Source organism: Streptomyces sp. NPDC027189 (genome assembly GCF_055566975.1).
Window position 1 is genome coordinate 1 of the sequence record NZ_JBVHRI010000041.1, and the last position, 56,326, is coordinate 56,326.

Annotated in this window: 52 protein-coding genes and 3 pseudogenes (1 of these 55 cut by a window edge); 22 read left to right on the forward strand and 33 right to left on the reverse strand. The window is 69.1% G+C overall.

What is annotated here, in order from left to right:
• Window positions 1-47: 47 nt before the first annotated feature.
• The 4 genes from ACZ4RZ_RS46250 to ACZ4RZ_RS46265 all read right to left on the reverse strand — a co-directional run bounded on the left by ACZ4RZ_RS46250 (window position 48) and on the right by ACZ4RZ_RS46265 (window position 3,657).
• Window positions 48-527, reverse strand: a complete 480-nt coding sequence (locus ACZ4RZ_RS46250) for a transposase (RefSeq protein ID WP_467753589.1) — start codon at window positions 525-527, stop codon at window positions 48-50.
• Window positions 524-796, reverse strand: a complete 273-nt coding sequence (locus tag ACZ4RZ_RS46255) for a transposase family protein (RefSeq protein ID WP_467753590.1) — start codon at window positions 794-796, stop codon at window positions 524-526. Before ACZ4RZ_RS46255 ends, ACZ4RZ_RS46250 begins: the two co-directional genes overlap by 4 nt.
• 121 nt (window positions 797-917) lie before the next feature.
• Window positions 918-1,790, reverse strand: coding sequence for a transposase (locus ACZ4RZ_RS46260; RefSeq protein WP_467753591.1), 873 nt, complete (start codon window positions 1,788-1,790; stop codon window positions 918-920).
• A 442-nt stretch (window positions 1,791-2,232) separates the two neighbouring features.
• Window positions 2,233-3,657, reverse strand: a complete 1,425-nt coding sequence (locus ACZ4RZ_RS46265) for a family 43 glycosylhydrolase (RefSeq protein ID WP_467753643.1) — start codon at window positions 3,655-3,657, stop codon at window positions 2,233-2,235.
• Between the two features lie 646 nt (window positions 3,658-4,303).
• Here ACZ4RZ_RS46265 and ACZ4RZ_RS46270 point away from each other — a divergent pair.
• The 3 genes from ACZ4RZ_RS46270 (at window position 4,304) to ACZ4RZ_RS46280 (ending at window position 9,037) form a co-directional block, all read left to right on the forward strand.
• Entirely contained in the window at window positions 4,304-5,731 is a 1,428-nt protein-coding gene (locus ACZ4RZ_RS46270) for a glycoside hydrolase family 43 protein (RefSeq protein ID WP_467753592.1), read from the forward strand.
• A 272-nt stretch (window positions 5,732-6,003) separates the two neighbouring features.
• Window positions 6,004-7,572: an alpha-L-arabinofuranosidase B gene (locus tag ACZ4RZ_RS46275; protein WP_467753593.1), complete on the forward strand. Its 1,569-nt coding sequence runs from the start codon at window positions 6,004-6,006 to the stop codon at window positions 7,570-7,572.
• Between the two features lie 88 nt (window positions 7,573-7,660).
• Window positions 7,661-9,037, forward strand: coding sequence for a glycoside hydrolase family 43 protein (locus ACZ4RZ_RS46280; protein WP_467753594.1), 1,377 nt, complete (start codon window positions 7,661-7,663; stop codon window positions 9,035-9,037).
• Between the two features lie 218 nt (window positions 9,038-9,255).
• Here the strand turns inward: ACZ4RZ_RS46280 and ACZ4RZ_RS46285 are convergent, their stop codons facing one another.
• The 6 genes from ACZ4RZ_RS46285 to ACZ4RZ_RS46310 all read right to left on the reverse strand — a co-directional run bounded on the left by ACZ4RZ_RS46285 (window position 9,256) and on the right by ACZ4RZ_RS46310 (window position 15,046).
• The gene (locus tag ACZ4RZ_RS46285; protein WP_467753644.1) at window positions 9,256-10,071 is read right to left on the reverse strand and encodes a class I SAM-dependent methyltransferase; all 816 of its coding nucleotides are present in this window, start codon (window positions 10,069-10,071) and stop codon (window positions 9,256-9,258) included.
• Window positions 10,072-10,363: 292 nt separating this feature from the next.
• Window positions 10,364-10,909 (reverse strand): DoxX family protein, encoded by a 546-nt coding sequence (locus ACZ4RZ_RS46290; protein WP_467753595.1) that lies wholly within the window; start codon window positions 10,907-10,909, stop codon window positions 10,364-10,366.
• 145 nt (window positions 10,910-11,054) lie between these two features.
• On the reverse strand, window positions 11,055-11,825 hold the full coding sequence (locus ACZ4RZ_RS46295; RefSeq protein WP_467753596.1) for an SDR family NAD(P)-dependent oxidoreductase: 771 nt from the start codon (window positions 11,823-11,825) through the stop codon (window positions 11,055-11,057).
• Window positions 11,822-13,123: a histidinol dehydrogenase gene (gene hisD / locus ACZ4RZ_RS46300; RefSeq protein ID WP_467753597.1), complete on the reverse strand. Its 1,302-nt coding sequence runs from the start codon at window positions 13,121-13,123 to the stop codon at window positions 11,822-11,824. The genes ACZ4RZ_RS46295 and hisD overlap by 4 nt, the downstream gene beginning before the upstream one ends.
• Window positions 13,124-13,151: 28 nt before the next feature.
• The gene (locus ACZ4RZ_RS46305; RefSeq protein ID WP_467753598.1) at window positions 13,152-14,087 is read right to left on the reverse strand and encodes a VOC family protein; all 936 of its coding nucleotides are present in this window, start codon (window positions 14,085-14,087) and stop codon (window positions 13,152-13,154) included.
• Window positions 14,084-15,046, reverse strand: a complete 963-nt coding sequence (locus ACZ4RZ_RS46310; RefSeq protein ID WP_467753599.1) for a fumarylacetoacetate hydrolase family protein — start codon at window positions 15,044-15,046, stop codon at window positions 14,084-14,086. Before ACZ4RZ_RS46310 ends, ACZ4RZ_RS46305 begins: the two co-directional genes overlap by 4 nt.
• A gap of 252 nt (window positions 15,047-15,298) precedes the next feature.
• On the opposite strand from ACZ4RZ_RS46310, the gene ACZ4RZ_RS46315 reads away from it, so the two are divergent.
• The 8 genes from ACZ4RZ_RS46315 (at window position 15,299) to ACZ4RZ_RS46350 (ending at window position 23,064) form a co-directional block, all read left to right on the forward strand.
• Window positions 15,299-15,604: an antibiotic biosynthesis monooxygenase family protein gene (locus tag ACZ4RZ_RS46315; RefSeq protein ID WP_355945882.1), complete on the forward strand. Its 306-nt coding sequence runs from the start codon at window positions 15,299-15,301 to the stop codon at window positions 15,602-15,604.
• Window positions 15,605-15,642: 38 nt separating this feature from the next.
• Entirely contained in the window at window positions 15,643-16,767 is a 1,125-nt protein-coding gene (locus ACZ4RZ_RS46320; RefSeq protein ID WP_467753600.1) for an FAD-dependent monooxygenase, read from the forward strand.
• Window positions 16,764-17,777, forward strand: a complete 1,014-nt coding sequence (locus ACZ4RZ_RS46325) for an amidohydrolase family protein (RefSeq protein WP_467753601.1) — start codon at window positions 16,764-16,766, stop codon at window positions 17,775-17,777. The genes ACZ4RZ_RS46320 and ACZ4RZ_RS46325 overlap by 4 nt, the downstream gene beginning before the upstream one ends.
• A complete protein-coding gene (locus tag ACZ4RZ_RS46330) occupies window positions 17,774-18,742 on the forward strand; it encodes a cyclase family protein (RefSeq protein ID WP_007385604.1) in 969 nt (322 codons plus the stop codon). Before ACZ4RZ_RS46325 ends, ACZ4RZ_RS46330 begins: the two co-directional genes overlap by 4 nt.
• A gap of 8 nt (window positions 18,743-18,750) precedes the next feature.
• Complete coding sequence (locus ACZ4RZ_RS46335; protein ID WP_467753602.1) at window positions 18,751-20,121, forward strand: FAD-binding oxidoreductase; 1,371 nt, start codon at window positions 18,751-18,753, stop codon at window positions 20,119-20,121.
• A gap of 3 nt (window positions 20,122-20,124) precedes the next feature.
• A complete protein-coding gene (locus ACZ4RZ_RS46340) occupies window positions 20,125-21,081 on the forward strand; it encodes a fumarylacetoacetate hydrolase family protein (protein ID WP_467753603.1) in 957 nt (318 codons plus the stop codon).
• 190 nt (window positions 21,082-21,271) lie between these two features.
• Complete coding sequence (locus tag ACZ4RZ_RS46345; RefSeq protein WP_467753604.1) at window positions 21,272-22,255, forward strand: LysR family transcriptional regulator; 984 nt, start codon at window positions 21,272-21,274, stop codon at window positions 22,253-22,255.
• 38 nt (window positions 22,256-22,293) lie between these two features.
• Window positions 22,294-23,064, forward strand: a complete 771-nt coding sequence (locus tag ACZ4RZ_RS46350; RefSeq protein WP_356949169.1) for an SDR family NAD(P)-dependent oxidoreductase — start codon at window positions 22,294-22,296, stop codon at window positions 23,062-23,064.
• Between the two features lie 414 nt (window positions 23,065-23,478).
• Here the strand turns inward: ACZ4RZ_RS46350 and ACZ4RZ_RS46355 are convergent, their stop codons facing one another.
• The 5 genes and pseudogenes from ACZ4RZ_RS46355 to ACZ4RZ_RS46375 form a co-directional block, all read right to left on the reverse strand.
• Complete coding sequence (locus tag ACZ4RZ_RS46355; RefSeq protein WP_467753605.1) at window positions 23,479-25,014, reverse strand: MFS transporter; 1,536 nt, start codon at window positions 25,012-25,014, stop codon at window positions 23,479-23,481.
• On the reverse strand, window positions 25,011-25,460 hold the full coding sequence (locus ACZ4RZ_RS46360) for a VOC family protein (RefSeq protein WP_467753606.1): 450 nt from the start codon (window positions 25,458-25,460) through the stop codon (window positions 25,011-25,013). The genes ACZ4RZ_RS46355 and ACZ4RZ_RS46360 overlap by 4 nt, the downstream gene beginning before the upstream one ends.
• Window positions 25,461-25,466: 6 nt before the next feature.
• Window positions 25,467-26,237, reverse strand: a complete 771-nt coding sequence (locus ACZ4RZ_RS46365; protein ID WP_467753607.1) for an SDR family NAD(P)-dependent oxidoreductase — start codon at window positions 26,235-26,237, stop codon at window positions 25,467-25,469.
• A gap of 791 nt (window positions 26,238-27,028) precedes the next feature.
• Window positions 27,029-27,236, reverse strand: a pseudogene (locus ACZ4RZ_RS46370) (IS1380 family transposase); the annotation flags it as partial.
• A 186-nt stretch (window positions 27,237-27,422) separates the two neighbouring features.
• On the reverse strand, window positions 27,423-28,031 hold the full coding sequence (locus ACZ4RZ_RS46375) for a DJ-1/PfpI family protein (protein WP_467753608.1): 609 nt from the start codon (window positions 28,029-28,031) through the stop codon (window positions 27,423-27,425).
• Between the two features lie 469 nt (window positions 28,032-28,500).
• On the opposite strand from ACZ4RZ_RS46375, the gene ACZ4RZ_RS46380 reads away from it, so the two are divergent.
• On the forward strand, window positions 28,501-28,893 hold the full coding sequence (locus tag ACZ4RZ_RS46380; protein ID WP_467753609.1) for a LysR family transcriptional regulator: 393 nt from the start codon (window positions 28,501-28,503) through the stop codon (window positions 28,891-28,893).
• Window positions 28,894-28,924: 31 nt separating this feature from the next.
• Here the strand turns inward: ACZ4RZ_RS46380 and ACZ4RZ_RS46385 are convergent, their stop codons facing one another.
• Together ACZ4RZ_RS46385 and ACZ4RZ_RS46390 are read right to left on the reverse strand one after the other, a co-directional pair.
• A complete protein-coding gene (locus ACZ4RZ_RS46385; protein WP_467753611.1) occupies window positions 28,925-31,012 on the reverse strand; it encodes an ATP-binding SpoIIE family protein phosphatase in 2,088 nt (695 codons plus the stop codon).
• A 710-nt stretch (window positions 31,013-31,722) separates the two neighbouring features.
• Window positions 31,723-32,037 carry a tautomerase family protein gene (locus ACZ4RZ_RS46390; protein WP_467753613.1) on the reverse strand — a complete coding sequence of 105 codons (315 nt, stop codon included), beginning with the start codon at window positions 32,035-32,037 and terminating at the stop codon, window positions 31,723-31,725.
• Between ACZ4RZ_RS46390 and ACZ4RZ_RS46395 the strand changes: the two genes are divergently transcribed.
• Complete coding sequence (locus ACZ4RZ_RS46395; RefSeq protein ID WP_467753614.1) at window positions 32,021-32,215, forward strand: hypothetical protein; 195 nt, start codon at window positions 32,021-32,023, stop codon at window positions 32,213-32,215. The genes ACZ4RZ_RS46390 and ACZ4RZ_RS46395 overlap by 17 nt on opposite strands.
• Window positions 32,216-32,344: 129 nt before the next feature.
• Entirely contained in the window at window positions 32,345-32,929 is a 585-nt protein-coding gene (locus ACZ4RZ_RS46400) for a CGNR zinc finger domain-containing protein (RefSeq protein ID WP_467753645.1), read from the forward strand.
• A 52-nt stretch (window positions 32,930-32,981) separates the two neighbouring features.
• Here ACZ4RZ_RS46400 and ACZ4RZ_RS46405 read toward each other — a convergent pair whose 3' ends face one another.
• Both ACZ4RZ_RS46405 and ACZ4RZ_RS46410 read right to left on the reverse strand, forming a co-directional pair.
• Window positions 32,982-33,950 (reverse strand): hypothetical protein, encoded by a 969-nt coding sequence (locus ACZ4RZ_RS46405; protein WP_467753616.1) that lies wholly within the window; start codon window positions 33,948-33,950, stop codon window positions 32,982-32,984.
• Window positions 33,951-34,097: 147 nt separating this feature from the next.
• Window positions 34,098-34,309: pseudogene (locus ACZ4RZ_RS46410) on the reverse strand (SWIM zinc finger family protein); the annotation flags it as partial.
• On the opposite strand from ACZ4RZ_RS46410, the pseudogene ACZ4RZ_RS46415 reads away from it, so the two are divergent.
• Window positions 34,305-34,601: pseudogene (locus ACZ4RZ_RS46415) on the forward strand (ISL3 family transposase); the annotation flags it as partial. The pseudogenes ACZ4RZ_RS46410 and ACZ4RZ_RS46415 sit on opposite strands and share 5 nt — an antisense overlap.
• Before the next feature lie 148 nt (window positions 34,602-34,749).
• Here the strand turns inward: ACZ4RZ_RS46415 and ACZ4RZ_RS46420 are convergent.
• Window positions 34,750-35,694: a LysR family transcriptional regulator gene (locus ACZ4RZ_RS46420; protein WP_467753617.1), complete on the reverse strand. Its 945-nt coding sequence runs from the start codon at window positions 35,692-35,694 to the stop codon at window positions 34,750-34,752.
• Between the two features lie 118 nt (window positions 35,695-35,812).
• Here ACZ4RZ_RS46420 and ACZ4RZ_RS46425 point away from each other — a divergent pair, with 118 nt between their 5' ends.
• The 5 genes from ACZ4RZ_RS46425 (at window position 35,813) to ACZ4RZ_RS46445 (ending at window position 39,949) form a co-directional block, all read left to right on the forward strand.
• Complete coding sequence (locus ACZ4RZ_RS46425; RefSeq protein WP_467753618.1) at window positions 35,813-36,625, forward strand: inositol monophosphatase family protein; 813 nt, start codon at window positions 35,813-35,815, stop codon at window positions 36,623-36,625.
• Window positions 36,626-36,681: 56 nt separating this feature from the next.
• Complete coding sequence (locus ACZ4RZ_RS46430; RefSeq protein WP_467753619.1) at window positions 36,682-37,326, forward strand: NADPH-dependent F420 reductase; 645 nt, start codon at window positions 36,682-36,684, stop codon at window positions 37,324-37,326.
• A gap of 197 nt (window positions 37,327-37,523) precedes the next feature.
• Window positions 37,524-38,417 (forward strand): alpha/beta hydrolase, encoded by an 894-nt coding sequence (locus ACZ4RZ_RS46435; protein WP_467753620.1) that lies wholly within the window; start codon window positions 37,524-37,526, stop codon window positions 38,415-38,417.
• A gap of 184 nt (window positions 38,418-38,601) precedes the next feature.
• A complete protein-coding gene (locus ACZ4RZ_RS46440) occupies window positions 38,602-39,321 on the forward strand; it encodes a hypothetical protein (protein WP_467753621.1) in 720 nt (239 codons plus the stop codon).
• A 415-nt stretch (window positions 39,322-39,736) separates the two neighbouring features.
• Complete coding sequence (locus ACZ4RZ_RS46445) at window positions 39,737-39,949, forward strand: hypothetical protein (RefSeq protein WP_467753646.1); 213 nt, start codon at window positions 39,737-39,739, stop codon at window positions 39,947-39,949.
• Window positions 39,950-40,002: 53 nt separating this feature from the next.
• Here the strand turns inward: ACZ4RZ_RS46445 and ACZ4RZ_RS46450 are convergent, their stop codons facing one another.
• A complete protein-coding gene (locus ACZ4RZ_RS46450; RefSeq protein ID WP_467753622.1) occupies window positions 40,003-41,694 on the reverse strand; it encodes an acetolactate synthase large subunit in 1,692 nt (563 codons plus the stop codon).
• A 224-nt stretch (window positions 41,695-41,918) separates the two neighbouring features.
• On the opposite strand from ACZ4RZ_RS46450, the gene ACZ4RZ_RS46455 reads away from it, so the two are divergent.
• Window positions 41,919-42,656 carry a flavodoxin family protein gene (locus tag ACZ4RZ_RS46455; RefSeq protein WP_467753624.1) on the forward strand — a complete coding sequence of 246 codons (738 nt, stop codon included), beginning with the start codon at window positions 41,919-41,921 and terminating at the stop codon, window positions 42,654-42,656.
• A 351-nt stretch (window positions 42,657-43,007) separates the two neighbouring features.
• On the opposite strand, the gene ACZ4RZ_RS46460 is transcribed toward ACZ4RZ_RS46455, so the two are convergent.
• From ACZ4RZ_RS46460 to ACZ4RZ_RS46495, 8 genes are all read right to left on the reverse strand, one after another.
• On the reverse strand, window positions 43,008-44,174 hold the full coding sequence (locus tag ACZ4RZ_RS46460) for a PP2C family protein-serine/threonine phosphatase (RefSeq protein ID WP_467753625.1): 1,167 nt from the start codon (window positions 44,172-44,174) through the stop codon (window positions 43,008-43,010).
• Window positions 44,175-44,184: 10 nt separating this feature from the next.
• Window positions 44,185-46,416, reverse strand: a complete 2,232-nt coding sequence (locus tag ACZ4RZ_RS46465; RefSeq protein ID WP_467753626.1) for an FUSC family protein — start codon at window positions 46,414-46,416, stop codon at window positions 44,185-44,187.
• Window positions 46,413-46,622, reverse strand: a complete 210-nt coding sequence (locus ACZ4RZ_RS46470) for a hypothetical protein (protein ID WP_467753627.1) — start codon at window positions 46,620-46,622, stop codon at window positions 46,413-46,415. The genes ACZ4RZ_RS46465 and ACZ4RZ_RS46470 overlap by 4 nt, the downstream gene beginning before the upstream one ends.
• Window positions 46,623-46,985: 363 nt before the next feature.
• Window positions 46,986-47,666 carry a histidine phosphatase family protein gene (locus tag ACZ4RZ_RS46475; RefSeq protein ID WP_467753628.1) on the reverse strand — a complete coding sequence of 227 codons (681 nt, stop codon included), beginning with the start codon at window positions 47,664-47,666 and terminating at the stop codon, window positions 46,986-46,988.
• A gap of 130 nt (window positions 47,667-47,796) precedes the next feature.
• Window positions 47,797-48,183: a hypothetical protein gene (locus ACZ4RZ_RS46480; RefSeq protein ID WP_467753629.1), complete on the reverse strand. Its 387-nt coding sequence runs from the start codon at window positions 48,181-48,183 to the stop codon at window positions 47,797-47,799.
• 505 nt (window positions 48,184-48,688) lie between these two features.
• Window positions 48,689-49,063 carry a zf-HC2 domain-containing protein gene (locus tag ACZ4RZ_RS46485; protein WP_467753630.1) on the reverse strand — a complete coding sequence of 125 codons (375 nt, stop codon included), beginning with the start codon at window positions 49,061-49,063 and terminating at the stop codon, window positions 48,689-48,691.
• 147 nt (window positions 49,064-49,210) lie between these two features.
• The gene (locus ACZ4RZ_RS46490; protein ID WP_467753631.1) at window positions 49,211-49,906 is read right to left on the reverse strand and encodes a response regulator transcription factor; all 696 of its coding nucleotides are present in this window, start codon (window positions 49,904-49,906) and stop codon (window positions 49,211-49,213) included.
• Complete coding sequence (locus ACZ4RZ_RS46495) at window positions 49,878-51,107, reverse strand: sensor histidine kinase (protein ID WP_467753632.1); 1,230 nt, start codon at window positions 51,105-51,107, stop codon at window positions 49,878-49,880. Before ACZ4RZ_RS46495 ends, ACZ4RZ_RS46490 begins: the two co-directional genes overlap by 29 nt.
• A gap of 275 nt (window positions 51,108-51,382) precedes the next feature.
• Here ACZ4RZ_RS46495 and ACZ4RZ_RS46500 point away from each other — a divergent pair, with 275 nt between their 5' ends.
• Window positions 51,383-51,934: a YciI family protein gene (locus tag ACZ4RZ_RS46500; protein ID WP_467753634.1), complete on the forward strand. Its 552-nt coding sequence runs from the start codon at window positions 51,383-51,385 to the stop codon at window positions 51,932-51,934.
• Between the two features lie 216 nt (window positions 51,935-52,150).
• Here ACZ4RZ_RS46500 and ACZ4RZ_RS46505 read toward each other — a convergent pair whose 3' ends face one another.
• The 4 genes in view from ACZ4RZ_RS46505 to ACZ4RZ_RS46520 are tightly spaced (at most 25 nt apart) and all read right to left on the reverse strand, a layout consistent with a single transcriptional unit that may run on beyond the window.
• Window positions 52,151-53,044: a sugar phosphate isomerase/epimerase family protein gene (locus tag ACZ4RZ_RS46505; RefSeq protein ID WP_467753635.1), complete on the reverse strand. Its 894-nt coding sequence runs from the start codon at window positions 53,042-53,044 to the stop codon at window positions 52,151-52,153.
• Window positions 53,041-54,060: a Gfo/Idh/MocA family oxidoreductase gene (locus ACZ4RZ_RS46510; RefSeq protein ID WP_467753636.1), complete on the reverse strand. Its 1,020-nt coding sequence runs from the start codon at window positions 54,058-54,060 to the stop codon at window positions 53,041-53,043. Before ACZ4RZ_RS46510 ends, ACZ4RZ_RS46505 begins: the two co-directional genes overlap by 4 nt.
• Before the next feature lie 25 nt (window positions 54,061-54,085).
• Window positions 54,086-55,513 (reverse strand): sugar porter family MFS transporter, encoded by a 1,428-nt coding sequence (locus ACZ4RZ_RS46515; RefSeq protein ID WP_467753637.1) that lies wholly within the window; start codon window positions 55,511-55,513, stop codon window positions 54,086-54,088.
• A 9-nt stretch (window positions 55,514-55,522) separates the two neighbouring features.
• A protein-coding gene (locus ACZ4RZ_RS46520; protein WP_467753638.1) for a TIM barrel protein crosses the window boundary here: on the reverse strand, window positions 55,523-56,326 show its 3' portion. Its footprint extends 147 nt past the window's final position; 804 of the gene's 951 nt are visible here — the last part of the coding sequence; its start codon lies beyond the right edge, outside the window; its stop codon occupies window positions 55,523-55,525.

Below are 56,326 nucleotides of genomic sequence, written 5' to 3' on the forward strand. Positions count from 1 at the left end.
TTAGGTAAGCCATCAGACCCAAGAACCTCCCTCCAAATTCTTCCCGACTAAATCGGGGATACGACAAGGCGCCTCATGGCGCACTGCCATCGGTCGGCGACCTGGAGGGCCTGCGGGGCGCCGCGGGTGGCACCTTCGGCGAAGAAGGGCGCCCGGTCACGGCAGATGATCTCGATGCCGGGCCGCTCGGCGAGCCAGGCCGCGAGCGTGTCCGCCTCCCGATCGGGAAGGAGGTCGACCGGGCGACGTGTCTCGACGTCGACGAGCACGGTTCCGTAGACACGGCCCTTGCGCTGGGCGTACTCGTCCACACCGACCACGCGGGGTACTGCGGTGGCGGGGTCCGGAAGCGAGGCGATCAGCCTCAACAGGGTGTTCCGGCTGACCGGAACCTTGAGGGCGTCCGTCATCCGGGCGCCGGCCCGGCCCGCGAGCGCAAGACCGACCGACACCAGCGTCGACCGCAGCCGTTCGGTCCGTCGCCCGAACCTGCGGGTGAGACCGGGTACTTGCTCGGCGAAGGTCATGCGCTCGCAGGATTCCTCCTCGCAGACGAACCTCCGCACCCGCAACGAACCACGACGAACTTGCCCGCCGTCGGCAGATCACGAGGAAATCGCAGGTAGGAGCCGTGTATTCGCCCCGACCAGCACCCGCACCCCGGACAGGCCGCCCGCCCTGCGGTCGTACGGGCCTCGACCCGGACGACCGTGTCGATCACCTCGACCGATTCCACCAACACGCCCTCGACCGAGGAAAACAGCAGCTCGTTCAACTGCGGCAGCACTTCGTTCACGGCGAAGGACTGTCGACTACACCACCGTCCAGCCAGGCGATTTTCGGGCGGACTTTAGTGGTCGCAGGCGGTCGGTGCGCGCATGACTGGCTGGCCGCGCATGAAGCTAGTGCTGGATTCCTCAAAGGAAGTACACATAGCGGCGGCGTACGTGCCTGGTGGGTGGTGCGGGTCTGCCCCAGATCCAGGGTCGGGCGCGGGAGTTGAGCCGGCCGGTGGCGACGCTGGTGGCGTGGGTGATGTGGTCTGGGTCGCCGAAGGAGCGTCCGGCCAGGGCGGTCTTGCGGAAGATGCGCCACCAGCCTTCCTGGAGGTTGAGCCAGCAGGCGCCGACCGGGATGAAGACGTGCTTGATGCGTGGGTGGTCCTCGAGCCAGGTGCGGGTGGACACGCTGTTGTGCGAGGACAGGTTGTCCGTGATCACGTAGATGTCCCCGGCGGGGTTGGCGTACTCGATCAGTTGGAGGAACTGCTGGTAGAAGGCGCTGTTGCGGGAGGTGGCGGTCATCGTGACCGCTTGACCGTCACGGACACGTAAGGCGCCGTAGACCCACGTCTTTTCCGGCCCGCGCGAGTAGTCGATCTCGTTCTCGATGCGGTGTCCGTCCGGCGACCAGCCCGGTGCCGGCGGGAAAGCGCGCGGGATCACCGGGCCGAGCTCGTCGGCGCAGATGACCGTCGCGTCGGCGGGCGGGCTGGTGTAGAGCTCGACGATCCGTGTCCTTTCCCCTCGAAGTCCGGATCCTTCGAGCGCGTCCAGGAACGCGTGCGCCGCCAGCGGACCCCTTCCGCGAGCAGAATCCGGCGTACCTGGGAGCGGCTGACCTCGATGCCCAGGTCCCGGGCCGCGGCGGCCAGCGTGTCCAGGGTCCAGGTCGGCGCCCTTCTGCGACTTGACCGGGTTGGTGAACGGCTGGCCCTCCGCTGCGGCAGTGGGCTGCGTGACAGCGACGAGCAGGGAGGCGATCAGGGACAGCAGAGCTGCCCCGAGCATTGCCCGGCGACGATGTGACCGTTGACGGTTCATGGTGTGGAGCCCGAGGGGCCCTTCCAGCACCTCGTCCGAGCGACTCCCTCCGCTCGTTCGAGGATCAGTGTTCGTATTTTGGACGGAAACAGAGGTTCGCTGGGTTTGGCGTCAATGGGTCGACTCCGGCGCGTTCGTCGGCCCGCTGCTCGGTGGCCTGTTACCGCTCGTGGACCTCGGCACCGCCTGCCTCGCCGGTGGCGGCGTCTTCTCACCTTCGTCCTGACCGGTTCTGAAGGCTTTTCCGTCCGGGGCGTGGAGACTCTTCGCGTGCGGCGGGCCGGAAAGGAGGAGCCGAGATCGCCGCATCCATTGCGACGCCAGCGCGTGGCAGATGTGCCGGTTCGTTCGCGCAGCTCCGGTCCGTGGGGTCGGAGCTGCCCGAGGGGTTACGGAACGCCGGTCCGGGTCACTGGGTGTAGAACGTGGCGTCGGCCCGGTCGGTCGTCGTGCTCACAGCCTGGACGTACAGCAGGTAGTTGTAGTGGCGGATGTAGCGGCCCGGGAAGTTGTACGACTCGTAGGAGACTCCGGCGGAGTCCGCGAGGCCGGCCCGGGCCGTGAAGGAGGCGTCACCGGCGAACAGCGACGTCCCGTCGTTCTTCTCCACCCACACCTCGTTGTTCTTGTGGCGCAGGAAGTAGCCGGGGAAGTTCGCCGACTCCAGGGAGACGGTGCCGGTGCCGGCCAGACCGGTGACGACCCGGAACTGCGAGTCGGCCAGCGGCGAGACGTTCGCCTCGATCTTGGCGCGGTAGTCCCAGTGCCGGATGAACCGGTCGGGGAAGTTGTACGAGGAGAGCCGGATCGGGGTGAGCCCGTCGGCGACCGGGATGCCGAAGTCGGGCGTGCCGTCGGCCTTCCAGTAGATCTTCTGGACGCGGGTGCGGCGGTTGGGGTCGTTGAGGGGGGAGCCGCTGATGTCCTTGTAGCTGCGGTCGTGGTAGACGAGGATGTCCGACTTGCCGTCCTCGGAGACCGTGAACTGGTTGTGCCCGGGGCCGTACTGGCTGGTGGCGGCGAAGCTGGCGAAGACCGGGTTCGCGGTCTTGGCCCACGACGAGGCGCTGAGCAGGTCGGCCGAGGCGGACGCGGTCAGCATGCCCATGCAGTAGACGTCACTGGTGGCGCTGGCGGAGAAGGTCATGAAGACCTTGCCGCCCCGCTGGATCACTGCCGGGCCCTCGTTGACCGTCACTCCTCCGGCGGTCTCCCACGCGGCGGTCGGCCGGCTGATCATGACCGGGGTGCCGGTGATGGTCCACGGGCTGGACATCTGCGCGACGTAGAGGTTGGTGCCGGAGCCGACGGCCGGGTCGTTCTGCGCCCAGGCGAGGTAGCGGGTGCCGTTGACGGCGAAGGTCGTCGCGTCCAGGGAGAAGGTGTCCAGCGGCAGGGCGATACGGCCCTTCTCCGTCCAGGCCCCGGTGATCGGGTTCGCGTCGGTGCACTCCAGGACATAGGGCCGGATGTGCCAGACGTTGTTGGCGTCACCGGCGGCGAAGTAGATGTACCACTTGCCGTCGATGAAGTGGATCTCCGGAGCCCAGATGTAGCCGCCCATCACACCGGTGGCGTGCTTGGTCCAGATGGTCGTCTCGGCGGCCGAGGGCAGCCCCTGGATGGTGGTGGCGCGGCGGAGCACGATGCGGTCGTACGCCGGCACGGTGGCGGTGAAGTAGTAGAAGCCGTCGGTGTGCTTGAAGATGTGCGGGTCGGCCCGCTGCTCGGCGATGGTGTTCGTGTACGTCACACCTGGTGACGCGGGCACGGCGGCGTGGGCGGTACCGGCCGAGACGCCGGTGACGGTGGCGGCGGCCGAGCCGGCGATCATGCCGAGGACCGTTCGACGGGTGAGCGCAGGTGTCACGGAGGACTCCCTCTGATGCCGGTGGTGCGGAGCTACCGCCTGTTCCCCATGGCCGGTATTTCGAACACCGTTCGTAATTTCAGCCAGAAGATAGATACTGCGCCCACCTCAGTCAACGCTTCCGACCAAAGAAAGCATCGTCGGCGCCACCCGAACCACTTGAGGAACCACGCATTGCCGGATGTATTGACGCTCTCTGTTTCCCCTCCTATTGTCTGCTCGATCTTTCGAACGCCGTTCGATATATCGCACAACTCAACTGGTCGGACAGTGAGTTGATGCCACACGCCGTCTGACCACACCCCGCTCACGTGCTCTGCCCGCCAACCATCCGTCCGGCCCGCACCCCGGCCCCCGCCCCCGCCCCGAACAACAACCGTCACTTCGCCGCACAAGCCGTCACACCACCGGCGCACCGGCTCGCATGCCCGACCCGGGACACCACGGCGACCCGCACTGCACACGGGAGACCCACCGTGGTCCGGAGCCGCTCCCTTCCGGATCGTGCGGTGGCCGGGCCTTGTCCCGCCCGCACCGAGACCGGGCTTCCCCGCCACCTCGCTCTCCCCCTTCGCCCGACGGTGGCGCCTGCACGACGACAGGAGATCCCATGACCGCTCTTCGCTCCCGGCTGTCGGTGATGTTGCTCGCCGTATGCCTTCTCTTCACAGGCCAGGCTCTGACCACACCCCAGCGGGCGGCCGCCGCCGACCCCGGCTACCTGATGGTGCACTTCACCGGCGATTCCGCGACCGGCCAGATGCTGTACCTCGCGCACAGCACGGACGGCCTGCACTGGAACGACCTCAACGGCGGAGCGCCGGTCCTGAACTCCATGATCGGCACGAAGGGGGTGCGCGACCCCGCACTGGTGCGCTCTCCCGACGGGAGCAAGTACTGGATCATCGCGACCGACCTGTGCGTCCGCTGCGGCTCGACGTACACCAACGGCAGCCCCAACTTCGTGGTGTGGGAGTCGACCGACCTGGTCACCTGGTCGAAGCCGTGGCTGCTCGGCGCCGCCGGACTGATCCCCGGCGGAAAGAACGCATGGGCGCCGGAGGCGATCTTCAACCCCGAGACCAACGACTACGTCCTGTACTGGGCGACGAACGCCACGGTGAACGGCATCTTCAAGTACCGCATCTACGCCGCCCGCACCAAGGACTTCCGCACCATCACCACCCCGCAGATCTGGATCGACCCGCCCGGCAGCACTCCGGTCGTCGACACCCAGATGACGGAGGTGCCCGCCGGCACCGGCCCCTACCGCTACCTGCGGGTCTCCGGCGACGGCCAGAATAACGTCGAGGGCAGCAACTCGATCCTGGGGACGTGGACCAACCTCGGCAACCTCTCCAGCATCGGTCTCACCGGCAATGTGGTCGAAGGCCCGGTCTGGATGAAGTTCAGGGACCGCAACGAGTGGGCCCTCTACATCGACTACAACAACCCGCAGGGCGTCCGCGAATACAGGCCGATCCTGACGACCAACCCGTTCGACGTCAGCACCTACCGGCTTCAGGATGCGGCCAGCTACGACATGGGCGGCACCCCGAAGCGCCACGGCGCGATCATGACCCTCACGGCCGCCGAGGAGAACCGCGTGCTCGCCCGCTGGCCCAACACCCCGGCCCAGCGGCTGCAGTCGTACAACTTCCAGGACCGGTATGTGCGCCAGATCAACTTCGACGTGCGCATCGACCCCGACGTCATCCCCGTCGAGGACTCCCAGTTCCGGCTGCGGCCCGGCCTGGCGGGCACCGACACCGTCTCCTTCGAGTCGGTGAACCACCCCGGCTACTTCCTGCGCCACGCCAACTACGACTTCCAGCTCGCCCTCTACGACGGCAGCAGCCAGTTCGCCGCGGACGCCACCTTCCGCAAGGCCGCCGGGCTCGCCGACTCCACCTGGTCGTCGTTCCAGTCGTACAACTTCCCCGACCGCTACATCCGCCACTACGCGTACTACCTGAAGCTCGACCCGATCACCACCGCCACGGGGCGCGGCGACGCCACCTTCCGTGTGACGAGCTGACCCGACGCCGACAGGGATGCCGGCGCCTCCAGGGAGAGCGCCGGCATCTCCTGGCATCTGTCCCCGACGCCAACTGCCCGGCCACGTGAATCCGCCCCTGCCCGTCGACCGCCTTTCGGCGCTGACGAGCAGCCCGGCCCCGAATCCGGTGCCGAAAACGGCCGAAGCCGCACCGGCACGGAGGCGTCGGCGCGACCCGCACCGTCCGCACGGCCGGGCACCGGGGGCTCGCCGACGCTCACCCTCACACCCATCCTGAGAAGGAGCCCTTCATGTTCAAGCCACCGTGGATACACAGCGTCAGACGCGCGCTGCTGGCGGCCGGTGCCACCGCCGCGCTCGCCGCCGGTCTGCTCACCGCCACGGCCGCCCCCTCGCAGGCCGCCACGCAGGGGCCGTGCGACATCTACGCCGTGGGCGGCACCCCCTGCGTCGCCGCGCACAGCACCACCCGCGCCCTGTACGGCGCGTACAACGGCCCGCTGTACCAGGTCAGGCGCGCCTCCGACAACGCGACCAAGGACATCGGCCTGCTGGCTGCCGGAGGTGTCGCCGACGCCGCGCAGCAGGACTCCTTCTGCGCGAACACCAGCTGCGTCATCACCGTCATCTACGACCAGTCCGGCAAGGGCAACAAGCTCACCCAGGCGCTCAAGGGCCACTGGCCCGGTCCGGCCGAGAACGGGAACGACAACCTGGCCAACGCCTTCGAGGCTCCGGTCACCGTCGGCGGACACAAGGCGTACGGAGTCTACGTCGCCCCCGGCACCGGCTACCGCAACAACAACACCAACGGCATCGCCACCGGCGACCAGCCCGAGGGCATGTACGCCATCTTCGACGGCACGCACTTCAACGGCGGCTGCTGCTTCGACTACGGCAACGCCGAGACGACCGGCAACGACGACGGCAACGGCACCATGGAGGCCCTGTACTTCGGCAACAGCAAGGGCTGGGGCTGGGGCAGCGGCAACGGCCCCTGGGTCATGGCCGACCTGGAGAACGGCCTGTTCTCCGGGGTCAACCGCGGCTTCAACGCCAATGACCCGACCGTCAACAACCGGTTCCTGACCGCCATGCTCAAGGGCGGCCCGAACCAGTGGGCCATCCGCGGCGGCGACGCCCAGTCGGGCGGCCTGTCCACCTTCTACGACGGCGTACGCCCCAACGCCACCGGCTACAACCCGATGAAGAAGCAGGGCGCGATCATCCTCGGCATCGGCGGCGACAACAGCAACACCGGCCAAGGCACCTTCTACGAAGGCGTGATGACCCAGGGCTATCCCTCGGACGCCACCGAGAACGCCGTCCAGGCCAACATCACCGCCGTCGGCTACAACAGCGGCTCGACCAGCACCGGAACCCTCACCCCCGGCTCGCGGGTCTCCCTGCAGGCCACCACCTCGCCCTGCTGCACCTCGCACTACCTGCGCCACAACGACGCCGACACCAAGGTCGTCATCTCCAGCATCAACTCCGCCAGCTCGGCCACCGACAAGGCCGACGCCACCTGGATCGTCCGGGCCGGACTGGCCAACACCTCCTGCCTGTCCTTCGAGTCGGCCGACAAGCCCGGCCAGTTCCTGCGCCACTCCAACTACCAGCTCTACCTGAACACGGACAACGGCGGCAGCTCGTTCGCGAAGGACGCCACCTTCTGCCCCACCGCGGGCAACAGCGGGGTCGGCACCTCCTTCCAGTCCGTCGACTTCCCGACGAAGTACATCCGCCACTACAGCTACACGGCCTACATCGCCAGCAACGGCGGCACCAACACCTGGGACTCCACGCGGTCGTGGGCCCAGGACACCAGCTGGCTCACCGCGTCTCCCTGGAGCTGACGAGGGACCGAACCCGTGGGCGCCTCCGGGCCGGGGCGCTCACGGGTTCGGGAGCCCCCACTCTTTCCCTACGCCCTGGAGGCACCAGATGAGCGCAACCCCCCTCCCGTCGCGCCGGCTGTTCCTCGGCATGGCCGCGGCCGTGCCACTGTCCATGACCGGCGCGCTGACGCTCGGCAGCCGGTCCGCGAGCGCCGCGACGGGCTCCCCGTTCGTCATGGGCTACTTCACCCAGTCACCGAGAAACCTCGGTACGGACTACGGCCTGCACCTCGCGGTCAGCACCGACGCGCTGCAGTGGATGCCGCTGAACCGGAACAACCCGGTGGTGACGCCGACCGGGGGCGACGGTGGTCTGCGCGACCCGTTCATCCTGCCCAAGCAGGACGGCACCTACGTCGTCATGGCGACCAACCTGAAGGGAACCGACTGGACGAAGCAGAGCCAGGTCATCCACGTCTGGGACTCCACCGACCTGCGCTCCTTCGACAACTACCGCCTGCTGAAACTGCACTCGATGGCCACCCACAGCTGGGCGCCCGAAGCCTTCTGGGACGCCTCCCGTGGCCAGTACGCCATCATCTACTCGGCCGTCAACAGCAGCGGACACAACGTGATCATGGTGAACTACACCACGGACTTCACGACGGTGACATCACCGCAGGTCTTCTTCGACCCGGGCTACGACGTCATCGACGGCTCCCTGGCCATGAACGTGAACGGCGTCAACTACCTGTACTTCAAGGGCCACAACAGCCTCGTGGGGGCGAGGTCCACCTCCCTCGCCCCCGGCAGCTTCACCGTCTTCACCTCCGGCCTGGCGCCGCAAGGAGGCATCGAGGCCCCGATCCTCGCCCAGGCTTCCGGCACCTGGTACCTGTGGGGCGACGCCAACGCGGTGTTCTACGCCTGGCAGACCAGCGACCTCTCCACCGACACCTGGACCGCCACCGACCGGCGCGTCTACACCCAGCCGCTGAACTCCAAACACGCCACCATCCAGCCGATCCCCCAGACCGTGTACGACAACATGGTCGCCAAGTGGGGCAAGCCCGCCTGGAACCGGCTGAAGTCCTACAACTTCCCGGACAGATACTGGCGGCACGCCGACTACACCGGCCGCATCGACCCGTACCCCTTCGACCCCTACACCGACTCGCAATGGAAGCTGGTGCCGGGACTCGCCGACCCCTCCGGCGTCTCCTTCCAGTCCGTCAACAATCCGACCCGCTACCTGCGGCACGCCTACTACCAGCTGCGGCTTGACGTCAACGACGGCACAACGAAGTTCGTCCAGGACGCCACCTTCCACAAGACCGCCGGGCTCGCCGATCCGTCCTGGTCGTCATTCCGCTCGTACAACTACCCGGACCGCTACATCCGGCACTACGACTACGTGCTGCGTATCGACCCGATCTCCACCGCCGTCGGCAGAGCCGACGCCACGTTCTCCGTCTGGTACTGAGACGACATGCCACGGGGCCCCGTGCAGAGGAGGGCGCCGTCGGTTGACCGCGGCCCGGACACGCGCCCTGGGACAACCCGACATCGTGGGCCCAGGACACCAGCGGCTCGCCGCCTCCCCTGGAGCTGACGGGCAACCGGCCCCGGACCGGTGCCGAAGAGAGCCGAATCCAGCACTAGCTCCACTCATCAGGATCATCCGGGGAACCGGGAGGCGCTCTACCGGCGGACCGCCGAAATCAGTCCGCCGGGCCGCTCCTCGCGCTGCGGCGGGGTGCTGATCGGGCGGCCGTAGGCGGCAGCGCGCTCGCGCAGGGTGTGACTGTCGGCCTCCCAGCCGTGCCCGGCCAGCCAGCCCACCGGGTCGTCGGGCATCTCCGAGACCCACATGGACGCCGCCGATCCCGGCACGGCGTCCGCGCCGAAGCGCTCGATCACCCCGCGCGAGCCCAACGTCAGCCCCATCCGACTGCCTGCCGCCGACTGCGCGCTGATCCGGGCCAGCAGCAGCTCCACCGCATCCTCGGGCAGATAGATCAGCAGTCCTTCGGCGATCCACACGGTCGGCACCGCCGGGTCGTGCCCTGCGGCGGCCAGCGCGCCCGGCCAGTCCTCACGCAGATCCACCGCGACGGTGATCCGCTCGCAGCGTGCGACGGCCCGCTCCTGGCGCAGCACCGAAGCCTTGAAGTCCAGTGGCGCGGCGGTGTCGACCTCGAACAGCCGGGTGCCCTCGGGCCAGTCCATCCGGAAGGCCCGGCTGTCCATGCCGGCGCCGAGCAGCACGACCTGCCGGACCCCGGACGCGGAGGCCTGCTGCAACAGGTCGTCGAGGAACTTCGTCCTGATGACGATGGAAAACGCTACGGCCAGCCGGCGGCGTCGCGCGGCCTCGTCACCGGGCAGCGGCGGCGAGGAGGGCCACAGGCCGCCCGCGGCGGCGAAGGCCTGAGCCAGCGGGTCGCGGAACAGCGCGTTCTCCCGCTCGGTCTCCAGCGCCCGCACCCGGGCCACCCCCACCGCCGTGGCCCACACTCCCGACGGCTGCACCCACTCCTGCTCATCAGTCACCGCGCCAGCCTAGATGATCGATTCCAAGGGGCCTGATGAGTGGAGCTAGCTTCAGGCGCGGCTAGGCGGTCATGCGCGCAGTGACCGCCTACGGCCACTAAAACAACCACTAGGGGAAGATCAACAGTCACCCTGTGTACGCGACCACACGAAGTGGACCAGAGCCAGAACTCACCTACAAAGCCAACCGCCGCCTCTTACGAAGCGGCGGTCACCCTCGCGTAGTTCCCGCTCTGGGCAAGATCCGCTTGAAGCTCTAGTCCGCCGGCAACGGCTCTCGCGTCAGACCCTCACCGCTGGTCCCGACCTGCAGGGGCTGAGACGGCTTCGACTGCACGGCTTCTTCCTTGCGATCGAGCCCCAGCAGGGAGTCGAGCGACAGGGTGCCCGGTCCAAGCACCAGTACCGCAAGAAGCGCGGCGAGCATGAGGATGTCCACCTCCGCTCCGCCCGAGCCCTTCGGACCGAGAACACCCAGGTGGAGGGCGTCGAGCTTGACCAGGACCGCGGTGCCCAGCATTTCCAGGCTGAGGAGCGCCGCGGCGACACGGGTCAGCAGTCCGAGCACGAGCAGGCCACCGCAGGCGAGTTCCATGGACGGCACCAGCCAGCGCAGCACCGAGGTGAAGGGCAGACCGGTCGGCCGCAGGAGGAAGTTCTCGAAGTTGTCGAGACCGAGAACGTTGATCTTGAAGAGGCTGTGCAGGATCATCAGCCAGCCGATCGTCGTCCGCACGACGACCATCAGCGGATCGTTGAGCCTGCTGAGCCGGTTCGCGGCTGAGGTGTAGAGACGCATCATTGAGTCCTTCGAACAGGTGGGTATGGAGAGGAGGTCGGCGTCGGGCAAGTGGTGTGAGGAGGTCCTGCGCTTGCCTCGATCACGGGGTGCCGCGTGACCGGCACACATACGTCTGGCGGCCAGAGACATGACGTGTCATCTCTGGCTAGGCCGGTGCGATCATCCCTGCCGACAGGTCGATGTCGGCTCCGCACAGCCCCGGCATGGCCAGCATGGCTACCAGGGCCTGGGCGACCTCGTCCTCCTCGACCAGCCGGCCCAGCGCTGCCCGTGAGGTGAAGTCCCGCTCGGCTTCCTCGACGGTGGCGCCCGTCAATTCGGCCGTCAGCCGGAAGTTGCGGTCCATTCGGGGGCCCCGGACCGGCCCGGGCGAGAGGGAGTTGACGGCGACGCCCTGCGGGCCGACCTCTCCCGCCAGCGTCCGGGTCAGACCCAGCAGCGCCATCTTGGAGGCTGTGTACGGGGTGCGGTTCAGCAGAGGGCGTTTGCCGCTCACGGAGGCCACGTTGACGATGTCACCGCGACCCGCTGCCAGCATGGGCGGCAGGAAGGCCCGGCACATCAGATAGACGCCGCGGACGTTGGCGGCGAACACGTTGTCCCACTCGTCCGGTTCGATGTCGACGAGGGGACGCACCGGGCCGGCCACACCCGCGTTGTTGACGAGCAACGACACGTCCTCGTCGGCGAGCTCGGCCGCGAGCGCACGCACCGAATCAGGGTCGGAGATGTCGCACACGGCCGTACGAGCCTGACCGCCTTCCTTCTCCGCCCGAGCCGCTGCCTCCGCGAGTGCCTGCTCGGTGCGGCCGACGAGGACCACCCGGGCCCCGGCCGCCGCCAGGGCGAGTGCGAAGGCCCGCCCCAGCGGCCCTCCGCCCCCTGTGACCAGCGCCGTACGGCCGTCGAGACTCATGCCGTGTTCCAGGCAAGCTCGTCGCCCGCCACCTTCGCGGCCCGGACGTCACCGGAGCGCGCGTGCCCCTCGAACAGCTCCACCCGCGCGGCCCGCCCGCACAGCCGGCCGAGCAGGGTCTGCGCGTCGGTGTCGGTGACCTCCTGGTAAGTGACGGTCTTCAGGTACTTACCGACCCACAGGCCGCCGGTGTAGCGGGCCGCGCCACGCGTCGGCAGGACGTGGTTGGTACCGATCACCTTGTCGCCGAAAGACACGCAGGTGCCCTCGCCGAGGAACAGAGCACCGTACTGCGTCATGCGCTCCAACGCGAGCCTCGGCTCGGCGGTGAGTACCTCCACGTGCTCGAACGCGAACTCGTCGGCGAGCGCGTACAGTTCGTCGACCGAGTCGACGACGTGCACCTGGCCGTGATCCCGCCAGGCGGGCTCGGCGAAGTCCCGGGTGGGCATGGTCGGCAGCAGCCGCTCCACCTCGGCGATGGTCCGCTCGGCGACCTCGCGGGATGTCGTGATGAGCACGGCGGGCGAGTCCGGGCCGTGTTCGGCCTGGGAGAGCAGGTCAACGGCGCATACGAAGGGGTCGGCGTGCTCGTCTGCCAGCACCAGGATCTCGGTGGGACCGGCGAACAGGTCGATGCCGATCTCGCCGAACAACTGCCGCTTGGCCTCGGCGACATACGCGTTGCCGGGGCCGGCGATCAGGTTGACCGGCTCCATGGTGTCCGTGCCGACGGCCATCGCGGCCACCGCTTGGACGCCGCCCAGCAGCCAGATCTCGTCCGCGCCCGCCAGGTGCATGGCGGCGACGGTGGCGGCCGGGATCTCGCCGCGGATCGGGGGCGTACAGGCGACGACCCGGGGCACGCCGGCCACCTTGGCGGTGACGATGGTCATGTGGGCGGAGGCGGTGAGCGGGTAGCGGCCACCGGGGACGTAGGCGCCCGCGGCCTGCACGGGGATGTGCTTCTGGCCGAGCCAGACGCCCGGCAGGGTCTCCACCTCGAACTCCCGCAGCGAGTCCAGCTGGTGGCGGGCGAAGGTGCGAACCTGCTCCTGGACGAAGCAGATGTCGTCGATGACCTGCTGCGGCACCGACGCGACGATCTTCTCGACCTCCTCCTCGCTCAGCCGGAAGGAACCGGGGCTCCACTTGTCGAACTTCTCGGAGTACTCACGCACGGCCTTGTCGCCGCGCTCGCGGATGTCCGCGATGACGCCGGCAACGGTCTCGCGGACCTGCCCGAGGGAGGCGGTCACCTCGGCCTTGGGGACGGCGTGCTTCAGGATCTCTGCCACAACTACGGCCTTTCTCAGAAGAGTCGGATCACACGGGCGGTGCTTCGAAAAGCACGTCGGGGTCGTTGAACTGCTCCTTGGCGACCGACTCGCTCATCGGGTCGGCGGTGCCCCACTGGTCCTGGGTGACCGGGTCGTCGACGTCGTGCCGGCCCGGGTGCCACAGGTCCTCTTCGAGGACGGCGAGCTCGGTGGTGTACTCCACTGTGTTGCCGTGCGGGTCGTGGAAGTAGGAGAAGGTGTTGTCGCCCGCGAGGTGCCGGCCCGGCCCCCAGGTCAGGCGCGTCCCGGCGCGCAGGACCCGCCCGGTGCCGCGCATGTACTCCTCCACCCCTCGCATCTCGAACGACGCGTGGTGCAGGGAGACATGAGGCCCACGGGCGATGGCGAAGGAGTGGTGCAGGGGGCTGCACCGCAGGAAGTACATGAGGTCGCCCATGTGCGTGGAGTACAGGGTGTCGGTGAGCCGGAAACCGAGGTGCTCGATGTAGAAGTCCCGCAGCCCCTCAGGATCCTGGGAGTTGACGACGCAGTGCGAGAGGCGGACCGGAATCGCCTCACGTTCCTCGATCTTCCGGTAATCGCGGACGGCGACATCCGCGGAGACCTCGACGACCCGGCCGTCCGGGTCGAAGAAGCGGATGCCGTAGCCGCCGCCCGGTGTGTCCAAGGCTCGCGGCTCATGCACGAGCTGGACGCCCGCACGCCCGAGCCGTACCGCCAGTTCGTCCACGGCCTCCGGCGAGACAGCCCCGAAGGCCACCAGATCCATCCGCTTCCGCTCGTCCTTGCGGATTCGGACGACGTACTGCTCGGGGCTGCCCTCGGCGGCGAAGAACGCGAGACCGCTGTCGCTCGCGACCTCGGTCAGGCCCCAGGTGGTGCCGTAGAAGGCTCGCTGGACATCGAAGTCCGGCACGGCCAGATCGACATGGCGCAGATGGGTGATGGGCTGGAAGGTCACTGTCCGCTCCTGACGGTGTTGCGCTGCAGGCCCAGGCCCGTGATCTCGGACTCCACGACGTCGCCGGGCTTGAGGAAGACGCCCCAGTGCGCGCCGTTGCCGGCCGGTGAGCCGGTGAGCAGGAGGTCACCGGGGCGCAGGGTGGTGGTCGTGGAGACGTACGCGATGAGCCGCGGGATGTCGAAGATCATGTCCTTGGTGGACTCGTCCTGACGGACGACGCCGTTGTGCCGCAGGGTGATCCGCAGGTCGTTCGGGTCACCGACGAACGCGGCCGGGACAAGGAAGGGCCCGGTCGGCAGGAAGGTGTCGGCGTTCTTGGCGGTGAACCAGTCCGTGCCGATGGCCTTCAGGTCGGGCCGATAGAGGCGGTCACGGGTGGTGAGATCGTTGCAGATGGTGTAGGCGGCGACGTACGACATCGCGTCCTCGACGGCGATGTTCCTGCCCGGCCTGCCGATGACCAGGGCGAGCTCCAGCTCCCAGTCGTGCTGCTCGCCGTGCGCCGGCAGCACGATGTCGTCGTACGGCCCGCACATGGCACGCGGCGAACCGAGGAAGACGTAGGGCACACCGCTGCGGATCCGCTCGTCCATCATGCTCTCGGCATCCGCGCGGGCCTCCTCGGGCGTGGCGCCGTGCACGCTCTCCTTCTCCGCGGCGACCAGGTCCACCACGTGCTTGCGGTAGTTGGCGCCGCTCTGCAGGATCTGGCCCGGCTCGATCGGGGGCAGCACGTGCAGGGCGGTCAGGGGGTGCCAGGGACCGTCGGCGGACCGGGCGAGTTCGTCCAGGCGGGGCAGCCAGTTGTCCCAGTCCTCGACGAGAGCGCGTACGGACGGCACCAGGTCGGACAGGTCGCGCACCCGCGCCCCGCTGACAAGGCCAGGGAAGGCGCCCGCACTGTTGCGGAACGCGCCGAGCGCGAAGGGTCCGGTGTGGGTGAGTGGATCGGGCACAGGCGGCTCTCCTCGTACGGGTGGGGTCGCCTTCGACGCTAGGCACCACGGAGAGACGGCGGAAATGGCCGTTCGCGATGCCTGCCATCATCGGGCCGCCCCGCTGCCTGCAACGATGTGCGGCCCCACCGCGCGGCGGCTCCATCGGCGTACGGGATGGATGACGTCCTCCTTGCCGATGCCTCGATCCGTTGACCCCCGTACCCGCCGCCGATCAGGCTCGGAGCTCCCCAACCACCCCGAGGAGCACACGTGGTAGTCGAGCATGCCGAGCTGACCGTGGAGGCCGGCCGGGAAGAGGAGTTCCAGGAGGTCTTCGGCAAGGCCCGCGAGCTGCTCGCCGAGGCAGACGGGTTCCGCTGGGCCGAGCTGCTGCGCTGCGAGGAGCGGCCGCGGACGTTTCTCCTGCTGGTCGGCTGGGAGTCGGTCGAGGCGCACACGGCCGGCTTCCGGGAGTCGGAGCGCTTCGCGCGCTGGCGCGCCCTTGTCGGGCCGTTCTTCACCGAGCCGCCGGCCGTCGAGCACTACCACGAACTCGGCCCGCGTTTCAGCGGCTGACCGCTGCCCCCCTTCTTCTACGTTCGCAAGGATCGTTCATGCCCGTACACAAGGTGCTCGTCGTCGGCGGCGGCATCACTGGAAGCGTGCTCGCCCTCGCGCTCGCCCAGCGCGGTGCCGACGTCGAGCTCGTCGAGATCTCCCCCCAATGGTTCGGTGTGGGCCACGGCATCACCATCCAGGGCAACGCTCTCAAGGCGCTGCGCTCGGTGGGCGTGCTGGACCGGGTGCTGGCGCGGGCGGTGCCGTTCGACGTCATGCGGCTCCGGCGTGCGGACGGCGAGCTCATCACGGAGCTGCCCACCCCCCACACCGGTGGGCCGGACCTGCCCGCGACGGCGGGGGCCCTGCGCCGCGACCTGCAGGACGCGTTGTGTGACGCCGTGTACGCGCACGGCGTCCCCGTCCGTCTCGGTCTGAGCGTCGAGCGCCTCGACCAGTCGCCCCGACACGTCGACGTGGCCTTCACGGACGGCTCCACCGGCCGCTACGACCTGGTGGTGGGCGCCGACGGCATCAACTCGGCCATGCGCTCTCTGATCGGGATCGTGGAGAAACCGCGCCCGGTCGGCATGTCGATCTTCCGTGTCGTCGCCGACCGCCCCGCCGAGATGGACTGCGCGGAGGTGTACTACGGCGGCCCCCGCTACAAGGCCGGCTACAGCCCGATCTCCCCCGGTCAGTGCTACGCCTACCTGCTCGACGAGAACCTGGACGCATCCCTGGTCGGGCCGCGCGCCTCCCTCTCCCTCCTGCGCGAGCGCGGCGCCGGCTACGGCGGCACCTGGGGCAAGATCATCGCGTCCCTGCCCGACGACACCGCCGTCGACTACCGCTGGATCGAGGCGATTCTGGTCGACGGGCCGTGGCACCGAGGCCGCACGCTCGTCATCGGCGACGCCGCGCACGCCTGCCCGCCGCTGATCGCGCAGGGCGCGGCCATGTGCATGGAGGACGCCGTGCTCCTGGCCGAGCTGGTCACCGGGGAGGAGCCGTTGGAGAAGGCCCTCGACCACTTCATGTCCCGTCGGCTGCCACGTGTGCGGACGGTACTGGAGAACTCGCTGCAGCTGGCCAAGTGGGAGATCAACCCCGCCACGCCGGGTGCCGATCCCGCGCGGATCATGTCGGAGACGCTCGACTCGCTGACGGCGGCGGCATGACCACGGCGAGCACCCCTGTCGTCGACGTCCACGGCCACCTGGCCGTGCCCGCCGCCGACGCCCTGTGCGCGGGGCAGTCCGGCCTGGCCGCCGAACTGGCTGCCGAGCAACGCGCCCAAGGCCCTCAGTCGCTGGCCGCCAACAGGGCTCAGCTCCAGTCGCTCGGGCAGAGGCTCACGGACGTGGGCTCGCGCCTCGCCGATCTCGACGCGATGGGCGTCGACATCCAGGTGGTCGGCCCGATGCCGATGCACCACTACTGGGCGGACGCGGACCTCGCCGCACGGCTGGCCCGCACGGTCAACCAGACGGTCGCGGAGCACTGCGCCGAGGCGCCCGAGCGGCTGTACGGCCTTGGTACGGTGCCGCTCCAGCATCCGGACCTGGCGGTGGCGCTGCTGGACGAGGCGGTCACCGAGTACGGGTTGTACGGCATCAGCGTCTCCACGACCGTGAACGGCCGGGAGCTGGCCGACCCGGCCCACGACGAGGTGTGGCGGAAGGCCGAGGAAGTCGGCGCGGTGGTCTTCGTGCACCCATGGGGGTGCTCACTCGGCGAGCGGCTCGCCACGCGGTACCTCGGGAACACGGTCGGACAGCCGGTCGAGACCACCGTGGCCCTCTCCCGTCTGATCTTCACAGGCGTCCTGGACCGCTTCCCCCGGCTGAAGTTCGTCGCCGCGCACGGCGGCGGCTATCTGCCGACGTACATCGGGCGCTCCGACCACGCCTGGCACGTACGGCCGGACGCCCGCGGGTGCGCCGAGCCGCCGAGCGCCTATCTGCGGCGGATGTGGTTCGACGCGCTCGTCTACACCCCGCGCGCTCTGCGCCACCTGGTCGAGGAGGTGGGCGCCGACCGGGTCGTCCTCGGCACGGACCACCCCTTCGACATGGGCGTCGACGATCCGGTGGCCCGGCTGGACGCCGCCGGGCTGCCGGAGGCCGAACGTGCCGCGATCGCCGGGGGCAACGCTCTCGATCTGCTGCTGAAAGGACGCACCCGATGAGCCTCGGTCCCATAGAGGAAGAGCTCGCCAAGGCCCGTTCCGCCTACCGCAACTGGGGCCGCTGGGGCGAGGACGACGTACTGGGCACCCTCAACTTCATCGACGACGCGATCCGCGCCCACGCGGCGGGACTGGTCCGCCGGGGCCGGTCGCTCTCACTCGCCCTGGAGTTCAACGAGAACGGCCCGCAGCGTGGATTCCGCGGCCGGATCAACCCGGTCCACTACATGAAGGACACCGGCTCCGACGCGGCCGCCGGCACGCAGGGCTTCCCGCACGGGTTCGGCGGCGCCGACGACCACGTGGTCATGCCTCTCCAGGCCTCCACCCAGTGGGACGGGCTCGGCCACATCTACGACAACAAGCAGGCCTGGAACGGCCGTCCGTGCACCATCGTGAGCGGCGACGGCGACTCGGTCACCGGCATCGAGCACATGAGGGAAGCCTTCACAGGGCGCGGTGTCCTGCTGGACGTGGGCCGCGCGGTCGGCGACGAGCACGGAGAACTCCCCGACGGATTCCCCATCCTGGAGGAGCATTTGCGCGCCACCATCGAGGCGCAGGGCGCGACCTCCACCGTCCGCCGCGGCGACCTCGTCCTCGTGCGCACGGGCCAGATGGGCCGCGTGAGGCGGCTGGGCGAGTGGGGCGGCTACGCGGCCGGTGACGCCCCTGGCCTCTCCTTCACCACCCTCGGCTGGCTGCACCGCACCGAGATAGGGGCGATCGCCTCCGACACCTGGGGACTGGAGGTGCGTCCCTACGAATTCGCCGAGCCCGCCATGTCCCCGCTGCACCAGATCGCGATCCCGAACATGGGCCTTCCGCTGGGCGAGATGTGGGACCTGGAGGCACTGGCCGAGGACTGCGCGGCCGACGGCGTCTACGAGTTCCTGCTGGTCGCCGCTCCGCTGCCGGTCACCGGCGCGGTCGGCGCGCCCGTCAACCCGATCGCGATCAAGTGAGCAGCCCAGTGAACACCCACCGATTCTCCGGCACTCTCCACCTCCCCGGCGACGAGGACTTCGCGCAGGCGTGCTTCGGCAGGGTCTTCAACGCCCGCCGCCCGTACGACCGGACGCCCGCCGCCGTACTGAAGGCCGCCACCGAACAGGACGTCGTCGAGGGAGTACGACTGGCCCTGCGGCGTGGCTGGCAGGTCGCCGTCCGCTCCGGCGGACACAGCTGGGCGGCATGGTCGGTACGGCAGGACGCGCTGCTGATCGATCTCGGGAACTTCCGCGAGATGGCGTACGACCCGCAGACCGGCATCGTGACAGCGACGCCCAGCGTGAAGGGCGGCGACGAACTCAACCCGTACCTTGCCGAGGCCGGGCGCTTCTTCAACGGCGGGCACTGCCCCTCCGTCGGCATCGGCGGCTTCCTGCTCCAGGGCGGTCAGGGCTGGAACGCGCGCGGCTGGGGCTGGGCGGCGGAGAACATCGTGGCGATCGACGTCGTCACGGCCGAGGGCGAACTCGTGCGTGCCGACGAGACGCAGAACAGTGACCTGCTCTGGGCGGCGCGCGGCGCCGGGCCCGGGTTCTTCGGAGTCGTCACGCGCTTCCATCTGCGCACCCGCCCCCTGCCGAGGCACCTGGCGCACACCGTCCACGCCTACCCGCTGGACCTCTTCGACGAGGTCATGACCTGGCTGCAGGGCATGCACCACACGGTGTCGGACCTGGTGGAGATCGTCGCCGTCACGCAGACGCCACCGGGCGCGGAGGAACCGGTGCTCCTGGTCACGGGCGTGTCGATGACCGACACCCCCGAGCAGGCCGCCGATGCCCTGGCCCCGCTGCACGCCAACCCGTACGCCGACCGGGCCCTGTTCCGCGTCGAAGCGCAGCCCACCACGCTGGCCGAGCAACTCGCGGGTCAGCGCACCGCCAACCCCGAGGGCCACCGCTACCTCGTCGACAACGCCTGGTTGACCGGGCCGGCCGAGGAGGTCGTCCCGGCGATGCGCAAGGCGTTCACCGAGCAACCCACCCGGCAGACCTTCACCATCTGGTTCTCCATGGCGCCGATGCGTGAACTGCCCGACATGGCTTTCTCGTTGCAGTCGGAGATCTACTGCGCGACGTACGTGATCCACGACGAGCCGGAGCGGGACGCGGAGCTGCGGGCCTGGCTGGACGAGGCGATGACGGCACTGCAGCCGGTGACCGTGGGCCAGTACCTCGGCGACTCCGACCTCACCGTACGGCAGTTGAAGTTCATGGGTGACGAGCAGTGGCGCAGGCTCCAGGAGATCCGCGACGTACGCGATCCCAAGGGCCTGTTCGTGGGCTACCTGAGCGCAGGGTCTGTCACCAACACCAACCATTGGGAGCAGTGAGGCATGCGTTTCGCGACATACGAGTACGAGGGCGTGGAGCGCGCCGGTGTGGTCCGGGACGGGGTGGTGCACCCGCTTCCCGAGCAAGTCACCGTCCTGGCGCTGGTCGAGCAGGAGGTCTTGTACGCCGCGGGGGCCGAAGCGCTCAGCGCCGCCAGCGAGCTGACGGTGGATCAGGTGCGGCTTCTGCCGCCGCTGAAGCCGCCGTCCATCCGGGACTTCGTCGGTTTCGAGGCACACATCGAGGGGGTGTCCAAATCGCTGGACGGCCTGGAGCACGTTCCGGAGGAGTGGTACCGGGCGCCGAACTTCTACTTCACCAACCCGCACGCGGCATACGGCGCGCACGACGACGTACCCGTTCCCGCGGGCTGTTCGGTTCTCGACTTCGAGCTGGAGGTCGGGGCGGTCATCGGTCGCAGCGGACGCGACCTCACGCCCGAGCAGGCGCGCGAGCATATCGTCGGCTACCTCGTCTTCAACGACTGGTCGGCGCGCGACCTGCAGAAACCGGAGAAGAACCTGGGCCTCGGCTTCTCCAAGGGCAAGGACTTCGCGAACACGCTCGGCCCGTACCTGGTCACCGCCGACGAGGTGGAGGACAGGCGCGACCCGGACGGCTTCCTGGACCTGGAGATGGCCGTCACCCTCAACGGCGAGCTGATCGGCCGGGACACCCTCGCCAACGTCTCCTGGACTTTCGAGGAGATGATCGCCTACGCCAGCCGGGACGCCTGGGTGCGCCCCGGGGACGTCCTCGGCTCGGGCACGTGCGGCTGGGGCGCGCTCGCGGAGCACTGGGGACGCCTGGGGGAGCGCACCCCGCCGCCGCTCACGCCCGGCGATGAGGTGGAGCTGACCGTGGAGCGGCTGGGGACGCTGCGCAACCAGGTCGTTCCGGGGCGCGCGGACGTCTACCTCCCGCGAGCGAGGAAGCGGGGGCGGACGCCCCGACCCTAGGACGTCGAGCTGTGTGGGGCCAGTGCCCAGCTGTTCGGGCACTGGCCCCTTGACGTGCGGGTATGGCCCCGCCGAATGGCTTTCATCGCATCTTGGTGAAGGTTCGACCCAACTCTTTTCCAGACCGCAATATGGTGGTTACGCTCCCGATTCGCCGATGCTTCACAGACGTGGCCCGAAGGGGACATCCGTGATCCTGGGAGCGATCGACCTCAATCTTCTGGTGGCGCTGGAAGCGCTCCTGGAGGAGAAGAACGTCACCCACGCCGGTGTGCGCCTGTGCACCAGCCAGTCGGGGATGAGCGGCTCGCTGGCCCGGCTGCGTCGGCACTTCAACGACGAGCTGCTGGTGCGGGTAGGCCGCGAGTACGAGCTGACGCCGCTCGCCGAACGGCTGCTGCCGATCGTCCAGGCGTCCCTGCACAAGGCGGAGGAGGCGCTGTCACTGACCCGGCACTTCGATCCGGAGCACAGTCGGCAGCGCTTCTCGGTGGTGATGTCGGACTACGTGATGACGGTGTTTGTGGAGCCGCTGCTGCGGGTGATCGCGCAGGAGGCGCCAGGCGTCCGCATCGACTTCCATCCCATCGTGGACGGGCAGCTGGAGACGGAGACGCACCTGCGGTGCCACGACCTGATGATCGTGCCGCTCGGTTACCAGCTCCCAGGGGTGAGCGAGGCCGTGATGCACGACCGGTTCGTTTGTCTGGTCGACCCGGACAACCCGCGACTCGTGGATGGGCGGCTCGGCCTGCGGGACCTTGCGGAGATGCCGCACGCCGCGTGCTCGATCGGCAGGGGCAACACGCCCGTCGGCCGTCAGCTGGAGACCCTCGGCATCACCCCGAAGGTGCAGGTCAGCACACCTGGCTTCAGCGTCCTGCCGTTCCTGGTCAGCGGCACCGATCTGGTCACTCTGGTGCCGGAACGGCTCGCCCGCCGCTATGAAGGCTTCGCGCGCTGTGTCGCCGTCCCCACGCCGTTCCCTGACGTACCGCTGGTCGAGGCGATGCACTGGCACAACAACCGGCACGCGGACCCCGCGCACCGCTGGCTGCGCGAGACCGTACGCAAGGTCGGCGCCTCGCTGGACGAGCCGCTGGACCAGGAGATCACCGCCGTTGATACCACCCATGCCGAACATCCGTTTCCGGAGCTCAGCTCGGCTTTCTAGCGTGGTACGGGAGACATCCCGTATCCCCTGGAGGAGCCGTGAGCCCCATGCGCCTGGCAGGCCGTACCGTCGTCATCACCGGAGCCGCACAGGGGCAGGGAGCCGCCGAGGTGACGGCCGCGGCCCAGGAGGGCGCGCGTGTGGTGGCCACCGATGTGCTGGACGAGGCGGGCGAGAAGCTGGCCGCGTCCCTACGCGCCGACGATCTCGACGTGCGCTTCCGGCACCTGGACGTGACGTCGCCCGAGGACTGGTCGGCGCTGGCGTCGTCGCTGGAGACCGTGCACGGGCTGGTGAACAACGCGGGCATCCCCATGCGAGCCCGCCTGGGCGAGGTCGACCTCACCGACTGGAACCGGGCCTTCACGGTGAACACCACCGGCGCGCTGCTGGGCATCCAGGCACTCGCCCCGCTCATGCCCGTCGGCGCGTCGATCGTCAACGTGGGCTCGGTCGCCGGCCTGACCGCCCACCACGCGGTCGCCTACACGACCAGCAAGTGGGCCCTGCGGGGCCTGTCGAAGGTGGCCGCGCTGGAACTCGGCCCCCGGGGGATCCGTACGAACGTGATCCACCCCGGCTACATCGAGACCCCGCTGATGGCGACGGCGAACCCAGTGTTCGTCGAGGCGCATCTGTCGATGACACCGCTGGGCCGCGCCGGCCACACGGACGAGGTGGCCCCCCTGGTGGTGTACCTGCTGTCCGACGAGTCGGCGTACGTCAACGGCGCGGAGATCACCGTCGACGGCGGGTATGCGGCCCACGGCGGAGTGAAGGCGATCACGAACGCGCTGGACACCCGCTGAACTCTGACGAGCTGGCAGGACCACGCTGCCGTTCCCTCGGCTCGATCAGCCGGTCATGGCGCAGCCGGACGACGACACTGGTCTTCCCCGGCTCCGCGTACGCCTCGCCGCACGCCCCGTCCACCGTGAGCGTCTGATCGGCCTGCCGGCGCGCCGACGGCGGGCTTGCCGCTGTCGGGCCGTGGACGGACGGCCGCGGGGCCGTGCTTGTCTTCCGACAATGACCGTCCCACTGACGCGATCACCCCTCCGTGCCGTAGCACGGAGGGGTGATCGCGTGTGGAGTGAACGAAAACGGACGCCAGACGTGGGTCGGGCGCGCACGAGTGAGCGTGCGCGCCGCGGACATGGCGTCACCGCACATGTGAGGAGGCCAGGGCTTCGGCCCTGGCCTCTTCTTCGCTACGTTGCCCGCTACACGGACGCGGTCATCTGGATCGCCGGCTCGCCCGCGCCGACCGCGGAGCGGGCGGTGCTCTTGCGGACCAGCAGCAGGGTGAGCAGCGCGCCGAGCAGGGAGGCGCAGCCGCAGACGATCACACCGAGGGCCATGCCGTGGGCGAGGGCGGTCTGGGCGGCGGCCTTGGCGCTGTCGCTGCCGACGTTGACCACGGCGAGCGGTCCCGCCGCCTGCTGTATGCCGGCGTCCTTGCCGCTGAGCCTGCCCACCAGCGCCGAGGAGGCGGCGCCCATCGCGATCGTGCTGATCACGGCGGGGCCGAGTCCCTGTCCGAACTCGCGCACCAGGCTGGTGGCGCCGCTGGCCATGCCGGTCATCTGGATGGGCACAGCGTTCACGGCGGCGGACGTCAATGAGGACACGACGCAGATGAAGCCGACGCCGAGCAGCAGCACCGGGCCGAGGAAGGCCGTGAGGGAGGTCGTGGTGATGGGCAGCGCGGCGATCCAGAACTGTCCCGCGGCCATCGGCAGGAGACCGCCCATCAGCAGCCAGCGCGGCTCGACGCGGGTGAGCATCTTGCTGAGCACCGGCGCCAGCAGCAGCGGGATCAGCTGGAGGATCATCAGCGGCAAACCGGCGCGCAGCGCGCTCAGGTGCATCACGGCGCCGAGCCGGATGGAGACGACGTACGCGGTGCCGACGAAGCCGAACATCCCGGCCAGCGCGACCACGGCCGCCGCCGAGAACGACGGGATGCGCAGCAGGTCCAGGTTGAACATGGGCGAGGCGGCACGCTTCTCGGCAGCGATGAAGGCGACGAGCGCCGCCGTGGCCAGGGCGAGCGCGCCGACGATCGCCGGGCTGCTCCAGCCTCGCTCGCCGCCCTCGATGATGCCCCAGAGCAGGGCGGTGAGGCCGACCGCGATGCTGATCTGGCCCGGCCAGTCGAGCGCGCGACCCTCGGGAGCCTTGGAGTCGGTGACGAGGAGCCAGCACGTGACGCCGACGGCCAGTCCGAGAACGACCGGCGGCACGAACGCCCAGCGGAAGTCGGCGATCGTGGCGAGCACACCGGAGGACAGCGGGCCCGCGGCGGAGGCGATGGAGATGCTCAGCGCCCAGGTGGAGACGGCCTTGGCCCGGTCTTTCTGATCAGGCGTGGCAGCCGCGATCACCGCCAGGGAGCTGGGGAAGAGCGCGGCAGCGCCGATGCCGGCCAGCGCCTGCCCGACCCACAGCATGGTGATGTTCTGGGCGGTGGCGTTGAGGAGTTCCCCGAGTGCCAGGACGATTCCGCCGAGCACCAGAAGGCGCTTACGGCCGAACAGGTCGCCGACCACACCGAAGTTCAGTTCCAGAATAGCGGTGGGGAGAATGAAGGCCGAGGTTACCCATGCCACCTGGGACCCCGACGCCCCGAAAGCGGCCTGAATATTTCCGTTGATCGGCGCGGGCACGGTAATGCACAACTGTGCCACCGCCACGGCGAGACAACACGCGATAAGTGTTCCGCGGTCCAGTCTTCTCAGGGAGATCGACTCTTTCATTTTCCGTGCCCTCGCTCTGCGTTCTTGAGGTGGGTTCCGACTTGCTTTTCCATGAGTTCGATGAGATTTCCCTCGGGGTCGCTGACCCAGGCCATGCGCACGCCGGGCTCGGGGGACGGCCCGGGTTTCACGATCTCGCCCGCCCCGTGGGCCAGGAGGGCCGTGTAAACGGGGTCCAGTTCGGGAGTGGTGAGCGCGACGTGGCCGTATCCCTCGGTGAGGGCGGCGGTCATCGGGTCCGGTGCCCGCAGGCCCGGCGCCGAGCCGGGGCGGGCGAGGAGTTCGACACGCCAGCCATGGGGATGTTCCAGTACGGCACCGCGCAGCCCCGGGATTTCAAGGTGGAAGTCGAAGACGAGCTTCAGCCCGAAGGCGTCCTGGTACCAGGCGGCCTGGGCTGCGAGATCGCGCACGTTGACGCCCACGTGGTCGAGTCGGGTGGTCACGGCCGCTCAGCCCGCCATCGCGCTGTCGCCGCCGTCGGCCATGAGGTTGGCGCCGTTGACGAAGGCCGCCTCGTCGGAGCAGAGGAAGGCGGCCGCGCGGGCGATGTCCTCCGGTTCGCCGACCCGGCCGACCGGGATGCGCGCCTCCATCCGGGCCCTGGGCCCGTCGGGGTCGTCGAGGAAGGGCGCGGTGGCGGAGGTGCGGATCATGCCGGGGGCGATGGTGTTGACGCGGATGCGGTGCGGGGCGCCGGCCGCGCACAGGTGCTTACTCATCGCCAGCACTCCGCCCTTGGCGGCACCGTGCGGCACCATCGGCAGGAATGGCGCGCCGCGCACGGCGGCCACGGAGGCGACGTTGAGGACGGCCCCGCCACCGCGCGCGATCAGGTGCGGCCAGGCCGCCCGCGTGCAGAAGTAGGGAATGTCCAGCTCGTTGCGGAGGGTGAAGTACCAGTCCTCGACGGGCTGGGTGTCGAACGGACCGTTCCGCAGCGCGGAGGCGTTGTTGTAGAGGATGTCGATCCCGCCGAAGGCCGCGATGCCGGCCTCGATCCACTCCCGGGAGCCCTCCTCGGTGGAGAGATCGACGGGCGCCAGGGACCGCATGACTCCCCCGGCCTTCTCCACGATGTCGACGGTCTCGGCCGCACTCTCCTTGTCGATGTCACAGCCGAATACAGCGGCGCCTTCAGAGGCGAATATCCGGGACGCGGCACGGCCTATTCCGGCTCCTGTTCCACTGATGAAGGCGATTTTCCCATCCAGTCGACCCATATGACTTCCTGTGTCCCTTGTCCCATTCCGCCCAGGCGCGGTGGTGGCAGCGTAGGGAGGGGACTGGGCTGTAACAAGAAGAAGGTCAGCGATAGGGCATCGGACGTTCGTATGGCAGGTATGGGCGGTGGCTCACAGCCGCACGGAAAGCGTCCGTACGCCGTTTTGCCCACGAGGCCGGTTGACGGAGCAAGTCACCTCGGAGCAAGGCAAGTTGCCACCTGGGAAGCGCGCGAACAGCCGCTCTGGCGCCGTGACCGCACAGATGCCTGACCTGGGGGGACAGAGCTGAGGGCGGTACGCGGTTCGGCGACGACAGTCGTCGTTGGCGAGCGCGTCGAGGTCGCAGGTTGTCTGCGTAGGGTTGGACCGCACGCCGGATCCGCCGCCGGCCGGGGGCGGGGAGCGGGTGTGGGGTTGACGCGCCCCCCCCGCCGTGCCCAGCACAGCACCCACGTCGATTGAGGAGCGGCGCACAGGGTGGCCGTGTCGGACGTGGTCCGGCCAACGGACATCACACTCAGGCGGAGGGCAGCCGGGTCGGTGAGGCGACCAGGACCTCGTCTCCGGAACGCTTGATGAAGACCCGGATGTACCCCCGGGCAAGGTCGGCGGCGTCAAGCACCGCCGCTGACCTTGGTGTCGGAGGCGTCGTTGCCGGCGCCGACTTGGTGCCGGACAGCGGTCTGCCGCCAGGGCCGGTGATCGGGCAGCGCCGGGTGCGTCGTCGGTGGTGGGCAGGTGGACCGCTCCGCGTCCGACGGACCACGCGTCCTCACCGGCCGTGTCGGTACCGCGAGCGCCACATCCAGGGGGGGCCTTGCCCGGATCATGCACCGCCCGCGGCTTGCGCCACGATGCCAGCGCCGCCGATATCGCCTGATCCAGACCGGTCTTGCGGATCGTCTCCACAAGCAGCACAGCGCCGGCCTGGGAGACCACTCCGCGCCCACCGCTTTCGGTACAGACACGCGGGTAGGACCCGATACGCTTCTTCACCTGGAGAGTGCTTCTTTCATGCGACGACCTGGACCCTAGACAAGTCCTATCGTTGCAGGTCAGGAGCACTCTCCGCGTTTTTGATCACCCACCGGACGCCCTGCCACGTGAAAGCGCGAGGCTAGTGGAAGCTCGAGTGAGGAACCTGTTGGGGATCTTCGCGTTGAGATTGCTGATGGCGGCGCGTCAGTGCAGTGCGACCTCGCCCGCGTGGACGGCACGCATGGCGCGCTCGACGGTCTCCTGATTTTCGCCGACCGGAGCCACGTAGTCGATGACGTCGCGCGCGGCGTCCTCCCCGAGCGTTCGGGTGATCACCCATGTGGCGAGATACTGGGACGCCAGGCAACCGCCCGCCGTAGCGATGTTCCCCTCGGCGTGGAACGGCGCGTCCAGCACGGTGACGTCGCAGGCTTCGACAAAGGGCCGGGTCTTTATGTCCGTGCAAGCCGGCATGCCATCCAGCAACCCGAGCCGGGCGAGCACCAGCGCGCCGGAGCACTGCGCACCGATCAGCTGTCGCGAAGGGGTGAGCAGCAGCCTGGAGATCAGCCGGTCGTCGGCGACCACGTCGCGCGTCTTCACCCCGCTACCGATCAGCACGACGTCGGCTTCGGTCACGAACTCCATCGGGCGCTGCCCGGTGACCTCGACGCCGTTCATCGACGTGACCACCGGTGTCGGCGTCGTGATGAAGGCTTCCAAACCGTCCTTACGGCACCGGTTGATCAGCGCGGAAGCGATGAAGCTGTCGAGCTCGTTGAACCCGTCGAAGGTGACCACGGCTACCTGCATCACAACTCCTTCAAGTCGGCATCAGATCTGGAGTCTCCCTGGCGCGCCGTTCCCGGGCGAGAGCCAAACAGCGGCTGGTGGCATGCCTACCGGCGCTCTTCGTTTCGGGCTGTGCGCCTGAGTACCTACCGTACGCCGACCTGCCGACCTGCCGACCTGCCGACCTGCCGACCTGCCGACCTCCGAGCACGCCGACCTCCGAGCACGCCGACCAGGAAGGTCGAGTCGCCCTCCTTCACAGCAGCCGCGCTGGAGTCCGGGGTGCCGTCCCGGCTGCACCCCGACGCACTCGTCGCGCCCCTGGCGTATCGGGAAAGCCGACACGGCATGAGCCGCCGTCCTGATGTGCGACAGCTCGGAGCAGGTCGGCGGATCGGGGTTAACGTGACGGGGTGGAGATGTTGCATTTGCGCTATTTCGTTGCGGTTGCCGAGTAGCTGAATTTTTGGCGGCGGCCCGGCGACTGCACATGGCCACTTCGCCGCTGAGCCAGCGGATCAAAGACCTCGAGCGGGAGCTCGACCACCGGCTGTTCGAGCGCGACACTCACCGCGTCGCACTCACGCCGGCGGGCGAGGCGCTGCTACCGCTCGCGCGGGAGGTACTGGAACAAGTCAATTCCATTCCGTTCCGGCGGCGCGAGGCGGCCCGGCCGGGACGCAGCGCCATGTTCGTGGGCATTCCTTCCGGGGTGCACCCGAGGCTGAGGGAGCTCGTCAACACGCTCGCCGAGCGCGTCGACGAGTGGTGTGAGCTCCTGCGCTGGCCCGGCACCTCCAAGGCTCTGGTCCTGCTGCCTGGCCCGACGCGCAGGTCGGGCCACTACTCCAGCGGGGCTTCACCATTCCCGCTGGAGTGCTGATTCGTTCAACGGCGACGAAATGCGTACCGTGTCAGGCATCAACGTCATGGGTGTCAGGTGTCGGCAATTCGAACCACACCGTTTTCCCTCGTCCGCTGGGTGAATTGCCCCATGCAGAAGCCAGCGCGGAGACGATGACCAGCCCCCGCCCTCCCTCGGCCTGGTCCTCCTCGCGGGGAACCGTCACGGCTTGCGCGAGATGCGGATCGCTGTCACGGACCTCGACACGTATGCGTTCGGGATACTTGCGGACGTAGACGTACACGTCGCTGTCGCCGTGGACCAAGCCGTTGGTGACGACCTCCGACACCAGTAGTTCCTCTTCATCAGCCATGGCGGACAGCTCCCACCCCTGCAACCACTCGCGCAGAAGCCTGCGTGTCCGCTGTGCTCCCAGCAGATCGCGCCTGTGGATTCTCAACTGACGTACATTGCGCTGAGCTTCAGCCGAGGGGCCCTCGTAGGCGACCAGGAGCAGGGCGGCATCATCGGCGTGCCGCAGGGGTGACTTGCTGAAACCCCTGATGAGTCGGTCGCCGACAGACTCGAGATTTCCGGGGTCGTCGAAGGCCGCGCTCACCACTCCTGGGTCCACGTCGCTTCCGATACCGGCCAGACCGTCCGTGTAGAAGGCGAGCAAAGTTCCTGGCTCGAGTTGCAGGTCCGTCACCTTGAAGTCCGTCTCGGGGTCGATGCCGAGAGGTATACCTGCCTCGACGGAGAGGGGTGGCATGCGGCCGTCGGCCATGCGCATCAGAGGCGGTGGGTGTCCAGCGGTGGCTACCTGGGCCCTGCCGGTGTCCGCATCGAGCCAGACGCAGCAGCACGTGGCGAAGAGGTCGGTGTCCAGACCGATCAAGAGCTGGTTGGCCCGGCCGAGCACGACTCCGGGATCGTGTCCCTCGGTCGTGTAGGCGCGTACCGCGCTGCGTAGCTCGCCCATCACCACGGCAGCGGCCGTGTTGTGCCCCTGAACGTCCCCGATCACCATCACGACCCGGTTCTCGGGAAGAGTAATGAGGTCGTACCAGTCTCCCCCGAGTTCGATCCCGCTGGTCGCCGAGGCATACCTGCTGGTGCTCACCACCCCGGCCGGCTGGGGCAGCATGGATGGCAGCAGTGCGTGCTGCAGGTCATCGGCCAGCGCGTGCCGGACTTCGTCCATCTGGGTTCGTTCCACCGCTTGACCGATAGCCGTGGCCAGCGCTGACAGCGGCCCCTGCCCGGCGATGATGTCTCCGCGCTCGTCACCGAACGCCATCGACAGTGCACCGACCGCCCTCCGCCCGGCGAGCAGCGGCAGGATCACCCAGAAGCACTCCTGGTCGGACATCGGCTCGGGCAGGCGTCCCGCTGTCTGTGCATCTGCGGGGACGTACACCAATTGCTGCTGACGGTCCACCGCCTCCGTCTCGGGCATGCACTGCCCGAGCGGTGAGCCGTTCAAGGTGCGCACCAATTCGTTCGCACAACCCGCTGCACCTGCCACGGTGAGCCGGTTTCCGTCGATGAGGCAGATGACGGCTGCTTGGGCCTGCAATCCGTCCATGACCCGCTGCATGGTCATCTCGACAGCGTCTTGCGTGTGAACCGTGGTCGCCAGGAGTATGGCGAGTTGGTGAACGTGGTAGATCAGCGGAGTGGTCGATGAGGTCACGCCTTCGGCTCCCGCCCCCCGGTCTTCCACGTCGACGACGTGCGGGACCCTGGGTGGAGCCATCGATATCCCGCGATCGGCCAACCGATCCAGGTCGCGGGCCAGTGACGCGGCTGCAGCGGTCAGACGCTCTCGTTCCGGCTGAGTGGCCTCGACACCAGCGCGCTGCCAAAACGCCGTGAGTGTCCCGAAGCGACGGGTCGGCGAGAAGAGTGGAGCGGCTGCACCCCCCAGCGGGAAGGAAGCGAAGACTGCCAGGCTGGGGTGGCCCGCCAGGATTTCCATATTACTGGCGACTTCCACACAGCCCGACTGCCATGCCCGTGACGACGCGTAGCTGTTGTCCTCGAGGGATATACGTTCGAGCGCTCCCACTCCCAAGGCGGTCAGCGCCGCTACCGCAGAATGCAGTTCAGACGTTCCCGGCACCTTCAGAAAGACTGTCGCGGCCGACGCACCCAAGCCGCGAACAACTTCCTCGGCCGCCGAGAGGAGCAGCTGATCCCTGTCCCGCGTTGGTGTAGGAAGACGCTTCGAACCCGGCGGAATGGCCCCATGTCGTTGCATCTGTTTCGCCGCCCAACTGCCGTTGGTTCCGATGCTCGCCTCATTTTACTTCCGCCGTCCGACCCGCTCCGACGCTATGTGATCACCGGAGCCGAGGGCAGCGGTGACGATGTGTCGTCCAAGTGCGACCAAGTCGGGGACGGCCGGGCCGACTACTCCCACGAGCAGGGGCGACATGCGGTGACGCGCAGGCGGTGACGGCCCCGGTCGGGCAGCTGCTGTGGATCTCGCCCGCGATGCTCGGCCGTGCCCACGACCTGACGGCAGCCCGCGCCCACCGGAACATGCGCATCTGCGAACGCGAGGGCATCCCGGTGATCGCCTACCGCTCCTGCCTGGGCGGCGAGGCGCCGGCGCAGGCCCGTGGGCGACGACACCGGTCAGGCGTCCGCCAGGCCACGACCTGTCGCCGACCCGGCGCACGGTCGACCACGTGCTGTCCGCGGCACGAGCGCCGGTGGAGCGGCGTGTGGCTCGCCTGGAGTCCTGGCGCATCTTCCACGAAGCCCGGTTCAGCTCGCATCGAATGTCGTCGATCGCCGCGGCGGGAGACGCGCCTGCGCCCACCTATGGGCGAGTTCTTCGATTGGACCGCAGCCCGGGGTTCACCAGCGAGGGGCACCTTCGGCAAGCTGAAGATCGCCCCTGCCGAAGGAGAAGTTCTCGTTCGGTACCGGAATCAACGCGACGAATATGTCGTCGGGGGAGACGTCGAGCGCCTCGACCACCAGCTTGTTGATGGCCGCGCTCACTGCCCGCTTGTCCTCAAGGGGCCGGTGAGCCCCCAGGAGTACCGTGATGATCATGGCATCGCTGCTGCGCTGCATGCCCATGAACGTCGGATCCAGGAACAGTTCGTTCTCCCGGTGTTCGCTGATCATGATGAAGCGGTCGCCTTCGGGAATGCCGAGTCCCTGCACCAGTGACTGGTACGGCGACGCTCATCTCGGCGACACGGGCGGCGTGCCGGTGGTGCTGCAGCACTCCGGCTGCGGCGGCCATGTCGAGGTTGAGCTGCGCTGTTCCTGCGGGCACGAGGTTGCCTGTGCCGAAGTGGAGCCGACCCCGGGCCCCGGCGCCGTATGGGTGTCCCTCTGACGTGAGGCGAGGTCGGCCTTGACCGGCCGGCCGTCTCCTCCCTTCACGGAACGTCAACTTAAGTAAGATATGAAAGGGGTATACTTCTTTTGCCGTCTAGATAGCACGCCAACCGCGGAGGTGATCCTGATGAGCTGGTCGGCCACGGTTCGCTACGGCATGGAGCCGGCCCCGGAGGGGCTTGCCTTCGTGCAGGACCTCATGAACACCATCTCCGCCGGCAAGCCGCGCACCAAGGACCTGCTCGCAGACCCTGTCGATGCCCGGACCTGGCTCGCACAGGCTCTGGCGCAATGGAGCCGATCCACCGGCACCCCTGCGGCCGGGATAGAGCTCGGCCCGAACGACCACGAGGAGCTTCGCGCCTTTCGTGACGAGCTGCGCCGCACAGCGGGGCACGACAGTGATGGCGCACTTCCCTCGCTGCACACCGCGGCGGTGGCCCTGCAGCTCGGCGGGAACGGGCAGGTGCGCCCGGAGCCCCGCGGTGCCGGGTGGCGGCGGGTGGCGGCGCTCGCCCTGATCGAGGTCTTCCAAGCCCAACGGGTGGGTACCTGGCAGCGGCTGAAATTGTGCCGTTACGAGCGATGCGGGACGGCCTTCTTCGACCGGTCACGCAACAACAGCGGTGTCTGGCACGACGTCAAGATCTGTGGCAACGCGGCGAATCTGCGTGCCTATCGGGCACGGCAACGAGCCCAGAGCGCGTCGTAGGCACCGATTGCGGCTCTGGCTCAACTTGTGCACAGTTTGAGCCAGAGCCGGATCAGGCGCGCAGGGTGACGCCGAAACGGGTCTTCATCCGGCGCAGTTCCCACAGCGAGACGGCGGTCACCGACAGCGGCCCGCCCAGCGTGGAGCAGAACTGGACGATAGGCGGGCCCCCCGGCATGCCGTCGCCGATCAGGTTGAAGGCCGCGAACACCCACACCAGCGTCAGGGTGAGGACGGGCGGCAGCATCGGGTGGACCTGGGCGCTGTTGAAGGCACTGCGGGCCGAGTACAGCGACGCCATGAAGAAGAAGGGAAAACCCCACACGATCACGATCAGCGAGGCGACGGCCAGTACGTACTCCCACCAGCTCTTCCCGTCGTCGGCGTCGACGGTCAGGGCCGTCGGGACGAGGACTGCGCCCATCACGACCAACGTCAGCACGTACCAGCCGACCGCCTTGAGCGGAGCGCGCAGCCGGGAGCGCAGATGCGGCCGCAGGTGCGGGGGCGCGTAGTAGATGAATCCGATGATGACCAGGGGCGCGGCGATGATCAGCACGAACGGGGCGATGATGAGTTGGGCGGCACCGCCTTCGGCCGCGTCCTTCCAGCGGTTCGGGTCCACGTTGTAGGCGAGGATCAGGGCGATGGTGGCGGCGGCACCGAGCACCGTGCGGGCCAGCTGGACGCGGTCCACGGTGCGGTCCTCGACCCGGCCTTCGCCCTCCTGCGCGAAGAGCCTGGTGGCAACGCGGTGCGCGGAGCGCAGGATCGCGCCGACGAGCCCGAAGGGAGAGCCGAACGACAGGCAACCGCGGCGGCGCCGGGCGGCGGGCCTCGTAGGCTGGGGGCCGTAGGGGTACGAAGGCTGGTTCGGGTACGGGCCCGGATTCGGTGGTGGCGGACCGTAGGGGGCGCCCTGCGGTGGTCCGTAGGGAGCGCCCCAGCCGCCCTGGCCTCCTGGTCCGTTGCCGCCAGGCTGACCCGGGCCGTTTCCCGGGCCCCATCCCCCCGTAGCCATGCCGCTCCCCGTTCATTCTCGGCCAGTTGCTGTGTGTGTCCTGTGGTGCCACGGCGCAGTGTAGTGGCACATCGGGTGACAGAGGCCGTGTTCGTTGCCGGTCGCGCCGCTTGGCCCGTCGCGCCAGATAGGTGCATCCCCGTAAGCCTCCGGCGAAGCGCCGAGGCCCGTCAGGGCGCCGACCGGACCGAGGTCGGGGGTGCCGCGGGGCCACCAGTCGTCGTGGCCCGGTTCCGACTCGACGCGTACCACGACCCGTCCCGGCCCAGGCGGAGTTCGACATGCCCGCAGGGGTGGGTGAGGTGGTCGCGCCAAGGGCGGAAGGCCGGCAGGCCGGCGGCGAGGAGGAGCGGGCGGGCGCACTGCCCCGAACTCGATGCCCTCACCAGGCACGTTCGTTCCTTCGGGGCGATGCTCATCGAGCGCCAGGGCGAGCGCCTGCCAGACCGGCTCGACGCCGTCCGGCAGGACGACCTGCCGAGCCTTCACACCCTCGCCGCGGGCATCGACCGCGACCGCGACGCCGTCATCGCTGGCCTCACGCTGGCCTGGAACTCGGGTGTCGTCGAAGGGCATGTCAACCGGATCAAGCGCCAGATGTTCGGCCCTGCCGGCTTCCAACTCCTCTGCAAACGCGTCCTGTTGTGGTGACGGAGCGTGGCCACGTCACAGAAGTTGAGCCAGAAACCGACTTGCGACGTCGTTTCGACATGAGATTGGGAGTCGCACGCTCGCACGAATAGGTGATGTTCACGAGAACGGGAGTCAGCCGCAACGGGCCTGTTTCCGGGCGTACCCGTCACTGCCCGGTTCGGAAGGTGAGGGGAAGTTGGGACGCGGTCGGTGGTGCGAACAGTGCCTGGACGGTTTCGGTGGCCAGGTCGCGCAGCCAGGTGTGGGCGCGGTCGGCGTCGTAGCGCTGGTGCCACAGCAGGTACAGCGGGATGGCGGGCATCTGGAGTGGCAGGGGCAGTGTGATCAGGCCGAGTTGGTCCCGGGCCGTGCGGGTGACCGTGTCGGGAAGGGTGAGCACCAGGTCGGTGTCGGGGGCGAGTTGCAGCGCGAAGGCGACGGTGGGCGCTGCGGCGACGACGCGGCGTTCGTGCCCGCGCGTGGTCAGGGCGTCGTCGATCGGGTCGCGCAGGCGTCCGCGCCGCGAGACGGTGAGGTGTTCGGCGGCCGCGTAGCGCTCGAGGCCGAGCGGGCCTTCGGTGAGTGGGTGGCCGGGGCGGACGGCGACAATGAGCTGGTCGCTGCCGACGAGGCGGTGGCGGATGTCGGGGATCGTCGGCCGGCTGGAGCTGGATTCGAGGTCGACCTCGCCCCGTCGCAGCTCGGGGGTGTCCGTGCCGGATTCGGCGGGCAGGCGCAGCTGGACGCCGGGGGCTTGGCGGTGGATGGCGGCGATCAGGGCCGTGCCGCAGGCGGCGGTCAGGGCGTCGTGCCAGCGCACGGTGAACACCCGCTCCAGAGCTGCCAGGTCGAGTTCCTGCTGTGCGGACAGGAGTTGGTGGGCCTGCTGCACGAGGGTGTGGACCTGGGCGCGGAGGGCCAGCGCGCGGGGGGTGGGGACCATGCTGCGGCCGGTGCGGACCAGGATCTGGTCACCGGTGGCCCTGCGGATACGGCCCAGGGAGCGGCTCATCGCCGGTGCGGTGACGTGGAGGCGGGCCGCGGCGCCGGCGACACTGCCCTCTTCGAGCAACGCGTCCAGAGCCGTGAGCAGGTTCAGATCCAATTGCATGAGAGTAACTCTACGAGTGAAAAGCATGCACTTGTTGTTAATCGTCAGGCGGCCTAGTTTCGGAGTGCGGGTGCGAGACAAGCCGCTCCGCAGTCACCGAACCCCCAGGGAGCCCGCCATGAGTACAGCCATGCCTTTCGACGCCGGCACGACGCTCATGTCCGATGTGACAGCCGCGGTGAAGACCGCCGGCCTCACGCTGCGCGACCGCTACACCCCGCACGCCCGAGGCGTGAGCTTGAACGAGGTCGTCGATGAGATCCACGCCAACGACGACGCGGTGCTGGACATGCTGCGGGAACCGCTGCTGCGGGCCCGGAGTGGATCGCAGTGGGCCGAGGACGAGCTGGCCGGCGGCGCGCTCCCGCCCGGGGAGTGGTGGGTCGTCGACCCCGCCGAGGGCAACATCAACCACGTCCACGCCATGCCGGAGTGGGCCGTCACCGCCACCCTCGTCCGCGACAACCGGCCGGTACTCACCGTCGTCCACCTGCCGCTGACCGGCGACACCTACACCGCCGTCGCCGGCGGCGGCGCCCGCCTCAACGACCGGCCCCTGAAGGTGTCCGCCAAGACCGACCTGGGCGCCGCGCTCGTCGGCACCGGTCAGGCCAAGCCCGGCGAGGACAAGAACACCTTCCGGCGGATCGGCGAGTCGGTCACCGCCATGCTCACCGACGCACTCGTGGCGCGCGTGTCCGTTCCCGCCACGATGCAGCTCATCCACGTCGCCGCCGGGCACATGGACGCGTTCTGGCAGTTCTCCGACGTCCGGTCCGGCCTGGTCGCCGGTGCCTTGCTGGTTTCCGAGGCAGGAGGCGCCGTCACCGACCTGGCGGGCGAGCCCTGGAGCACGAGCAGCCGAGACTTCCTGGCCGCCGCCCCCGGCATCCACGCCGCCGCCCTCGACGTCCTGTCGCCGATCGTCTGATCGCGAAGCGACCTGTTCCCCTTCCTCCTTTTCGACACCGCAAGGAGCATCACCTCATGACCAGCATCGGAATCCTGGGCGCCGGTCGCGTCGGCGCCAGCCTCGCCGGCAAGCTCGCCGCGGCCGGACACCACGTCATCCTCGGCCGCCGGAATCCAAAGGAGCAGACTGGAGCGCCCACCGAGGCCGTCAACCCCCGCATCTCCTTCTCCGACCAGCGCACCACCACCCGCACCGCGGACATCGTGATCAACGCGACGCCCGGCGACAGCGCCCTGGACCGCCTCACCGACCTGCGCACCGAACTCGCCGGAAAGATCCTCGTCGACGTCTCCAACGCCACCCGCGACGCCGACGGCCTGCCCGGCGACCTGTGCTACCCCGGCAGCAGCCTCGCCGAGCAACTTCAGGCCGCCCTCCCCGACACCCGTGTGGTCAAGACTCTCAACACCATGTTGTTCATGGTCATGACCGCCCCCGAAATCCTGGCCACCCCGCCGACCGTCTATGTCTCGGGCAACGACGAACACGCGAAGAAGACCGTCACCGGCCTGCTCGGCGACCTGGGCTGGCAGCCCGCATGGATCGAGGACCTCGGAGACATCGCCACAGCCCGCGCCACCGAGGCCATGATCCTGGTCGTGCCCCACATCCTGCGCCGACACGGCTTCAAGCCCTTCGCCGTCTCCCTCTCCCGCTGACCGCACCAGGGCCGGGTTCAGAGCACTGCTCCTCCGTCCTATCCCTCCGCCTCCTCCGGCAGTGGGCGTATTCGGCGCAGCGCCGTGCGGTATCGGCGACCGTACCGAGGCGAACGGACCGTTCCTGCACAACCGGTTCGCCGACGACGCCTGTCATTCCACCGAGCTGAGCCCCGGTTTCATCGAGGAGGTTCCTCATGATGGAACGCAAGGATGTTGAATTCGAAGCCGACGGCGGTGTCACACTGCGCGGTTGGCTCTTCCTCCCGGGCGGGCCGGGTCCGCATCCGGCGATCACCATGGCCCATGGCTACGCGGGGGTCAGGGACCACGGGCTCGAGCCCTTCGCGCGAGCCTTCGCCGAGAACGGATTCGTCGTCCTGCTGCACGACCACCGCACTTTCGGGGCCAGTGACGGCGAGCCGCGGCAGGACGTGGAACCCTGGCAGCAGATCGCCGACTGGCGGCGCGCCGTCTCCTACCTGGAGAGCCGGCCCGAGGTCGATGCCGAGCGGATCGGCCTGTGGGGCACCAGCTACGCCGGCGGCCACGCGATCGTACTGGGTGCGACGGACCGTCGGCTGCGGGCCGTGGTCTCCCAGGTCCCGACCATCAGCGGGTACGAGCAGGGACTGCGCCGCGTCGATCCCGACGCCCGAGCAGGCCTCGAGGAGTCCCTCAACGAGGACGAACGGGCACGGTTCCGCGGCGAAGCTCCGCGCACCGTGGCCATCGTCAGCAGTGATCCCGCGGTGCCCACGTCGTACCGGTCGCAGGGAGCCATCGACTTCTACCTGCAGCCGAAGTCCGACGGTGTGTGGGAGAACAAGGTCACGGTCCGTTCGACCCGCGCGGCTCGCATGTACGAGCCGGGAACCTGGATCACGAGGGTCTCTCCCACACCGCTGCTCATGGTGGTCGCTCTCAACGACACGGTCACCGTCACCGACCTGGCACTCGCCGCCTACGAACGGGCGCTCGAACCGAAGCGGCTGCAGTTGCTCCCGGGCGGCCACTTCGACCCGTACACCACCCAGTTCGACCAGTCGAGCGCCGCCGCCCTCGCCTGGTTCCGTGAGCACCTCACATGACAGGCCAACACGCCCACACTGGTCCCGAACGACCCGCAGCAGCGACCGTGTCGTCTTCGGGCACGCCGAAGGCCCGGATTTCAGCTTGGGCGGCCGGGTGAAGCGTGCCCCGGTACTGACCCATCCGGCCGAACCACCAGCTCCACTCCCGGACCGAGAACGGAAAGCACGGTAGGAGACCAACGTGAATGATCTGCTCACCAAGGTGATCGAGGCCCATGGCGGGAGCGAACGCTGGGAGGAACTGGCCCAGGCGCAGGCCACCCTTGTCAGCGGTGGCGACCTGTTCGTCATCAAGGGCCTGCCGCAGGATGCCACGCCGCGCATGATGACCGTGAGGCTGCACGAGGAGCACGCCTCGGTACAGCCCTTCGGCGCTCCCGATCAGAAGACCGACTTCACGCCCGGACGAGTGAGCATCGAAAAACTCGAGGGGCAAGTGGTGGCCGAACGCAAGGACCCTCGGACGTCATTCTCCGGACACACACTGGAGACCCCTTGGGACCCGCTGGACCGCGCCTACTTCAACGGCTATGCGTTGTGGACCTACCTCACCACGCCCTTCCTGCTCGCCATGCCCGGGTTCACGGTCACCGACATCGAGCCGTGGCGGGAAAGAGATGAGGTCTGGCCAGGTCTGCGCGCCACCTTCCCACTCCAGATCGAAAGCCACAGCACCCACCAGGACTTCTACTTCGGTCCCGACCGGCTCCTGCGACGCCACGACTACCACGTCGACGTGGCCGGCGGCTTCGCCGCCGCACAGTACGTCTACGACTACGCAGAAGCGGATGGCATCGTGCTGCCCACCAAACGCCGGGCTTACCGCCGCGACACCGACGGTCGCCCGCTCATGGACCAGGTCATGGTTTCCATCGACCTCAGCGACATCCACTTCACCTGACAGAGCCTTCGGTCGATGTCTCCGCTTTGCCTGTGAATCCGCCGTCTTCGGGAGCCATTGGCCCAGCTCTTCTGCTTGTAGATCTCCGTCAAACGCCCGATGGCCTTGTCCTGGGTCGCAAACCGCCCCCTCCACCTCGTTCCCGGCCGCCGACCGGTACCGGATCCCTTAACGGTGGGGGCACTTCGGCCACCGCGAACGCGGATGCTCGCGCGCCCTGGAGAACGAGCCCATCCCACGAGCCAACGAATCCCGTGCCACTGCCAACCGACTCCTCGCGTCTGATGCCGGCGCTTTGCTGACCGGAAGTGGCCCCGCCGGACGCTGACCTGCGGAAGCAGCGGCGAAGTTCGATAGGTGGTGGAACTTCATCGGCCGCACCCAGGAGGACATCGAACAGGCACGCCAGGACTGGATGACGGGCTCGCGCTTCGGCGACGTGAAGACGGGCTCGCGCTTCGGCGACGTGGAGACGGGCTCGCGCTTCGGCGACGTGGAGACGGGCTCGCGCTTTGGCGACGTGGAGACGGACTCGAGCTTCGGCGAAGTGAAGGGGTACGACGGTGACCCACTGTCTGCTCCTGAACTCCCGCCTGTGCCGCTGAAGTTGCGCGGAAGGGTGCGTTGACCTGGGATTAAGATTCCGCGGCGGTTGTCTCGGGGCGCGTCTTTTTCGTCAGGTCAGAACGGGCCGTGGAGACTGCCGAGTCTGTCGGTCAGACGCAGATTCTCGGAGTAGTCGACGGGGCAGGCGATCACGGAGACCGTGTCGTCGTCGAGGGCGCGGCGCAGCACAGGCAGGAGTTGGTCGGCGGCCTCGATCGCATAGCCGCGCGCGCCGAAGCTCTCGGCGTAGGCGACCAGGTCCGGGTTGGTGAACCGGGTATGGCTGTGGCGGCCGAGTTCGAGTTCCATCTTCCATGTGATCAGGCCGTATTCCTCGTCCATCAGAACGAGGACGACCAGCGGGACTCGTTCGCGGACTGCGGTCTCCAGTTCCTGGGAGTTCATCAGGAACGAGCCGTCGCCCATCATCGCCAGCACCCGTCGGTCCGGTCGGGCCAGCTTGGCGGCGATGGCGCCCGGTAGCGCGAAGCCCATGGTGGACAGGCCGTTGGAGACCAGGCAGGTGTCCGGCTCGTAGGTGGGGTAGAGCCGGGCCATCCACATTTTCCCGGCGCCGGTGTCGGCGAGCACGATGTCGTGGCGGTCCAGCGCGGTGCGGACATCGGTCACCACGCGCTGCGGCACCAGGGGGAACGCGTCGTTGTCGCGTCCGTACTGGAGTTCTTCGTCGAGCAGTGTACGGATCTTCTCGCTGCTTCCCGAGTCGTAGGTGAGTCCGTCGGGCAGTGCTGCCGCGAGTGCGTCCAGCGCCTGCGCGGGGTCACCTTTGACGCCCACTGCGACCGGGTAGTGGGCGTCCACCTCGGCGGGGCAGCGGTGCACGTGAACGATCCGCTTGTCGCCGTTCGGGTTGATCTTGACCGGGTCGAATTCCTGGATCTCGTAGCCCACGCAGATCAGCACGTCGGCCATGTCGAAGCCGAAGTTGCCGTAGTCGTGGCGCATGAAGCCGACCGCGCCGAGGGCGTTCGGGTGGTCGTCGGGGAAGACACCCTTGCCGTGGAACGTGGTCGCGACCGGGATGTTCAGCCGCTCGGCGAACCGCACCAGGGCGGCCGAGGCCCCGGCTCTGGCGGCACCGTGACCTGCCAGCACGACAGGGTGCCGTGCGGCGGTGAGCACCTCGACGGCCCGTACGATCTGGGAGGGCGACGGTGCGTCAGCGCGCACCGTGTCGATCTGCAAGGGTGCCGACGGCTCGGCGAGACGCTCTGCTTCGATGTTCTCCGGCACCGCCAGGAACACGGCGCCGGGGCGCTCGCTCTGCGCGGTCTTGAACGCCTTGCGCGTCATCTCCGGCACCGCGTCCGGACACTCGATGCGGGCCGCCCATTGGGTGACGGGAGCGAACATCGACACCAGGTCGATGACTTGGTGCGACTCCTTGTGGGTACGGCGCAGCGACCCCTGAGCGGCCAGGGCCACCATCGGCGTGCTGTTGGTCGTCGCGTCCGCGGTACCGAGCAGCAGATTGATCGCGCCGGGCCCCAGCGTGGCCGAGCACACTCCGGCCCGGCCGGTCAGCCGCCCGTAGATCTCCGCCATGAACGAGGCGGCCTGTTCGTGACGTACCAGGACGTACCGGATCCCGGAGTCGTTCAGGGCGTCGACGAAGCGGATGTTCTCCTCACCGGGAATCCCGAAGACGTACTCCACGCCCTCGGCCCGCAGACAGCGCACCAACAGGTGCGCGACGTCCTCCACTGCTGCCGTGCTCCGCGACCCGGTCGCGCCTTCGGTGTCCATGAGACGAACGTAGGCACGCTCGCCTGCCCCAGCCACTCATCAGCCGCCGGCCGGAGTGGCCGGTGGTGGGCACCGACCCGCGCCTGAGCTCACGCACCGCGAGGCACCGCAGGGGCCATTCGGAGGCGTTGTGGTGGCGCCTGCCACGGGCCGGCCCGCACGCTGGATCCGGATGTGGACGCGCCGCCGCGCACCGTGCGGCGGCAGGGCTCTGGGAGGACCGTGTGACCGCTTCGTCGCCCGCCACCGATGCACCGCCGGCCCAGTACGACGACCTGCGGGCCCTGGTGATCAACTGCACCCTCAAACGCTCGCCGGAGCCGAGCAACACCCAGGGACTGATCGACCGCAGCACCGCCATCATGGACGCACAGGGAGTGCACGTCGATGTCGTACGGGCCGTGGACCGCGACATCGCCACTGGTGTGTGGCCCGACATGACGGAGCACGGCTGGGAGACGGACGCCTGGCCGGACCTCTACCAGCAGGTCCTCGCGGCCGACATCCTCGTGCTGGCCGGCCCCATCTGGCTGGGCGACAACAGCTCCGTGATGAAGCAGGTGATCGAACGCCTCTATGCCTGCTCCAGCCTGCTCAACGAAGCCGGACAGTACGCCTATTACGGCCGCGTCGGCGGCTGCCTGATCACTGGCAACGAGGACGGCGTCAAGCACTGCGCCATGAACGTCCTTTACAGCCTGCAGCACCTGGGTTACACCATCCCTCCCCAGGCGGACGCCGGATGGATCGGCGAGGCAGGCCCCGGCCCCTCGTACCTCGACCCCGGCTCGGGCGGCCCGGAAAACGAATTCACCAACCGCAACACCACCTTCATGACCTGGAACCTGCTGCACCTGGCCCGGGCGTTGAAGGATCTCGGTGGTATCCCCGCCTACGGCAACCAGCGAACCGCCTGGGACGCCGGCTGCCGCCACGACTACGAAAACCCCGAGCACCGGTAGGAGAACCTGCGCGATCGCCGCGTCGGCGTCGGCCGCCGCGGCCCTACCGTGGGTGGACGGCATGCCCTGCACCAGGGCAGACTCCAGAACTCCGGACCCGGGCCCGCGACGACCACGGAGCCGGCGGTGTCAAGCACACCCTCACCCCCTGCCGGCGGCGACGTCCGGGGAGTTCCGTACCTGGCGGAAACTCACCCGTCCACACAGCGAGGCAGCACACCGGCCACCTCAACCGTCCGTAAGCGGACGATACGCCCACAGGGTGGCGATGGCTGCCGATGCGGCGGCGTTGCGGGCGGGGAGCTGTTCCCGCGGTCCATCGACTCCGCGGGCCGGGGGTACTCGGCGACCCTAGCGATGCGGGCCCCGGCGGGCGGCGTCGGTGTCCCCGGTGCCCTCTCGCGGCGCCGTACCGTCCAGGCAGAGCGCGAGGACGGCCCGGTCGTCGTTGTCGGACGTCGCCGACCAGCGTTCGGTGTCGGTCCGCAGGAACGACACGACCGCCTCCGGGTCCGGGGCGTGCTCGCCGCGGAACCGTTCACCGAGCCGCCGCAGGACCGGGTAGAAGAAGCCGTCCGCGTCGCGCGCCTCGCTCACTCCGTCCGTGTGCACGACGAGCACCTCCCCGGGCCCCAGCGGGTGCACCGTCGTGTCGTCTCCGCCTGCCGCCAGGACGCCCAGGCCCAGCGGCAGCCCGGGCGACGTGACCAGCCGGCGGGCGTCCTGCGGGCCGATCACCAGCGGCGAGGGGTGTCCACGGTCGACGATCCGCACCTCGCCGCCGCCCGGCGGGAACTCCAGCACCAGCGCCGTCACGAAAAGCTCGGGGTCGCCCTCGTCACCCGCCGGGCTGTTGAGGGCGATGCTGAGCTCCAGCCGCTCGGCCAGACTGCTCAGGCTCTGCCACTCGTGGGCCGACACCCTGAAGCTGCCCAGCACCGCCGCGACGGTCTGGACCGCATCCAGCCCCTTGCCGCGGACGTCGCCGATGATCGCCCGTACCCCGAAGGGCGTCTGGCATACGTCGTACAGATCCCCGCCGACGAGCGTGCCGCCCTCGCCCGCCTCGTAGAACCCGGCGGCATGGACGGGGCCGAGCCGGTGCGGCACGGGCCGCAGCAGGGTCCGCTGCATGGCTTCCGCGACCGAGTTGGCCCGGATCAGGTGCCGCCGGGTCCGCTCCCGCTGCCAGGCCAGCGCGACGCTGGCGACACCGATGAGGAACGTGGCGACGTACACGGCGACATGGTGCTGCTCGTCGAAGTGGCCGGGGCGGCGGGCGGCCATCCACATCTGCAGGCCCAGGCACACCACGGCCGACAGCGCGGTGCCCCGTGGGCCGCGCGTCGCGGCCGCGAGCGGCGGTACGGCGATGAGCATGAAGCTCACCGGTTCGCGGCCCCTGACGATCACTTCGGCGAGCACGTCCACGGCCACTGCGATCAGCGGCAGCCACCACGCCCACCCCCGGAGCGGGGACGGGGGCCGCAGCCTGGCACGTAGGCTTCCGCGGGACATGGCGCGCGCCCTAGTTTCCGTGCCCGCCGGGACCGGTCACGGAGGGGGCGGTGCCGCTGCCCGTCGCCCCGCCCGTCGCCTCCGCCACCGCGCGGCCGCCCACACCGGGCAGGCCGGCCTCGACGCGGGAGAGCTGGGCGGTCAGGCTCGCCAGCCACACCTCGAGGTCGACCAGCGTCGGCAGCAGCGGTGTGGGCGACCGCGAGAGTTCTGGCCGCGTCCGGTCCGGCGGCGGTCGTTCCCCGGCGCACAGGGCGGCCAGCCGATCGGTGGTTCCGGCCGCCGCCCGGGCATCGGCCCGGGCACGTTCCGTGGCGTCCGGGGGCAGGGCACTCGCGGGCATGTCGAAGCGGGGCAGCCACTGGGCCCCGAGCAGGATCTGGTGGGCCGCGATGAGCAGACCGTGCCAGTCGGCGCTGACGGATGCGCCGACGGTCGGTTCACTGCGGAACTGGTCGTAGGCGGACTCGGCCAGGCGCAGCCGGTGCAGGGCCGGGAGCGTCGGCGGGGGCGGTGCGGAGCCCGGCGGCACGGCCGTCAACACCTCGGCGGTGCCCTTGATCAGCGGCCCGCACTCGCGCAGCAGCCCCGCCATGGTCCTGCGCACCTCCCGGCGGGCGCCAGCCGGCCAGGCGAGCATCGCGCACAGCAGACCGATGGCGCTGCCGGTCACCACGTCCACGATCCGCGCCTCGGCCAGCCGCCAGGTGGCCGGAGCGATCTGGGCGAACGCGGTGGCCACCACGAGCGTGAACAGCCCCTGCGCCCAGGCAATGCCGAGCAGTGGCCCGAACGCGAAGGCGAGCAGCATGCCCGGCGCGAGGATCGCGGCGTAGGCGCCGGTGTGCTGTCCGACGCCGATGAGCAGGGCGCCCGCCGCGACGGCGCCCACGAGGTTGCCGGCCACCGCCTCGCGAATGGCCGCCCAGGTCTCCCCGACGGTGGTTCTGCTCAGCGTCAGCACCGCCAGCAGCACCCAGAAGCCGTGGGTCAGGTCGAGCGAACCAGCGACCAGCCGCGCCGTGCCGAGGGCCAGTGCGATCCGGACGGCGTTGTGGAACTGCACCGAGCGGAGCGTCATGTTGCCGACGATCCGGCGCAGCCACAGCCGGGACGTGGACGCCTCCGTGTACCAGAACAGCTCGCGTGGCTCGATCGGCGGGGTGCGCCGCCCGTCGAGGCCGACCCGTACGGAGATTTCCAGGATGCGTACCGACTCGGCGAGGGCCAGCAGCGCGGCCTGCCGACGCAGCACTGTCACCAACGCCGGCACCTCGCCGGTTGGCTGCTCCGCCACTTGCCGCACGCGCATTTTCTGGAAGGCGCCGATCGCCTCGTCCATGCGCTGCGGGCCCGTGGCGGCTCGGCCCGCCCGCAGGGCCGCGGCACTGTCGTCGCACAGGGACGTCACCTGTGGCAGCAGCCACTGGGATGCCGTGTCGGGACGGGCGCCACCCCTTGCGTCCGCCGGGCAGCCGTCCCGTATGTCGACCTGGGCGCCGCCCCGGAGGAGGTCGCGCAGTTGTCCCGTCTCGGTCAGATGGGCCAGCTGTTCGAGCAGCCTGCGGGCTCCGGAACCCGCCTGGGAAAGACCGCGGACCGCACGGCCCGGGCCGGCGGGGCGCTCCGCGGGCGGGACCTGGGACAGCCGCAGCCGCGCGCCCGCGGCGCGTAGGACCTCAGGCGAGAGGCTGGTGCGGCCGGCGAGGGTGTCGCCCGCGGTCGCCACGGCCTTTGCGAGGCTCCATCGGTACGTCTCACCCGCAGGCTGCGGCAGGAGGAACAGCTCGCACAGCGCCAGCAGCACCGCGCCCGCGGTGAGCCCGGCCAGTCGCGCCCATAGGGTCTGCGGTTCGTAGGGCGGGAAGCAGGCCAGGATGTAGAAGAGCTGGAGTCCGGGCGCCGCCCCGGCCGGCTGCGGCCCCGCGATGGCCGCGAAGGCCAGGAGGAATCCGACGACGAGCATCCCGAGCACCGCCGCCCAGGTCTGCACCGCCAGCACGGTCCCCAGTGCCACCAGCACCAGGCCAACCGGCAGCGCCTTCAGCATCACCGCGGCCCGTTGCCGCCCGGACCCCGGGATCGAGGACAGCAGCCCTAGAGCGATGGGCGCGAACAGCGCGTACAGCGCCAGCGCCGGCTCGCCAAGCCCGTACAGGAAGGGGTAGAACCCCGCGGACGCCGCCAGTGTCACCCGCACCGACCGGTGCAGGATCTCGGCTGGCTCGGCCCCGCCCTTCACGGCGGGCCTCCGCCGTGTGTCGCGCGCGAGCCGAGCGGCGGGACCTGGCCCAGCCACTGAGCGGCCGAGGCGGTGACACCGAACTCCTCGGCGATCCCCGGGACGGCCAGGTTCAGTGCGAAGAAGTCGAGCTGGATGCAGAACAGGGCCAGGGCGACCGCGATGAAGGCCCCCGTCCGCGCGGCCGGCGAAGACTCAGCGCGCATGAGCACGTTCCTCTCGGGCCGACGCCGCCGAGGCGTCGTGGGCGGGCCGGACACGCGCCCCGCCCCCCATTGTCGGTCGACCCCGTACGTACCGCAGTCCGGCCACCCCGGACCCGGCGGGCTCCTTCCGGGGATGACAGCACGGACTGCGGCAGGTTCGCCGGCTGCGTCTCAGTACCACCACCTGTTGGCTGAGCGGCGCCAGCCTGGGGCCGCGGGAGACGGTGATGTCCGGCGCCGACCGGATGTGAGCGACACCGCGTGGATCTCCCCTGGCCCTCTCCGTCGGGGCTTCCGGCCGGCCCTGTTCTCCAGGCCGCTCAGCCTGTTCGCCCTCCTTGTCCGACTGGTGTGGCCGACGAGTCACACCCGGGCGATGAGGTCGTACTGCTCGTCGCTCGCCGCCTCGCCCCGCAGGAGCACCGTCCGATCCTGTGCAGCGTCACAGGGCATGGGAACAGCGCGACTGGTGCCGGCTCTTACCGGGGTGAGACGGCCGGGCCGAACGTTCCAGCGGCCACCACACAAAGTAAGGGAGACCGCGGACAAGGGGGGCACATCGAAATGCCAGAAGGCTGTTGCCGGCGCGGACAGAGCATGGACGAGCGAGGCCCGGATAACGGCTGGTTCGGTGATGGCCAATGCATGGCCCATGCCAGTCGGCAGGCTGCTCAGCCAGTTGGCGGTTCGACGGCAGAGCTGGCGTACGGACTCGCCTCCGGGCGGCGCGGCATCCGGGTCGGTAAGCCAGGCGGCGTACCCGTAGGGGTCGTCCGCGGCGACTTCGCCAACTGTGCGGCCGCGCCACATGCCGTAGTCGAAGTCGCGCAGTGCAGGCTCGAGTGAAGTCTCCAGGCCGAGAGCGTCGGCAATCTGCGCGCAGCGGGCCGACGGTGCCCGGATGGCCAGCGAGTACCGGGGGAGTGTTGCGCCGACGGTGCGTGCCGCACGCAGGCTTCGCTCACTGAGGAGACCGTCACGGAACATTGCGTCCCTGGTGTCGTCCCCGGCTGTCGCGCACATGAATGTCAGGCTGACGGACATCGGCTTCCCTCCTTCATGGCCCGGCATGACGCCGGATGGTGTGAGTCCCTCGAAAACCGTGGGTGGCGCGGAACCGTCGTTGGAGGTTGAGTCCCGTAAGGGCTCTGGTGGTCCGCCGCCGGTTGGTTGATCAGGCGTGCGGGTGTAGGGGCGGCGTGCAGCATGTATCCCAGTGGCCCTCGTATGCCAGTGGCCCTCGCGGGAAGGCCCGGATCCAGGCGAGGGCCGGCAGGACGGCAGCTGCGGCGAAGCCGATCAGAGCCAGCAGGGCAGCGGAGGCCGGCAGGTCGTCGATGCGCGGGGCCTTGATGGCGATGAGGTGGCCGACGTAGGCGGTCGGGGAGACTGAGCCGACCGCGATGACGGGCGCGGCAAGCCACCGCGGCCGCACTGACCGGTCGGTGGCGATGAGGCAGGCGGCGAGGGCGATGAGGCAGGCGGCGAGGACGACGCCCCTGTCGCCCGGGATCGACCATGTCGTCCGGCTGCGCGGCGCGGCCACCTGCGGGCCGCCCACCGAGGGGTACGGGGCCGATGCGGGCTGCGTACATGGCGAGAACCGCCAGGCCAAGGGTCAGGTCGAGGACGATCAGCCGTCTTGTTGACGACGTACGGGAGGGGCCGGGGCCGGCCCGGGCAGCGGATGCCGCCTCGGATGGCGCGGCCTCTCGTACGTCGTGGGTCATGTGATCCAGGGTCGGAGACGCTGCCGGTCAAAACTATCCGGCAGGTGTCCGGAACCGCCCCCGCCGACTGGCGGGGGCTGCCCCCGCCACCCGGCTGGACCGGGTGTCGGAGGCCTCCAGGGACCAGCCGCCGGGAGCATCCCGATCTGCCCCGGCGGGGGTGCCCACGACCTGGCCGGTCAGCTGCTTAACGGTTCGCACGCGGTTGTGGATCGTGATCCTCGTGTTGTCGGTCAGCGAGGGCAGACAGCGTTCTTCGCCGGTCGCCGGTGAGACGCCGCAGAAGGGCCTCTTTGCTGTCCGCCCCAGGCACGTCGTCGCTTCCGCGAGGTCTGCTCACCTCATCTGCGACGTGGTCCTGTTGACCCACTGAGACAGCGTGAGCTGCATGGTCAGGGTCGTTCGGTGTGGCCTGCGGTGACGGGGTGACGTGTCGCTGCAGTCGGCCCGGGTGGCCGCGTGCGTCCGCGTGTTTCGGCCTTTGTCGCAGGCCAGGGCGTCGCGCAGAAGAGATAGGTGTGCGGGCACGGCTGCGGGGCAGTCGTACTCGTCCTGGTACGTGGTGCAGGTTGCCGGGTGAGCCCGCACCGCGCTTGCCTCATCGGGCGCGAGGGTCTTGAGTTCGTGTCCGGCCGGTAGCTCACGGATCGTGCGGCATTCCTCGACGGCCGTCTTCTCGTCGGACTTCTTGGTCAGGCAGTGGGCGGTCATGGCGAAACCTCCGTTCAGGGTTTCACCTTGGCCCAGGAACGGCCCTCAGCGCGTCGTCCCCACGCAGCGACTTCCGGCTACCACGGCTGCGGTATGCGGTACATCGTCATACGGCTGGGGCAGAAGATGGACGCACCGTGCCGGCGATTATGCGGGTTGCTGGGAGCGATCCGGTTCCGTAGCCGGACTGACCAGCCCGCACTGGTAGGCGATGACCACGAGCTGGGCGCGGTCACGAGCCGCCAGCTTGGTCATGGCCCGGTTGATGTGGGTCTTGGCGGTCAGCGGGCTGACGAACAGGCGCTCGGCGATCTCGTCGTTGGACAGGCCCAGTGCGACGAGGCTCGTGACGTCGCGTTCCCGCGGCGTCAAGCTCTCCAACTGCTCATGTACGGCCACCGGGCATGGATCCGGCTGGGCCAGAAAGCGAGTGATCAACGCTCGCGTCGCTGACGGGGACAGCAGCGCCTCGCCGTCGGCGACTGTGCGGACGGCATCGAGGAGCTCCTCGGGTCGCGCACCCTTGCCGAGAAAGCCGCTCGCACCCGCACGCAGTGCCTCGGCGACGTGCTCGTCATCTTCGAAGGTGGTCAGGATGAGCACTTTCACATCTGCGAGGTCCTCGGACTCCGTGATGAGCCGTGTCGCCTCGAGGCCGTCCATCTCCGGCATGCGGATGTCCATCAGGACCACATCCGGGCGCTGTGCGCCGGCCAGTTCGACTGCCTCGCGGCCGTTGGACGCCTCGGCCACGGTCTCCATGTCATCTGTCGCGTCGAACAGCATTCGAAAGGTGCCCCGCAGCAGGGCCTGGTCATCGGCAAGCAGTACGCGAATCGTCATGCTCATGTCTCCGTTCCCGTGCCGGGCTGGGCCGCAGCGGCAGTTCGGCGGTCACGGTGAACCCGCCCTCGGGGCGAGGTCCCGCATTCAGCGTGCCCCCGATCGCGGTAGCCCGCTCACGCATCCCGATCAGTCCGTGACCGGCCCCCGGGTGAGGATGGTGCGGTCCGGCACACCCGTCGTCCTCGACGGTGATTGTCAGCCGTTCACGGTCGTAGTGCAGGAACAGCCGGGCATGGTCGGCCCCGGCGTGCTTGCGCACATTGGTCAAGGACTCCTGCACGATGCGGTACGCGGCCAGGTCGACCGCCGGCTCCAGCGGTTCGGTGGTGCCCTGCCGCGTGTGGCTCACCGCCAGCCCGGCGCGTTCGAACGACGCCAGTAGTGCCGGCACTTGCGCAAGGCCCGGCATCGGGTCGCGGGGCGCCACCGGCTCGTCGGACTGCCGCAGCAGGCCTACGGTCACCCGTAGTTCGTCCAGCGCGGAGCGGCTGGTGTCCCGGATGTTCTCCAGAGCCGACAGGATTTGTTCCGGGCGCTGGTCCACCAGATGGACAGCGACGCCTGCCTGAGCGTTGATCAAGGCGATGTGGTGCGCGACGATGTCGTGCAGCTCGCGTGCGATCCGGACGCGTTCGGCCGCCACTCGCTGCTGTGCTTCCTGCTCGCGGGTGCGCTCGGCGTGCTCCGCCCGTTCCTCCACGGCCGCCACATAGGCGCGCCGTGAGCGCAGCCCGTCCCCGACGGCGGCCGGCAGAGCCGTCCAGGCCAGCGTCGCGACATGGTCCGGGTCCAGCCACGAGTTCGAGGACCACAGAGCGACAGCGCCCACCATGACGGCAGCCGAGACAGCTGCCGCGGTCCAGGCGGTGCGCCGGTCGGTCCGCACGGCGACGTTGTAGACGGACACCAGAACCGGGCTTGTCACCAGTGGACTCTCCCGAAACCCGAGCAGCGGGAAAACCACCCCGCAGCCAACGGCGACGGCCAGTACGCCGAACGGGTGGCGACGCCGCCAGAGCAACGCGGAGCAGCCGACGGCAGCCAGTACCACGGCGGGCCAGCGCAACACGAATTGGTGCTGGTGCGGATCGATCGAGGCAGCCACGACCGACAGCACGCACAGCACAGCCACGCCCATGGCGTCGACCGCGCGGTTCCGGGCTCGCCCTTGCCGCCTCCAACTGTTGAGCACCGTCATGCCATCACCGTAGGGTCGATAGCTGGGTCGGGCATCGTCTCGCCACGGCAATGGCGCCCCGGGGCGCCATTGCCTGATCCGTGTTTCCGGGCTGTGCCCCTGCGGGCCGTGGCCAGGCTCAGGGGCGGACCGACGCTGAGCGGGGTGATCGAATCCCCACGGGGTGACGTAGGCCAGGTTGTACTCGGCACTCAACGCTGCCGCGTTCGGAGCGTGCAGGCATCGTTGCCAAATCCCGTTGAGATGCTGCCGTACGTTGGGGAGAGTCTGTGGGCATGGAGTTCTTCTGCTACCACCGCGATCGGCCCGGCTCCGTCACATTGCGCGAGGAGCTGCTGGAAGAGCACTGGTCCTACATGGACCGGTACGCGAGGGAGATGATCGCTCGCGGCCCGACCTTCGCCGACGACGGCGACACGCCCACCGGCAGCGTGCACATCATCGACCTGCCGGATCCCGCCGCCGCCCGCGCGTTCGCCTTCAACGAGCCCAACTACCAGGCCGGCGCGTATCGGGACGTGCTGCTGCGCCGGTGGCGCAACATGCTGGGGCGCACAATGTGGGACTTCCCTGGTGGCCGGACCGGTGGCAACCGGTATCTGGTGCTCGGCTTCAGTTCGGGGCAGGCCGCCGACCTCATCGTGCCGCCCGACCGGGACGAGCTGATCGCGTACGGGCCGCTGCTGTCCGACGACGGCGCCACCTGTGTGGGTACGGCGGTGCTGCTCCGGGCCCCGGACCCGGACACGGCACGCGCCGTCCTGGCCCAGGACCGGTATGCAGACATCGAGGTCCACGACTGGCAGTTCGGCGGGCGGCCGTCATGAACCAGGGACGCGCCATGCCGACGGCACCTGTCGGTTGATCGCAGGAGCGTGCCCCCGGGGGATCACCCTGTGCTGACGCCCCGCTGCCGTTCCTCGAGGAACCAGCGACCTGCGCCATCGTGGTCCTGTGCCTGACTGCGGCGGGGCAGCGGACGATGTCCGACGCTCGGACACCGAAGGGCGCCGTCTCCGGCGGGTCAGCGGCGCCTCAGTAGGTCACCGCGGACCCGCCGGCGAATACTTCGCGGCGAGTTCCTTGGTGATGCGGTCCAGCATGAACGCCGAGGAGTCCCGGGCCCGTTCCTCCCAGGCGAAGACGCAGGCGGTGGCGACGCCGTCGAAGTTCAGCTCGCGCAGGGTGGCGAAGAAGGCGTCCCAGTCGACCTCGCCCTGGTCGATGTCCAGGTGCTGGTGGATCCGGGCGGTGGTGCCGGGCGGGTTGAGGATGTAGCGCAGGCCGGACGATCCCTTGTGGTTGAAGGAATCGGCGATGTGCACGTGCTGGAGTTTGTCGCCGGCGTAGCGCATCATCGCCGCGATGTCCGCACCGGCCTCCGAGGCACCGGAGAGGTGGAAGGAGTGCGGAGCGCAGTAGAGGTAGTTCACCCAGGGCTTGTTGATCGCGCGGACCAGGTCGACCGCGGGCGTGTTCTCCTCGCAGAAGTCGTCCGGGTGGGCCTCCAGGTTGAGGGCGATGCCCTCTCGCTCGAAGATCGGCAGCAGTTCCTCCATGGAGCGCCAGAAGGCGGCCTCGCTTTCGGCGGCGCGCTCGGGGCGGCCGTTGAACTCCGAGTTCATCAGCGGGCATTCGAGATCCGCCGTGATCTCGATCATCCGCTTCCAGTAGCGGACGGCGGCCTGCCGCTCGGTCTCCTCGGACGAGGACCACTTGTACAGCGGCAGCACGGACGACAGCTTCACGCCGTGCGTGCGCAGGGAGTTCTTCAGCTCGGCGATGCGCTCGTCGTCGGCCCGCGGGTGCAGGAAGAACGGCATGAAGTCGTCGCGCGGCGACAACTCGATGTATTCGTAGCCGAGTTCGGCGACGGTGCGCACCATGTCGTCGAGCGGCAGGACGCGGAACATGTACGGGTCGAGGGCGATCTTCACGCGGTGCCTCCGTAGACGGCGGGACGCGGCTTCATGTCGACGGTGACGACGGCGCCGTCGGAGTCCAGGGAGCGGACGGCGGCGTCGGTGATGACGGTGGCGGCGTAACCGTCCCAGGCGGACGGGCCGGTGGGCTCGGTGCCTGCCTCGACGGAGGCGATCCACTCGCAAAACTCGGTGTCGAAGGCGTCGGCGAAACGCCCCTTCCAGTCCTGCAGTACGGCGGTGCCGTGGCGTCCGGCGGTGCGGACCCCGACGGCGGCCGGGTCGGGCAGCCGGAGCAGGCCCTCCTCGGCGACGGTCTCGCACTGGATGTCGTAGCCGTACTGGCAGTTGACGAAGACCTCCAGGTCGATGCGGACCCCGTTCGCGGTTTCGAAGAGCATGATCTGCGGGTCCTTGAGGTGCGCGAACCGCTTGCTGGTGGCGCGCGGGGTGACCACCTGCGCGGAGACGATCTCGTCGTCGAGCAGCCAGCGCAGGACGTCGATCTCGTGAACTGCCGTGTCCTGCGCGGCCATCTGCGAGGTGTACGACTCCGGCACGGTCGGGTTGCGGTGCGCACAATGCACGATCAGCGGGGCGCCGATCGATCCGGCGGCGAGGACCTCCTTCATCTGGCGGTAGCCGGCGTCGAAGCGGCGCATGAAGCCGACCTGGACCAGGCGGCGGCCGTGGGCATGCTCCGCCTCGACGATGCGCAGACAGTCCTCGGCGGTTGTCGCGAGGGGCTTCTCGCAGAACACCGGCTTACCGGCCGCGACGGCGTCCAGGACGTGCTCGGCATGGGTGGGGCCCCAGGAGGTGACGAGAACGGCGTCCACGTCGGGGGAGGCGATCAGGTCGGCACCGGTCGGCAGCACGGTCGCGCCGACGCGGGCGGCCACCTCGGCGGCGCGGGCCTGGTCTATGTCGGTCACGGCGGTGACGGTGGCCCCGGTGACGACGTCGGTGAGTCGTCGTATGTGGTCCTGGCCGATCATTCCGGCACCGATGACACCTACACGTACGGTCATGTCGAATCCTTGAGAAGGAGAGGGATCAGGAGAAGCGCGCCCGGAGTTCGGCTTCGAGGGTTTCGAGGGTGCGGCCCTTGGTCTCGGGGACGTAGAGCTTCACGAAGGTGAGCGAGAAGACGCCCGCCACCACGAAGAGGAAGAACGTGTTGGAGACTCCGATCCCGGAGACCAAGGACGGGAAGACCAAGCCGATCGCGAAGTTGGTCAGCCACAGCACCACGGCCGCGACACCCATACCGAAGCCGCGCATCCGCATCGGGAAGATCTCCGACAGCATCAGCCAGGTCACCGGTGAGATCGCGCCCTGCTGGAAGGCGAGGAAGGTGACGGTCATCGCGAGCACCGCGTACGCCCGGCCGTCGCCTGCGGGCAGCACCAGAGAGAAGACGCCGATCAGCAACAGGGCCGCCATCGTGCCGACCTGACCGGTCATCAGCATCGGGCGGCGGTTGACGCGGCCCAGCAGCCAGATGCCGACGAAGGTGGCCAGTACCGAGATGACGCCGTTGGCGATGTTCGCGGTCAGGGCGCTGTCGGAGGCGAAGCCGGCGTCGGTGAGGATCTGGGTGCCGTAGTACATGATCGTGTTGACGCCGGTGATCTGCTGCACGATCGCGATGCCGAAGCCGACGAACATGAGCCTGCGCAGCCACGGGGTGGCCTTCATGTCCTGCCAGCCGCCGAGGTTCTCCTGCTCCTCCTTGACGGCGAGCGCGGACACTTCGCTCAGCTCGGCCTCGGCCCGCTGCCGGGAGCGCACCTGCTTGAGCACTTCCAGGGCCTCGCCGAAGCGGGTCTGGGAGGCCAGCCAGCGCGGGCTCTCCGGCATCACCAGCATGCCGAACCAGAGCACGACGGCCGGAATGGTGGCGAGCACGAGCATCCAGCGCCACACACCACCGGACTCGCCGCCCACCTGCGCGATGATCGCGTTGGAGGTGAAGGCGAGCAACTGGCCGCTGACGATCATCAGTTCGTTGCGGGTGACCAGTGCGCCGCGCCGCTCGGCGGGGGAGATCTCCGCGAGGTAGACGGGCACGGTGACCGAGGCGCCACCGACGGCGAGGCCGAGGACGAAGCGCGCCACGACCATGATCGCGGTGTTGGGCGCGAGCGTGCAGGCGAGCGCGCCGACGAAGAACACCACGGCGAGGGTGAGGATCGTACGGCGGCGTCCCCGTGTGTCCGACAGCCGGCCGCCCGTGATCGCGCCCAGCGCCGCGCCGAGGAGCAGCGAGCTGGTGACTGTGCCCTCGGTGAAGGGGGTCAGGCCGAGGTCGTCGGTCATGTAGGGCAGGGCGCCGTTGATCACGCCCGTGTCGTAGCCGAAGAGGAGCCCGCCGAAGGTGGCGATGACGGTGATGAGCCGCAGCCGCCGGGAGACTGCCAGTGGGGCGTGCTCCGTGACCGAGGAGGCCGGGGCCGCAGTCGTGTCGTCCCTGACGTCCATGGCAGCCTCCTACTGGGTGATGTTCGGGCGTCGGGTTCCGGTCAGGCCGCAACCTGCCAGGTGCTCACGGGTGCTGACCGCGATGGGCAGTGGCACCTCGGGAGCGCACGGATACAGGTCCTGCTCGACGATCACGAACAACTCGGCGTCCAGCTTGGCCAGTTCGGACACCACATCGGCCGGGTTCGGCACACCGGCCGGGGGCGACACGCACACCCCGCGCTTGACGGCTTCGCCGAACGACAGGTCCTCGGCTGCCACCTGGGCCAGCACCTCGGGATCCATCTGCTTGATGTGGACGTAGCCCACGCGTTCGCCGAACCGGCGGATCAGCTCCAGGTTGTCGCCGCCACCGTAAGCCACGTGCCCGGTGTCCAGGCAGAGGTTGGTGTAGCGGGAGTCCGACTCGTTGAGCAGCCGCTCGATCTCGGGCTGTGTCTGGATGTGGCTGTCGGCGTGCGGGTGGAGGACGAGGCGCACGTCGTACTCGTCGAGCAGCAGCCCGCCGAGCCGGTCGGCGGCCTTGCCGAAGCCGGCCCACTGTTCGGCGGTCAGCTCGGGCGGCTCGGTGAACGCGCCGGTCTTCTCGTCCCGGTACATGGGCGGGATCAGGACCAGATGGTGGGCGCCCGCGGCGGCGGTCAGCGCGGCCACCTGCCGGACGTGGGCGAGCATCTCGTCCCACGCCTCGGGCCGGTGCAGCGCACCGAAGGCGGTGCCGCCGGAGACCTGGAGCCCACGGGCGTCGAGTTCGGCCTTCAGCCGCTGCGGGTCGGTGGGGAGGTAGCCGTACGGCCCGAGCTCCAGCCACTC

Bases quoted from the DNA above. Each gene is read 5' to 3' on its own strand.
- ACZ4RZ_RS46250 (WP_467753589.1), bottom strand. From the start codon at position 527: ATGACCTTCGCCGAGCAAGTACCCGGTCTCACCCGCAGGTTCGGGCGA.
- ACZ4RZ_RS46260 (WP_467753591.1), bottom strand. From the start codon at position 1,790: ATGCTCGGGGCAGCTCTGCTGTCCCTGATCGCCTCCCTGCTCGTCGCT.
- ACZ4RZ_RS46265 (WP_467753643.1), bottom strand. From the start codon at position 3,657: ATGATCGCCGGCTCGGCCGCCGCCACCGTCACCGGCGTCTCGGCCGGT.
- ACZ4RZ_RS46270 (WP_467753592.1), top strand. From the start codon at position 4,304: ATGACCGCTCTTCGCTCCCGGCTGTCGGTGATGTTGCTCGCCGTATGC.
- ACZ4RZ_RS46275 (WP_467753593.1), top strand. From the start codon at position 6,004: ATGTTCAAGCCACCGTGGATACACAGCGTCAGACGCGCGCTGCTGGCG.
- ACZ4RZ_RS46280 (WP_467753594.1), top strand. From the start codon at position 7,661: ATGAGCGCAACCCCCCTCCCGTCGCGCCGGCTGTTCCTCGGCATGGCC.
- ACZ4RZ_RS46290 (WP_467753595.1), bottom strand. From the start codon at position 10,909: ATGATGCGTCTCTACACCTCAGCCGCGAACCGGCTCAGCAGGCTCAAC.
- ACZ4RZ_RS46295 (WP_467753596.1), bottom strand. From the start codon at position 11,825: ATGAGTCTCGACGGCCGTACGGCGCTGGTCACAGGGGGCGGAGGGCCG.
- ACZ4RZ_RS46320 (WP_467753600.1), top strand. From the start codon at position 15,643: ATGCCCGTACACAAGGTGCTCGTCGTCGGCGGCGGCATCACTGGAAGC.
- ACZ4RZ_RS46325 (WP_467753601.1), top strand. From the start codon at position 16,764: ATGACCACGGCGAGCACCCCTGTCGTCGACGTCCACGGCCACCTGGCC.
- ACZ4RZ_RS46330 (WP_007385604.1), top strand. From the start codon at position 17,774: ATGAGCCTCGGTCCCATAGAGGAAGAGCTCGCCAAGGCCCGTTCCGCC.
- ACZ4RZ_RS46340 (WP_467753603.1), top strand. From the start codon at position 20,125: ATGCGTTTCGCGACATACGAGTACGAGGGCGTGGAGCGCGCCGGTGTG.
- ACZ4RZ_RS46355 (WP_467753605.1), bottom strand. From the start codon at position 25,014: ATGAAAGAGTCGATCTCCCTGAGAAGACTGGACCGCGGAACACTTATC.
- ACZ4RZ_RS46365 (WP_467753607.1), bottom strand. From the start codon at position 26,237: ATGGGTCGACTGGATGGGAAAATCGCCTTCATCAGTGGAACAGGAGCC.
- ACZ4RZ_RS46375 (WP_467753608.1), bottom strand. From the start codon at position 28,031: ATGCAGGTAGCCGTGGTCACCTTCGACGGGTTCAACGAGCTCGACAGC.
- ACZ4RZ_RS46380 (WP_467753609.1), top strand. From the start codon at position 28,501: ATGGCCACTTCGCCGCTGAGCCAGCGGATCAAAGACCTCGAGCGGGAG.
- ACZ4RZ_RS46395 (WP_467753614.1), top strand. From the start codon at position 32,021: ATGCCGAGTCCCTGCACCAGTGACTGGTACGGCGACGCTCATCTCGGC.
- ACZ4RZ_RS46400 (WP_467753645.1), top strand. From the start codon at position 32,345: ATGAGCTGGTCGGCCACGGTTCGCTACGGCATGGAGCCGGCCCCGGAG.
- ACZ4RZ_RS46405 (WP_467753616.1), bottom strand. From the start codon at position 33,950: ATGGCTACGGGGGGATGGGGCCCGGGAAACGGCCCGGGTCAGCCTGGC.
- ACZ4RZ_RS46420 (WP_467753617.1), bottom strand. From the start codon at position 35,694: ATGCAATTGGATCTGAACCTGCTCACGGCTCTGGACGCGTTGCTCGAA.
- ACZ4RZ_RS46425 (WP_467753618.1), top strand. From the start codon at position 35,813: ATGAGTACAGCCATGCCTTTCGACGCCGGCACGACGCTCATGTCCGAT.
- ACZ4RZ_RS46430 (WP_467753619.1), top strand. From the start codon at position 36,682: ATGACCAGCATCGGAATCCTGGGCGCCGGTCGCGTCGGCGCCAGCCTC.
- ACZ4RZ_RS46435 (WP_467753620.1), top strand. From the start codon at position 37,524: ATGATGGAACGCAAGGATGTTGAATTCGAAGCCGACGGCGGTGTCACA.
- ACZ4RZ_RS46445 (WP_467753646.1), top strand. From the start codon at position 39,737: ATGACGGGCTCGCGCTTCGGCGACGTGAAGACGGGCTCGCGCTTCGGC.
- ACZ4RZ_RS46450 (WP_467753622.1), bottom strand. From the start codon at position 41,694: ATGGACACCGAAGGCGCGACCGGGTCGCGGAGCACGGCAGCAGTGGAG.
- ACZ4RZ_RS46460 (WP_467753625.1), bottom strand. From the start codon at position 44,174: ATGTCCCGCGGAAGCCTACGTGCCAGGCTGCGGCCCCCGTCCCCGCTC.
- ACZ4RZ_RS46470 (WP_467753627.1), bottom strand. From the start codon at position 46,622: ATGCGCGCTGAGTCTTCGCCGGCCGCGCGGACGGGGGCCTTCATCGCG.
- ACZ4RZ_RS46475 (WP_467753628.1), bottom strand. From the start codon at position 47,666: ATGTCCGTCAGCCTGACATTCATGTGCGCGACAGCCGGGGACGACACC.
- ACZ4RZ_RS46485 (WP_467753630.1), bottom strand. From the start codon at position 49,063: ATGACCGCCCACTGCCTGACCAAGAAGTCCGACGAGAAGACGGCCGTC.
- ACZ4RZ_RS46490 (WP_467753631.1), bottom strand. From the start codon at position 49,906: ATGACGATTCGCGTACTGCTTGCCGATGACCAGGCCCTGCTGCGGGGC.
- ACZ4RZ_RS46495 (WP_467753632.1), bottom strand. From the start codon at position 51,107: ATGACGGTGCTCAACAGTTGGAGGCGGCAAGGGCGAGCCCGGAACCGC.
- ACZ4RZ_RS46500 (WP_467753634.1), top strand. From the start codon at position 51,383: ATGGAGTTCTTCTGCTACCACCGCGATCGGCCCGGCTCCGTCACATTG.
- ACZ4RZ_RS46510 (WP_467753636.1), bottom strand. From the start codon at position 54,060: ATGACCGTACGTGTAGGTGTCATCGGTGCCGGAATGATCGGCCAGGAC.
- ACZ4RZ_RS46515 (WP_467753637.1), bottom strand. From the start codon at position 55,513: ATGGACGTCAGGGACGACACGACTGCGGCCCCGGCCTCCTCGGTCACG.